52 protein-coding genes (2 of these 52 only partly in view) are annotated in these 57,671 nt (G+C 58.1%); 26 read left to right on the top strand and 26 right to left on the bottom strand.

The window, feature by feature from the left end:
• A protein-coding gene (locus tag C7964_RS06025) for a glycosyltransferase family protein (RefSeq protein ID WP_110278782.1) crosses the window boundary here: on the bottom strand, positions 1–25 show its beginning. The gene continues 1,862 nt to the left of window position 1, outside the view; only the first 25 of its 1,887 coding nucleotides appear in the window; it begins with the start codon at positions 23–25; the stop codon falls past the left edge of the window.
• Positions 26–179: 154 nt separating this feature from the next.
• Between C7964_RS06025 and C7964_RS06020 the strand changes: the two genes are divergently transcribed.
• The 3 genes from C7964_RS06020 to C7964_RS06010 all read left to right on the top strand — a co-directional run bounded on the left by C7964_RS06020 (position 180) and on the right by C7964_RS06010 (position 4,189).
• A complete protein-coding gene (locus C7964_RS06020; protein ID WP_146214826.1) occupies positions 180–2,129 on the top strand; it encodes a tetratricopeptide repeat protein in 1,950 nt (649 codons plus the stop codon).
• 134 nt (positions 2,130–2,263) lie between these two features.
• Positions 2,264–3,253 carry a hypothetical protein gene (locus C7964_RS06015; RefSeq protein WP_110278780.1) on the top strand — a complete coding sequence of 330 codons (990 nt, stop codon included), beginning with the start codon at positions 2,264–2,266 and terminating at the stop codon, positions 3,251–3,253.
• 81 nt (positions 3,254–3,334) lie between these two features.
• Complete coding sequence (locus C7964_RS06010) at positions 3,335–4,189, top strand: hypothetical protein (RefSeq protein WP_110278779.1); 855 nt, start codon at positions 3,335–3,337, stop codon at positions 4,187–4,189.
• Positions 4,190–4,289: 100 nt separating this feature from the next.
• On the opposite strand, the gene C7964_RS06005 is transcribed toward C7964_RS06010, so the two are convergent.
• From C7964_RS06005 to iolD, 4 genes are read right to left on the bottom strand one after another with little or no spacing between them, the layout of a single operon-like run.
• Positions 4,290–5,117: a class II fructose-bisphosphate aldolase gene (locus C7964_RS06005; RefSeq protein WP_110278778.1), complete on the bottom strand. Its 828-nt coding sequence runs from the start codon at positions 5,115–5,117 to the stop codon at positions 4,290–4,292.
• Positions 5,114–5,956, bottom strand: coding sequence for a 5-deoxy-glucuronate isomerase (locus C7964_RS06000; RefSeq protein ID WP_110278777.1), 843 nt, complete (start codon positions 5,954–5,956; stop codon positions 5,114–5,116). The genes C7964_RS06005 and C7964_RS06000 overlap by 4 nt, the downstream gene beginning before the upstream one ends.
• A gap of 11 nt (positions 5,957–5,967) precedes the next feature.
• Positions 5,968–6,948 (bottom strand): 5-dehydro-2-deoxygluconokinase, encoded by a 981-nt coding sequence (gene iolC / locus C7964_RS05995; RefSeq protein WP_110278776.1) that lies wholly within the window; start codon positions 6,946–6,948, stop codon positions 5,968–5,970.
• Complete coding sequence (gene iolD, locus C7964_RS05990; RefSeq protein WP_110278775.1) at positions 6,948–8,819, bottom strand: 3D-(3,5/4)-trihydroxycyclohexane-1,2-dione acylhydrolase (decyclizing); 1,872 nt, start codon at positions 8,817–8,819, stop codon at positions 6,948–6,950. The genes iolC and iolD overlap by 1 nt, the downstream gene beginning before the upstream one ends.
• Before the next feature lie 123 nt (positions 8,820–8,942).
• Here iolD and C7964_RS05985 point away from each other — a divergent pair, with 123 nt between their 5' ends.
• Genes C7964_RS05985 through C7964_RS05975 form a run of 3 tightly spaced genes read left to right on the top strand, consistent with a single transcriptional unit; the run spans position 8,943 to position 12,131 of the window.
• Positions 8,943–10,046 carry a Gfo/Idh/MocA family protein gene (locus C7964_RS05985; RefSeq protein WP_110278774.1) on the top strand — a complete coding sequence of 368 codons (1,104 nt, stop codon included), beginning with the start codon at positions 8,943–8,945 and terminating at the stop codon, positions 10,044–10,046.
• 16 nt (positions 10,047–10,062) lie between these two features.
• Positions 10,063–10,950 (top strand): sugar phosphate isomerase/epimerase family protein, encoded by an 888-nt coding sequence (locus C7964_RS05980; protein ID WP_110278773.1) that lies wholly within the window; start codon positions 10,063–10,065, stop codon positions 10,948–10,950.
• Positions 10,951–10,976: 26 nt separating this feature from the next.
• A complete protein-coding gene (locus C7964_RS05975) occupies positions 10,977–12,131 on the top strand; it encodes a Gfo/Idh/MocA family protein (protein ID WP_110278772.1) in 1,155 nt (384 codons plus the stop codon).
• Between the two features lie 18 nt (positions 12,132–12,149).
• Here C7964_RS05975 and C7964_RS05970 read toward each other — a convergent pair whose 3' ends face one another.
• Positions 12,150–13,169, bottom strand: a complete 1,020-nt coding sequence (locus C7964_RS05970; protein ID WP_110278771.1) for a LacI family DNA-binding transcriptional regulator — start codon at positions 13,167–13,169, stop codon at positions 12,150–12,152.
• Positions 13,150–13,395 (bottom strand): hypothetical protein, encoded by a 246-nt coding sequence (locus tag C7964_RS05965; protein ID WP_110278770.1) that lies wholly within the window; start codon positions 13,393–13,395, stop codon positions 13,150–13,152. The genes C7964_RS05970 and C7964_RS05965 overlap by 20 nt, the downstream gene beginning before the upstream one ends.
• 232 nt (positions 13,396–13,627) lie before the next feature.
• Here C7964_RS05965 and C7964_RS05960 point away from each other — a divergent pair, with 232 nt between their 5' ends.
• The 6 genes from C7964_RS05960 (at position 13,628) to gnd (ending at position 22,935) form a co-directional block, all read left to right on the top strand.
• Complete coding sequence (locus C7964_RS05960; RefSeq protein WP_110278769.1) at positions 13,628–15,406, top strand: sensor histidine kinase; 1,779 nt, start codon at positions 13,628–13,630, stop codon at positions 15,404–15,406.
• Positions 15,403–16,740 (top strand): sigma-54-dependent transcriptional regulator, encoded by a 1,338-nt coding sequence (locus C7964_RS05955; protein ID WP_110278768.1) that lies wholly within the window; start codon positions 15,403–15,405, stop codon positions 16,738–16,740. Before C7964_RS05960 ends, C7964_RS05955 begins: the two co-directional genes overlap by 4 nt.
• Before the next feature lie 219 nt (positions 16,741–16,959).
• Positions 16,960–17,946 carry a TAXI family TRAP transporter solute-binding subunit gene (locus C7964_RS05950; protein WP_110278767.1) on the top strand — a complete coding sequence of 329 codons (987 nt, stop codon included), beginning with the start codon at positions 16,960–16,962 and terminating at the stop codon, positions 17,944–17,946.
• Between the two features lie 118 nt (positions 17,947–18,064).
• Positions 18,065–20,284, top strand: coding sequence for a TRAP transporter permease (locus tag C7964_RS05945; protein WP_110278766.1), 2,220 nt, complete (start codon positions 18,065–18,067; stop codon positions 20,282–20,284).
• Between the two features lie 263 nt (positions 20,285–20,547).
• On the top strand, positions 20,548–21,516 hold the full coding sequence (locus tag C7964_RS05940) for a calcium/sodium antiporter (RefSeq protein ID WP_110278765.1): 969 nt from the start codon (positions 20,548–20,550) through the stop codon (positions 21,514–21,516).
• A gap of 18 nt (positions 21,517–21,534) precedes the next feature.
• Entirely contained in the window at positions 21,535–22,935 is a 1,401-nt protein-coding gene (gnd, locus tag C7964_RS05935) for an NADP-dependent phosphogluconate dehydrogenase (protein ID WP_110278764.1), read from the top strand.
• Here gnd and phoB read toward each other — a convergent pair.
• From phoB to C7964_RS05900, 7 genes are all read right to left on the bottom strand, one after another.
• A complete protein-coding gene (phoB, locus tag C7964_RS05930; protein WP_110278763.1) occupies positions 22,932–23,618 on the bottom strand; it encodes a phosphate regulon transcriptional regulator PhoB in 687 nt (228 codons plus the stop codon). The two genes, gnd and phoB, sit on opposite strands and share 4 nt — an antisense overlap.
• Before the next feature lie 4 nt (positions 23,619–23,622).
• Positions 23,623–24,330 carry a phosphate signaling complex protein PhoU gene (gene phoU, locus C7964_RS05925; protein ID WP_110278762.1) on the bottom strand — a complete coding sequence of 236 codons (708 nt, stop codon included), beginning with the start codon at positions 24,328–24,330 and terminating at the stop codon, positions 23,623–23,625.
• A gap of 12 nt (positions 24,331–24,342) precedes the next feature.
• On the bottom strand, positions 24,343–25,104 hold the full coding sequence (pstB, locus tag C7964_RS05920; RefSeq protein ID WP_400088853.1) for a phosphate ABC transporter ATP-binding protein PstB: 762 nt from the start codon (positions 25,102–25,104) through the stop codon (positions 24,343–24,345).
• Positions 25,105–25,153: 49 nt separating this feature from the next.
• Positions 25,154–26,494: a phosphate ABC transporter permease PstA gene (gene pstA, locus C7964_RS05915; RefSeq protein WP_110278760.1), complete on the bottom strand. Its 1,341-nt coding sequence runs from the start codon at positions 26,492–26,494 to the stop codon at positions 25,154–25,156.
• Positions 26,491–27,972, bottom strand: coding sequence for a phosphate ABC transporter permease subunit PstC (gene pstC, locus C7964_RS05910; RefSeq protein ID WP_110278759.1), 1,482 nt, complete (start codon positions 27,970–27,972; stop codon positions 26,491–26,493). Before pstC ends, pstA begins: the two co-directional genes overlap by 4 nt.
• Positions 27,973–28,105: 133 nt before the next feature.
• Positions 28,106–29,134 (bottom strand): substrate-binding domain-containing protein, encoded by a 1,029-nt coding sequence (locus C7964_RS05905; protein WP_110278758.1) that lies wholly within the window; start codon positions 29,132–29,134, stop codon positions 28,106–28,108.
• Positions 29,135–29,239: 105 nt separating this feature from the next.
• Entirely contained in the window at positions 29,240–30,277 is a 1,038-nt protein-coding gene (locus tag C7964_RS05900) for a sensor histidine kinase (protein ID WP_110279431.1), read from the bottom strand.
• Positions 30,278–30,430: 153 nt separating this feature from the next.
• On the opposite strand from C7964_RS05900, the gene C7964_RS05895 reads away from it, so the two are divergent.
• A complete protein-coding gene (locus tag C7964_RS05895; protein WP_110278757.1) occupies positions 30,431–30,823 on the top strand; it encodes a hypothetical protein in 393 nt (130 codons plus the stop codon).
• On the opposite strand, the gene C7964_RS05890 is transcribed toward C7964_RS05895, so the two are convergent.
• Genes C7964_RS05890 through C7964_RS05880 form a run of 3 tightly spaced genes read right to left on the bottom strand, consistent with a single transcriptional unit; the run spans position 30,824 to position 32,877 of the window.
• Positions 30,824–31,348: a gamma carbonic anhydrase family protein gene (locus tag C7964_RS05890; protein WP_110278756.1), complete on the bottom strand. Its 525-nt coding sequence runs from the start codon at positions 31,346–31,348 to the stop codon at positions 30,824–30,826.
• Positions 31,345–31,983 carry a guanylate kinase gene (gmk, locus tag C7964_RS05885; protein WP_110278755.1) on the bottom strand — a complete coding sequence of 213 codons (639 nt, stop codon included), beginning with the start codon at positions 31,981–31,983 and terminating at the stop codon, positions 31,345–31,347. The genes C7964_RS05890 and gmk overlap by 4 nt, the downstream gene beginning before the upstream one ends.
• A 3-nt stretch (positions 31,984–31,986) precedes the next feature.
• Complete coding sequence (locus C7964_RS05880; RefSeq protein WP_110278754.1) at positions 31,987–32,877, bottom strand: YicC/YloC family endoribonuclease; 891 nt, start codon at positions 32,875–32,877, stop codon at positions 31,987–31,989.
• Positions 32,878–33,033: 156 nt separating this feature from the next.
• Between C7964_RS05880 and C7964_RS05875 the strand changes: the two genes are divergently transcribed.
• Entirely contained in the window at positions 33,034–33,702 is a 669-nt protein-coding gene (locus tag C7964_RS05875) for a PAS domain-containing protein (protein ID WP_286163797.1), read from the top strand.
• Here the strand turns inward: C7964_RS05875 and C7964_RS05870 are convergent, their stop codons facing one another.
• Positions 33,703–35,073 carry a class II 3-deoxy-7-phosphoheptulonate synthase gene (locus tag C7964_RS05870; RefSeq protein WP_110278752.1) on the bottom strand — a complete coding sequence of 457 codons (1,371 nt, stop codon included), beginning with the start codon at positions 35,071–35,073 and terminating at the stop codon, positions 33,703–33,705. It abuts the gene before it with no gap.
• 181 nt (positions 35,074–35,254) lie between these two features.
• On the opposite strand from C7964_RS05870, the gene C7964_RS05865 reads away from it, so the two are divergent.
• From C7964_RS05865 to C7964_RS05815, 12 genes are all read left to right on the top strand, one after another.
• A complete protein-coding gene (locus C7964_RS05865) occupies positions 35,255–36,256 on the top strand; it encodes a GlxA family transcriptional regulator (RefSeq protein ID WP_110278751.1) in 1,002 nt (333 codons plus the stop codon).
• A 9-nt stretch (positions 36,257–36,265) separates the two neighbouring features.
• Entirely contained in the window at positions 36,266–37,948 is a 1,683-nt protein-coding gene (locus C7964_RS05860; RefSeq protein WP_110278750.1) for a DUF1963 domain-containing protein, read from the top strand.
• Between the two features lie 160 nt (positions 37,949–38,108).
• Positions 38,109–39,305 carry an ABC transporter substrate-binding protein gene (locus tag C7964_RS05855; protein ID WP_110278749.1) on the top strand — a complete coding sequence of 399 codons (1,197 nt, stop codon included), beginning with the start codon at positions 38,109–38,111 and terminating at the stop codon, positions 39,303–39,305.
• 95 nt (positions 39,306–39,400) lie between these two features.
• Positions 39,401–40,186, top strand: coding sequence for an ABC transporter ATP-binding protein (locus C7964_RS05850; protein WP_110278748.1), 786 nt, complete (start codon positions 39,401–39,403; stop codon positions 40,184–40,186).
• Positions 40,183–40,341: a hypothetical protein gene (locus tag C7964_RS19900; protein WP_172796222.1), complete on the top strand. Its 159-nt coding sequence runs from the start codon at positions 40,183–40,185 to the stop codon at positions 40,339–40,341. Before C7964_RS05850 ends, C7964_RS19900 begins: the two co-directional genes overlap by 4 nt.
• Positions 40,342–40,409: 68 nt before the next feature.
• Entirely contained in the window at positions 40,410–41,165 is a 756-nt protein-coding gene (locus C7964_RS05845; protein WP_110279430.1) for a branched-chain amino acid ABC transporter ATP-binding protein, read from the top strand.
• Between the two features lie 2 nt (positions 41,166–41,167).
• Positions 41,168–41,506 (top strand): hypothetical protein, encoded by a 339-nt coding sequence (locus C7964_RS05840; protein WP_110278747.1) that lies wholly within the window; start codon positions 41,168–41,170, stop codon positions 41,504–41,506.
• Positions 41,507–41,537: 31 nt separating this feature from the next.
• Entirely contained in the window at positions 41,538–42,548 is a 1,011-nt protein-coding gene (locus C7964_RS05835) for a branched-chain amino acid ABC transporter permease (protein WP_110278746.1), read from the top strand.
• Positions 42,545–43,846 carry a branched-chain amino acid ABC transporter permease gene (locus C7964_RS05830; RefSeq protein WP_110278745.1) on the top strand — a complete coding sequence of 434 codons (1,302 nt, stop codon included), beginning with the start codon at positions 42,545–42,547 and terminating at the stop codon, positions 43,844–43,846. Before C7964_RS05835 ends, C7964_RS05830 begins: the two co-directional genes overlap by 4 nt.
• A 57-nt stretch (positions 43,847–43,903) precedes the next feature.
• Positions 43,904–46,366 (top strand): penicillin acylase family protein, encoded by a 2,463-nt coding sequence (locus tag C7964_RS05825; protein ID WP_110278744.1) that lies wholly within the window; start codon positions 43,904–43,906, stop codon positions 46,364–46,366.
• Positions 46,367–46,558: 192 nt separating this feature from the next.
• Positions 46,559–47,035 carry a hypothetical protein gene (locus C7964_RS05820; RefSeq protein ID WP_110278743.1) on the top strand — a complete coding sequence of 159 codons (477 nt, stop codon included), beginning with the start codon at positions 46,559–46,561 and terminating at the stop codon, positions 47,033–47,035.
• A gap of 31 nt (positions 47,036–47,066) precedes the next feature.
• A complete protein-coding gene (locus C7964_RS05815) occupies positions 47,067–47,702 on the top strand; it encodes a hypothetical protein (protein WP_286163795.1) in 636 nt (211 codons plus the stop codon).
• A gap of 104 nt (positions 47,703–47,806) precedes the next feature.
• Here the strand turns inward: C7964_RS05815 and hflX are convergent, their stop codons facing one another.
• The 8 genes from hflX to C7964_RS05775 all read right to left on the bottom strand — a co-directional run.
• Entirely contained in the window at positions 47,807–49,081 is a 1,275-nt protein-coding gene (hflX, locus tag C7964_RS05810) for a GTPase HflX (protein WP_110278741.1), read from the bottom strand.
• 2 nt (positions 49,082–49,083) lie between these two features.
• Positions 49,084–49,317 (bottom strand): RNA chaperone Hfq, encoded by a 234-nt coding sequence (hfq, locus tag C7964_RS05805; RefSeq protein ID WP_007204924.1) that lies wholly within the window; start codon positions 49,315–49,317, stop codon positions 49,084–49,086.
• A gap of 118 nt (positions 49,318–49,435) precedes the next feature.
• Entirely contained in the window at positions 49,436–50,956 is a 1,521-nt protein-coding gene (locus C7964_RS05800; protein WP_110278740.1) for a TrkH family potassium uptake protein, read from the bottom strand.
• A complete protein-coding gene (gene trkA / locus C7964_RS05795; protein ID WP_110278739.1) occupies positions 50,956–52,332 on the bottom strand; it encodes a Trk system potassium transporter TrkA in 1,377 nt (458 codons plus the stop codon). Before trkA ends, C7964_RS05800 begins: the two co-directional genes overlap by 1 nt.
• Positions 52,329–53,732 (bottom strand): nitrogen assimilation response regulator NtrX, encoded by a 1,404-nt coding sequence (gene ntrX, locus C7964_RS05790; RefSeq protein WP_110278738.1) that lies wholly within the window; start codon positions 53,730–53,732, stop codon positions 52,329–52,331. Before ntrX ends, trkA begins: the two co-directional genes overlap by 4 nt.
• An 8-nt stretch (positions 53,733–53,740) precedes the next feature.
• Entirely contained in the window at positions 53,741–55,963 is a 2,223-nt protein-coding gene (locus C7964_RS05785; RefSeq protein WP_110279429.1) for a sensor histidine kinase NtrY-like, read from the bottom strand.
• A gap of 130 nt (positions 55,964–56,093) precedes the next feature.
• Positions 56,094–57,467, bottom strand: a complete 1,374-nt coding sequence (locus tag C7964_RS05780) for a response regulator (protein WP_110278737.1) — start codon at positions 57,465–57,467, stop codon at positions 56,094–56,096.
• A 2-nt stretch (positions 57,468–57,469) separates the two neighbouring features.
• Positions 57,470–57,671, bottom strand: partial view of a two-component system sensor histidine kinase NtrB gene (locus C7964_RS05775; RefSeq protein ID WP_110278736.1) — the 3' end only. 872 nt of this gene lie beyond the right edge of the window; the window shows 202 of its 1,074 coding nt (coding positions 873–1,074); its start codon lies beyond the right edge, outside the window — the gene reads right to left on this strand; the stop codon is at positions 57,470–57,472.

The following is a 57,671-nucleotide window of genomic DNA, read 5'->3' as shown; positions in this document are numbered from 1 at the left end:
GCAACAGTCGTGGACCTACCCTCATGATATTGCGCCTCCTTCTTCCACTGCCCGGCGGTGGGAGTGCTTGTGAATATCGGCGTGAATGTATAGGCTTTGCGGTGGTTAGAAAAGGTTGATTTACGATGCCGCGGACAGGCCAAAGTCGGGGTTTCTTTATTGGCCTGAGGCGGGATCAATTGGGCGCGCGCCTTTTGATGATGCTCAACAGTATGCGCCTTGCGGAAGACTATAAAACGGATTTTCGCATTAACTGGTTTCCGCGCGGTGCCGCCGCACCCAAGCTGGACACGCCGCTTGATCTGTTCGATCCCGCGTTTATCGACCGGCATTTTATCGCGAATGATGATTTTGAAGAACTGTCCGCAATCACGAAGCCGATTGAGAGCTTCCGGCGCGATCCCGATCCGGGCAGATTGAACGCCCATCTTGCGGGCGGCGGCCATGTCTTGCTGGATGAAGGGTTCGAGATCGAGAGACTGCCCTTCGAGCAGGGTGAAGACCATCAGGACCGCTTTCGCGCCTTTATTGCGCGTATCGGGTTCAACGACACCGTCAAAGCCCATATGGCCGAGATCGAAAGGGCCATGGCCGCCTTGCCAGGGCCGGTGTTTGCCTTTCACATCAGGCGCGGTGACATCCTGAACGAAGCCCCTTGGAAGCACAAGGAATGGCCCTCCAAGATTGAGCCTGACGAGCTTTATTCAGCTTATATCAAAAAGAATCCCGGTGCTGCCGCGTTGGTGTTTTCCGATCAGGCCGAGAGCATTGCAGGGCTGAAGGCCGCGCATCCGCAACTGCGCAGCATGGCCGATCTGGTGGACCTGTCACATTGCAGACCGGTGCAGCGCGATTTTCTCGAACTCTATGCCATGTCGCTTGCATCGCAGATTATCGCGCCACCCGTCAGTGCCTTCAGCCGCGCAGCGGCCCGTTTGAGTGGCCAAGAGCGTAAATGCTTTCACGAAGTGATGGATATTGCGGAAAGGGATGTCGCCTATGACAGCACGATAGACCGTTTCCACAAAGGCGTTTCCGCTTTCATTACGCCCAGCGAGGCGGCTCATATCTATGTAAAAGTGGCCCGCAGGTTGCAGATGGCGGGACGGGAAGAAGACGCATGGGAATTTGCGGACAAGATCCTGACGGCGGGTGCTGACAATGCATTTCTGCCCCTGCTACAGGCGGCCAATTGCATTTACCTCAACAAGTGGGACGAGGCACTCGCCCATGTGCAGACCGCCATTGAAGACCCCAATCAATGGCAGGAAAATTATGTCTCTGCCCTTGCCATCCGCGCGCATATTCTTGGCGCGCTCGGCAAGGCCGTACAGGCGCGCAATTCCTTCCTGAAGGGTTTTTGGCAGAAACCGTCCCTGCCGGATGTTACGGTCATTGGCACGTTCATGATCCGCAGGCAACGCTTGCGCCCCGGTGAGGCGCTGCCCTTTGACCGTGAAACTGTGATGGCGCTCCAGCTTGGCTATCAGCTTCACAACATTGTCTTGCAGCAAAACAAGATCATTCGTGCGCGTGCGCTGGACCTCTCATCGATCGCGGTCGAATGGCCGTGGTTTGCGATTGATGGCAAAACGCAAAAATTGCTGAAGGCCAAACACGCGCTCAAGGCAATGCGCGCAAAGCTTATGGAAGGCGATCACGCTGTGCCGGGGGCGGGGCCCTTCAGTTTCTGTGCCTTGCTGGATGCGCGGATGGGCAAATTGGACCGCGCGCTGGAACGGAACACACAGGCGCTGGAACACGCGCCCGAGGATCAGCTTGTGCGCAAGCGGCAGGCGGAAATCCTGTTACTCAAAGCGGATTATGACGGCGCGCTGGCCCAGATGGAGAAGTCCTTGGCATCGGGCCCGGACCATGCATTCTGGCATTTTCTGACCGGCGTCATCCACGAAGGGGCAGGGGATAGCGCCAGTGCGGGCCTGGCATTTGATCGGGCCACAGCTATGGATGAGACGACCGCGGAGCTTCACGCTTATGTCGCCGAATTCCATCGCAAGAACAGCCATGAGACCGCTGCAATCGCAGCGCTTGATCGCGCGGCACGGATTGCGCCCAATCAAAAGCGGTACCAGAACCGGCGTGCACGTATTCTGCGGAAATCGCAGTGAACCGTCTGGAAGATCTGTGCATCGAACCAATGTCGGGCCAAGGCCTAGTGTTCATTGAAAAATATTGATAGTGGGGTCCGCACGACACATTGCAGGATCTGCTAACAGTAAACCGATCGATTGAAGGACAGGTCATGCTTTGGATCCATATCGGGATGCCCAAGACAGGCTCAACCGCCTTGCAAGGCTATCTCCATAGCAATGCTACTTTTCTGGCAAAGCATAATATCCTGTATATGGTGACCGGCCGTGACCGGGGGACAGGCCGTGCGCGCCTGATCTGCCAGAACACGATGGCGATAGCAATGTCACGTGGCTGGGCCGATGCACCAGCGGCCGAGGCTTTTGTCGAGGAATACCAGACACATGCGGAGCAGCACTGCATCCTCTCGAGCGAGATGTTTTTCGGGCGCGATCTCTCGCCTCTTTATGAGAGATACCTCACGACGATCCCGACACCTGTCAAATTTGTCGTCTACATCAGGCGTTTCGATGAATTTATCGAGGCTGACTACAAACAGCGTGCAAAGAACGGTATGAGAACAGGCGGCGTAGACGCTTTTGTCGCCAACCGTCTGACCCAAATCCGGAACGATCCGGAGTACATGGATTTTTCCGTCATTTTTGACCGTATCCGCGCACAGGTGCCGGGGGCCGAGATTGTCCCGCGTTTGTATCTGCGCGACGAAATGACGGGCAATGATGTGATCTCGGACTTCGTGGGATTAATGGGTGTTCCGGTCGATGACGTGGTCTTGCCAGAGGGGGCCGCGAACAAATCACTCTCCCGTGTCGCAAGCGAGGCCCTGGGCCGTTTTGAGCGCGGCAATCCCGGTTTTGACAAAAAGGCGCGTCGGCAACTCGGGCGGTTGCTCCAGATAAGTGGTGATCCGCGCGTTTTTGGGCGCGATGACGTGCTTAATCCGGACGAGCGTGCATTGATCAATGACATGCTCGAAGCCCGAAACACCGCATTGCGCACGGCATTCTTTCCCGATCGCGACCGACTTTTTGGACCGGGTACAAACGCTAACCTAGCTTTTCAGCGTGGCGATCCCGGTGAACAAGACGCGTATGATTATGCTGTCAGAAAACTGCATGCACTTGCCGAAAAGAAAGGCTGATTTCTGGATATGCAGCAGTACTTGCAAGGTGGCGCCACGACACCCACACTCCGGCGCGCAGAGCCGAGAACGGAGCCTTAGATGAAGCTTTATGACGTTGCCAGTCTTTGGGTTGGTCCCGAACTTACCTGGATGGAGCAGATGTGCCTTCTTTCTTTTTTGGAGAAAGGTCATCGCACAATTCTTTACGTCTATGACGAGGTGAAATCTGTCCCTGATGGTGTCGAAGTCCGCGATGCCAACGAAATCATGCCCTCGGATAAGATCATCTATCACGTCCATACCGGAAGTCCGGCGTTTCATTCCGACGTCTTCCGGCTCCGCATGCTTGAGCGAACCGACTTTTTGTGGATCGACACAGATGCGTATTGCTGGAAGCCCTTCGTCCGGCCCGACCACGGCTTCTTTTACGGCTGGGGGAGCGATACGCAGCGCAAGCTCTATTCGGGCGTCCTCGGATTGCCAAAGGGGTCGCAGATACTAGAGGCCATGCTCGCACTGACAAAGGATGAATATCCTGTGCCGCCATGGCTTGGGCCACGCGAACAAAACAGGCTCCAAGGCCTGAAAGACGCGGGCGAGGGCGTGCATATGTCAGAGATGCGTTGGGGTGTTTGCGGACCGGATGCTTTGCATCATTTTGCGAACGCCACCGGTGAAGTCGCACATGCTTTTGAGGGTGACGTGCTTTATCCCGTGCCATTTGCGTCCACGCGTTCGTTTCATCGCAGGCGTTTGCGAAAGGATGTCTACAGCCGGATCACCGAACAGACGCTATCGGTGCATTTCTACGGTCGCCGGTTTCGGAATATCTTTGCATTCAACCAAGGCATCCCACCTGAGGGGTCTTTTGCTGACGAGCTGTGCAAGAAGCACGGTCTGGACCCAACGCTGACGGGGCATCTTTTCGTGCGGAAATCCAAGAATAGCAGTTAGCGCGGGATTGCGGCGATCTCACCAATCCGTAGGTCCTTATATTACATAATACTGATTATGCGATTAATGGATAAAGCTGAAATCCTGCAATATCAACGCCCTATCCCTTGAGGTTCCGCAAGACCGTGCGTGCAGCCGCCATCACGGGATCATGGGTTTCCTTCAGGATCGCAATCCGGTCAAAGCGATCAGGGTCCTTGTTCACCGCTTCACGCAGCGCGGCACCGAAGGCCATGCGCAATTCTGTCCCAATGTTGAATTTGCAGATATTGGTGGTCCGCGCCAAATGCCTGCGCTGGTCAATCGGCACGCCGGATCCGCCATGGATCACCAAAGGCACCTGTGTGGCCTCTTGAATGGCTGCTATCCGCGCTTCATCAAGGCCCGCGTCTGTTTCCTGCTGGAGATGCACATTCCCGACCGAAATCGCCATCGCGTCGATGCCGGTCTCGGCTGCAAAAATCGCTGCCTCGCTGGGGTCTGTTCCCGCTGAACGCTCTCCGCCCGCATAACCGACAAAGCCGATCTCGCCCTCGCATGAAATTCCAGAGTTATGTGCAAGATCAACGATTTGGCGGGTCTCCTTGATGTTGTCTTTCAACGGTTTTCGCGATCCGTCGAACATCAGCGACGTAAACCCGGCATCCAATGCGTCGGAACACTCATCATAGGTGTAACCATGATCCAGATGCGCTACGACCGGCACGCTGGCATTTTCCGCCAAATGACGGAACATCTTGCCCAGAACAGGCAAAGGCGTATGCGCCCGACACCCCGGCCCTGCCTGCAGGATTACCGCGCAATTCTCGGCCTCTGCTGCGGCCACAAAGGCGCACATATCCTCCCAACCCAGACACACCAGACCGCCGACGGCATAGCCGCCCCGCAACGCAGGCTGGAGCACATCTTTGAGCGTCGCAAGGGTCACTTGAACTTGGCAATCATGTCTTTGATCCCCGGGATCGTCTCGATCTGATCGGCATGGGAGGGTTGGAAATACTGGATCAGGCTGCGCTGTGACAGCCCGCCCAGAATGGTGAAGTAATACATCTGATAGCCTGGCAGAACTGCACATGGGTGATAGCCGCTGTCGAGACAGATCGTCGATCCATCCACGATATGATAGGCATCGCCCGCCTTGCCGTCCTCGCGCTGGAGCATCTGCACGCCAGAGCCGTGGTTGGGCTTGAAACGGAAGTTGTAGGTCTCGTCGTGCCGTGTCTCAAGCGGCAGGCGGTCGGTGTCATGCTTGTGGGATGGAAAGCCCGACCAGCCGCCCTCGCCCACGGTGAAAAGCTCGGACACCAGCAAACGCCCGACCATGTCATGGTACTTCGTGCCAAGGATGTGTTTGATTTTACGGTGCGTTTTGGTGTCGTCCGATCCGTATTGCACCAGATCAAGATCATCCGCACGCACGGCAAAAGCATCCAGTACCTTGTCATAGCGTGCGCCGCACACGAAAACCTCGGCCGCGTCCGAGGTGCAGACCATTTGCGCCTTGGCGGCGGTGGGCACATAAACGCCCTCAGGCTCGCCATCCCAGACATCCTCGCCCCGATTGCCGATGCCGTCAGCCTTGAACCCTTCGATATCAATATCCACAGTTCCGGTCGCGGGCACGATGCAGGTCTCATACCCGGGCACGGCATATTCGAACGCCTGCCCCTTGGTCAGTTTGACGATGTTGAAATAGTTCAGCGGAACGGTCGGGTCATCCACATCAACGATCGGTTTGTTCTGGTTGTCATATGGCGGGATATGCATCGGCTTGTCCTTTATGCGGCAGTCGGACCGGGGTGTTCGGCCATGAATTTGGTTAATGTCGCAGTGTCCGGCATCGCAGGCGCACAGCCCGGGCGGGACACGGTGACAGAGGCGCAGGCCGATCCGCGCAGGATCGCGCGGCGCAGGTCCTGCCCCTCGGCCAGACCTGTGACCAGACCGGCCATAAAGCTGTCCCCTGCCCCTGTGGGTTTGAGCGCCTCAACAGGCCAGATACCGGTGCGGATCTCTTCGCCTGCGGCAAAGGTGATCGCGCCCTTTTCGCCCATCTTGTAGACCACAATCGTGGCGCTGCTGGCGGCGAGCGCGCGCGCTTTGGCAAGACCCTGGTCAATCCCGCCCGCCATAAAGCCGAATTCCTCATCATTGCCGACAATCATATCCGATTGGGCCGCAGCACGGCTGAGAACCTCTTCAGCGACCTGCGGTGACGGCCACGAATAGGGGCGGTAGTCCACATCGAAGATGATCGGCAGGCCCGCTGCCTTGGCGCGCGCGAAGGCATCAAAGGTCGCACTGCGTGAGGGTTCGGCGGCAAACACTGTGCCGGCCGTGATCAGCGCGCCGAATTTGGTATAATCCACGGCGGCGACATCATCTGAATCCATCTGGAAATCGGCGGCACCGTTGCGGTAGATGACATTGCGATGACCCGCGACGCGGCTTTCGTAGAAGGCCAGTGAATTGCGGTATTCGCCCCCCACCGGCGTCACATATTCGGTGCCAACGCCATAGCGTTTCAATTGCCCGATACAGTAACTGCCGATGCTGTCGTCGGACACACGGGTGACAAGTGCGGCCTGCCCGCCCAGTTTGCAAATGCCAGCGGCGATATTGGCGGATGACCCGCCCAGCCCCACAGTGACGGTCTCCGCATCTTCGGTCGCCACGCCCGCATCGGTGAACAGATCAATGCCCGCACGCCCGACGACCACAAAATTGTTGGCGCCTATGCCCTCGATCAGCCCCGCCATCACACACCGTTCCGTTGCTTGTGACGGGTGGCTTCCTGATCGAGATGGGCTTTGCGCACCTTGTCAGAGGTCGTCACATGCGGTGTGCCGACTTCCCACCATGTATGGCCTTGCGTCGTCCAGCCCTCATATGGGTCGACCTTCATCACGATCACATAGGTGTTTTTGGCCGCCTGCGCGCGCCCGAAGGCCGCCTCCAGTTCTGCGGGCGAACTGACGGTTTCGGCATCAGCCCCCATTGCGCGTGCATGGGCTTCGAAATCCACACCCACCTGCGCGGTCGCTGTCGGCGTATCCGCGATCAGGTTATTGAAGCTTTCATTGCCGGTGTTGTTCTGCAGCTTGTTGATGACCGCAAAGCCACCGTTGTCCAGCACCATGATGATCAGCTTTTTCTCTGTGAGAACAGAAGAATAGATGTCGGAGTTCATCAGAAGATAAGATCCATCACCGGTAAAGACGATGGTATCACGTTCCGGCTCTTTCTGGGACTGCGCAATCCGCGCGCCCCAACCGCCCGCGATTTCATAGCCCATGCAGGAGAACCCGAATTCCACATCAACCGTGCCGATGTCCAGTGTTTTCCAGTTGGCGGTTACCTCGGCGGGCAAACCACCCGCCGCCGCAACAATCCGGTCGCGCGGATGGCACAGGCGGTTCACCTCACCAATGGCCTGCGCGTAGGACGCAGGGCCGTTCCCTACCCGCGTATTCTCGGCCACATAGCCATTCCATTTCGCCCGCTCTGCCTGCGCGCGCTGCGTCCAGCTTTCAGTGGTGCGGTAGGATGAGAGCCCCTGTTGCAGCGCAACCAACCCGAGTGTCGCATCACCGACAACCGTGGCCGACAGATGCTTGGCCGCGTCGTGACGCGCCGCATTGAGGCCGATCAGTTTCGCATCATGCGAAAAGGCAGTCCATGATCCGGTTGTGAAATCCTGCAGGCGCGTGCCGACGGCCAGGATCACGTCCGCCTCTTCAGCGATTGTATTGGCGCTGTCCGATCCGGTCACCCCGATCGGCCCGATATTGAGCGGATGATCATGCACCAGATTGGCGCGCCCTGCGATGGTTTCCACCACCGGAATCCCTGTGGCCTCGGCAAAAGCGGTCAGTTCCGCCACTGCGCCGGAATACTGGACACCGCCCCCCGCAATGATCATCGGACGCTTGGCTGATTTCAGCAAGGCAACCGCATCAGCCACCTCTGCACTGTCAGGCATCTGGCGGCGTATACGGTGCACACGCTTGTCAAAGAAACTGCGCGGATAATCATAGGTCCAGCCCTGCACATCCTGCGGCAGGCCAAGAAACGCAGGCCCGCAATCCGCAGGGTCCAGCATGATGGCGAGCGCCGCAGGCAGCGACTGGATCACCTGTGCGGGATGCGTGATCCTGTCCCAGTAACGGGTCACGGCCTTGAAAGCATCATTCACGCCAAAGGTCGGATCGCCGAAATGCTCCAGCTGCTGCAAGACAGGGTCCGGCAGGCGGGTGATGAAGGTGTCGCCACAGAGCATCAGCATGGGCAAACGGTTCGCGTGGGCAAGCGCGGCAGCGGTTAACAGGTTTGCCGTTCCGGGACCGGCGGATGCGGTGCAAAACATGAACCGGCGGCGCAAATAGGCCTTGGCATAGGCCGCAGCGGCAAAGCCCATCCCCTGCTCGTTCTGCCCGCGATAGAGCGGCAGCGCGTCTTGTTCATTGTAAAGCGCCTCACCCAGACAGGTGACATTGCCATGGCCGAAAATGCCGAAGCCACCGCCGCAAATGCGGGTCTCGACCCCGTCGATGTCGATCCATTGATTGGCCAGATAGCGGACTATGGCCTGTGCCGTTGTCAGCGTGACTGTTTCGGCGGAGTGCCCCATGATCGTCCCCCCTATCGGCGCATAAATGCTGCGTCGGTCGCGATTGTTTATTGACCAACCACCTGAAAGAACGTTACGCATTTTGCAACCGGTTGCAACCGGTTTCTGGGTAGGGGAGCAGACATGACAGAGATCGGTATCGGGATCATTGGCGGCGGCTATATGGGCAAGGCGCATGCGGCTGCCTACGCATCCGTTGGCGCAATTTTCGATACTGCCCTGCGGCCGCGTCTGGAAATGGTCTGCGCATCATCGGATGCCTCGGCTGAAAGGTATCAAAAGGCCTTCGGCTTTGCGCGCGGCACAGCCGATTGGCGGGTGCTTGTGCATGATCCAAAGGTCGAGGCTGTCGTTATCGCCTCTCCGCAGGACACCCACCGGGACATCGCACTGGCCGCTTTTGCCTTGGGCAAGCCCGTTTTCTGCGAAAAACCGCTTGGTGCGACGCTGGCCGATTCCATTGCGATGACCGAGGCCGCCAAACAGGCAGGTGCGATCAACATGGTCGGGTTCAACTACATCCGCACACCTGCTGCGCAATATGCGCGTCAACTGGTGGCGGATGGCCGCATCGGTGACATCACATGGTTCCGCGGCGAACACACCGAGGATTTTTTCGCCGACCCCGCCCTGCCCGCCACGTGGCGTTGTCAGGGCATGGGCAACGGAACGATGGGCGACCTTGCCCCCCATATGATCAACGGCGCACGCGCGCTTATCGGGCCGATTACGGCCCTCTGCGCGCAGGTCGAAACCGTCCACGCCCAACGCGGCAATTCAGCCGTCACCAACGATGATCAGGCACAGTTCATGTGCCGTTTTGAAAACGGCGCGCAGGGGCATCTCTTTTTCAGCCGCGTCGCGACGGGCCGCAAGATGGGCTATGCCTATGAGATCCATGGCACCAAGGGGGCAATCCGTTTTGATCAGGAAGACCAGAACGCCCTGCATCTTTACACCATGGAAGGCCCCGAGGCCGAACGCGGGTTTCGCAAAATCCTGACCGGCCCTGCCCACCCCGATTATCTGCCCTTTTGCCAGGGGCCCGGCCATGGCACAGGCTATCAGGACCAGATCATTATCGAGGCCAAGGATTTCCTGACCGCCATCGCCACCAAAACCAATATCTGGCCCACGTTTGCCGAAGGGCTTGAGGTCAATCGCGTCGTCACTGCCGCCATTGATTCAAGCGATAAGCAAACCTGGGTCAACGTCTCAGACTATTAACCGAAAGACCTATGATATGATCAATATCGGCAATGCGCCCTGTTCGTGGGGGATCGAATTCGCGTCCGATCCTTCCTATCCCACGTGGCAATCCGTGCTGCACCAATGCGCCAGTGCGGGCTATAAGGGGATTGAGCTTGGCCCCATCGGGTATATGCCCGAGGACCCTGCTGTACTGCGCGAAGAGCTGGACAAGAACGACCTCAGCATCATTGGCGGTGTCGTTTTCCGCGCTTTCCACGATCCTGCGAAATGGGATGATGTGATGGACGCCTCTGTGCGGACCTGCAAGGCGCTGGTGGCCCACGGCGCGCAGCATCTGGTGTTGATCGACAGCATCTCGCCGCGTCGTGCGCCCACCGCGGGACGCGCGACCGAGGCCGAGCAGATGGACAAGGCCGAATGGACCGCCTTTCGTGACCGTCTGGCGACGATTGCGAAAATGGGCACCGAGGAATACGGGCTGACGGTTGGTATTCACGCCCATGCAGCGGGTTTCATGGATTTCGAGCCAGAACTGGAGCGCCTGCTAGATGAGGTCGATGAAAGCATCCTGAAAATCTGCTTTGATACCGGCCATCATTCCTATGCGGGTTTTGATCCGGTCGCCTTCATGAAGCGGCACATCGACCGCATCAGCTATATGCATTTCAAGGATATTGATCCGGTGGTGAAAGCGGATGTGGTCGCCAAGCGGACGGATTTTTACAAGGCCTGCGGTCAGGGCATTTTCTGCAATCTCGGCCAGGGCGACGTGGACTTTCCTGCCGTTCGTCAGATCCTTCTGGATGCAGGATTTGAAGGCTGGTGCACAGTCGAGCAGGACTGCGACCCTGCCCTGCCCGGCACGCCGCTCGAGGATGCCGAAAGCAACCGCAAATATCTGGAATCCATTGGTTTCTAAAACCTATCAGACGAAAGTTGACGACGATGACAAAACTTAAATGGGGCATGATTGGCGGCGGTGAAGGCAGCCAGATCGGACCGGCACACAGGTTGGGTGCAGGGCTGGACGGGCTCTTTGAATTCAGCGCGGGCGCGCTGGATCACCGGCCGGAATATGGCATTGATTACGGGCAACGGCTTGGCCTTGGCGACCGCGCCTATGGCGGCTGGCAGGACATGCTGGAAGGTGAGCTGAAACGCGACGACCGCGTTGATCTGGTTACGGTTGCCACGCCCAATTCCACGCATTTCGCGATCACCAAAGCGTTCCTCGAGAACGGCTTCCATGTGCTGTGCGAAAAGCCCATGACCATGACCGTGGAAGAAGGCGAGGAAATCGTCGAGATCGCCAAAAAGACCGGCAATATCTGCGCGGTAAACTATGGCTACACGGGCTATTCGCTGGTGCGCCATATGCGGGCGATGATTGCGCGCGGTGACATCGGCAAGGTCCGTCTGGTCAACGCCGAATTTGCCCATGGCCACCACGCAGATGCGAGCGATGCGGATAACCCGCGCGTGCGTTGGCGCTATGATCCGGCACAGGCAGGTGTCTCGGCACAATTTGCCGATTGCGGTATCCATGCGCTGCATATGGCCAGTTTTGTCACCGGTCAGGAAGTGACGAAACTCTCGGCGGACACGGTGTCCTGCATTGATGTCCGCACGCTCGAAGATGACGCCATGGTGAATTTCCGGATGGATGGCGGCGCTGTGGGGCGGCTTTGGACCAGTTCGATTGCGATTGGCCGCCAGCACGGTCTGGGCATTCAGGTTTTCGGCGAAACCGGCGGCCTGCGCTGGAGCCAGGAACAGCCCAACCAGCTTTATTACATGCCGCTGGGACAGCGCCTGCAGGTGATTGAACGCGGCGAGGCGAACCTCTCGCCCGAGGCGGATCGCACCAGCCGCGTCACCATCGGCCACGCCGAAGGGATGCCGCTTGCCTTTGCTAATATCTATGCCGATCTCGCCGAAGCGATCCGTGCGCGCAAGGAAGGCCGCATGATGGATCCGGCGGCGAACCTCTATCCGCGTGCCGAGGATGGCTTGCGGTCGATGGCGGCGGTCTATGCTGTGGCCGAATCCGGCAAAGCGGACGGCGCGTGGCTGGATGCGCGCCCACCGATGTTCTGGTAAGGTGGATTGAAATCCACCTTACGGCAAAGGGCGCAAAGTGCCCCGCTCGACGATGGAACAGTCAAACAGCCGCGCCTCGGGGGCGCGGCTGTTGTCGTTCAGACTGGCCGCGATCACATCAATCGAGGCCGCAATAATCTGTGCAAAGGGGTTGTGGATCGTGGTGAGGTTGATGTTGGCCCACCCTGCCATTTCCATATCATTGAGCCCGATCACCCCGATATCCTCAGGTACCCGCAGTCCAGAAGACTGAATGGCGGAAAGCGCCCCGATTGACAGCACATCATCGCCACAGAAATAGGCCTCCGCCGGTGCGCCTGCCGCCAACAGCCGCAGCATTTCCGCGCGCCCTGCATCAAAGGAATAATTGCTGGCATAGCTGAACGAGAGATCAAGTCCGGAGGCCCTGATCACCTCTGCAAACCCTGCAAAACGGTCCTGTGTCGAGGTCGCCGTCGCAGGCCCGCCCAGAAATGCTATCCGCTGGTAGCCCCGCTCAATCAGCGTCCTGGCCGCCAATCGCCCTGCGGCGATATTGTCGATCCCCAGCACGTTCACCTGCGGGTTCGCTATATGGCGCCCAAAGGAATGGACCACGGGCACACCCGCGTCATGAAACCCTTCCGCAAAGCTGGCAGGCAGCGTCGATGAGGCAACGATCACCCCGTCCACCGAATAGGCCCGCAGCAGGCGGATCGAGTCCTCGGGGCGCACCTCATCGGTGAGATTGACCAGCAAAGGACGCAGGCCCCGCGCTTGCAGGCCTTTGGTGAACAGATCAAAGACCTCGAGAAAGACCGGATTGTGGAAGTTGTTTGACACCAGACCGATCATCTTGGTCCGGCCTGTGGTCAGCGAAGAGGCAAGCGCATTGGGGCTATAGCCCAAAGTTGTCGCGGCCTTTTCAACCTTGGCGCGGGTCTTGTCCGACACCGAGGCGCCTGCGGTAAAGGTGCGTGACACAGCGGACCGCGACACGCCTGCAAGCAACGCCACATCCCTCAGGGTGATTGTCCCTCTAGCGGTCTCGCGTGGCATCTTTCTCCGCTTCTGCGGCCACAGCCGCCCAATCCGTCGTCGCGAATTTCCAGATCGCGACCCCGCCAAGTGCCACAAACAACAGCGCCCAGAGCGGCGCGCCATTGGCGTATTCAACCACGGCCCACAGCAGAGGCAGAACGACCGTCACAACCCTGCGCCAAACCGGCAAAAAGAACGGCACCCCGAGATCGAAAAAGCCCGGTTTGGGACGATCAGGCCGCATGTGCGGGCATCCTGCCGAATTTCACAGAAAGCTCTTTCCGCACGGCGCACAGGTCCTGCGGTATTGTTACTTGTATGTTGAATATCAGGTACATGCGTTGGGTCTTTCCTCCAGACTGTCCGGTACTCTATCCCCATACCCCTGAAATGCAACCGGTTGCACAATGATCGGCTCGTCATGGCACGCGAATTTCTGATTGTGCAGCCATACCCCTGTGCACCATAAGATATTCATGCATTTGACACGTCCTCGTATCTTTGGCCTGATCGCAGTGATCGCCACGCTTCTGGTGATTGCAGGCGCGATGTCGTTCCCTGCCCTAGAGCGCCATTATATGCGCCAACAAGCAGAGAAAGACGCAGTGCCGCTGAAACTGGCCGTCGAGGGCCTGCGTGCCGCAATTGACAGATATGCCCCCCTGCCTGCGTTGATCGCTGAACGCAGCACATTGATTGACCTGCTGAACAGTCCCGAGAACCCCGCCCTTGTTGCTGCGGTAAATGAAGACCTGCGCCAAACGGCAGCCACTGTGCGGGCAAGCGATGTCTATCTGATGGATATTTCGGGCCTGACCATCGCCGCCGCAAGCTATCGTGAACCCGGCAGCTTTCTGGGGCGTAATTTCAGCTACCAGACCTATTTCACCCAAGCGCTGAACGGCGCTTTGTCCAGCTTTTCCGTCTATGGCACCACCACAGGTGAACGCGGCTATTTCTACGCAGCCCCCGTCGAGGACGGTGAACGGATCGTGGGTGTTCTGGCGGTCAAATTCAATGTATCGGCCTTTGAGAGCATCTGGCGCGGGGCCAACAGTGAATTCATGGTCGCGGACCGCAATGACTTTGTTTTCATGTCCTCACGCCCTGACTGGCATTTCCGTGCAATGCGCCCGCTGAGTGACGCCACCTTGCGACTGATCGCGCAGAACCTGCAGTACCCGATCGACCGGATCGAGCTGTTGCCGATCACAGTGCGGCCGCTTGATGCGGATGCGCGGTTGGTCACAATCGAAGGCACGACGCGCGAAACCTATATTTTGACATCTCAGCGTCTGGCGGATCTTGACTGGACTATGTCCTCGCTTTCACCTCTCGGACCTGCGACGCTGAGCGCTTTGCGGACAATGCTGATTGCTGGCCTCACGGGGCTTTTGCTGCTTGGCGCGCTGCTTGCCTATCTGCTGAAACAGGCGCGCCAGACCGAGGCCCTTGCCAGAGAAAAAGAGGCGAAACGCCTGCTGGAAGCCGCTGTTGCCGAACGCACGACGGATCTAGAAGCCGCATTGGGTAATCTGCGGCAAACCCAGACGGATCTTATTCAGGCGGGCAAGCTCTCGGCGCTTGGGCAAATGTCGGCTGCGCTCAGCCATGAATTCAATCAGCCGCTCGCGGCGGTGAAGTCTTATGCCGACAACGCGGGCGCATTCCTTGCGCGCGGTCAGGTGGTCGAAGCATCTGACAATATCACGCGCATCTCGAAAATGGCTGACCGCATGGCCACGATCTCGGCGCATCTGCGCAATTTTGCCCGCCGTCCCCAGCAGGCAACCGGTCCCTTGCTCTTGAATGCGGTCGTGCAGGATGCGCTGGCGGTGATCGAGATGCGGCTGGCGTCAGAGGGTGGCGAAATCGCCTATACGCCGCCCAAATCGGAAATCTGGGTCACCGGCGGGCACGTGCGCTTGCAGCAGGTCATCGTCAATCTGATCAATAACGCGCTTGACGCGATGGAGGGGCAGCCCAAACGTGTCGTCGAGTTGAACATCGACGACACGCGGCTTCAGGTCCGTGACACCGGCGCCGGGATCGAACATGACGCGATTGCCAATATCTTCGATCCTTTCTTTACAACCAAAGCGCCCGGCAAGGGGCTCGGGCTCGGGCTGTCAATCTCATATAATATTGTCAGCGATTTTGGTGGCACGCTCAGTGCGGCGAACCATCCCGAGGGTGGCGCGGTCTTTACCGTCAAGCTGCAACCGGCAACCCCTATTGAAGTGGCCGCGCAATGAAGCAGACAGTCATATTCGTCGACGACGAGGAGGAGTTGCGCCACGCAACCAGCCAGACGCTCATGTTGGCCGACATTCCCGCAGTGGTTCTTGATAAGGCGGAACTGGCACTGGCGCAGATCAGCCGCGGGTTTGAAGGGGTCTTGGTCACGGATATCCGTATGCCGGATCAGGACGGGCTGTGGCTCATGCGCAAGGTGCTTGAGCTTGATCCCGAATTTCCGGTGATCCTTGTGACCGGCCATGGCGATGTGAACCTTGCGGTGCAGTCGATGCGCGAAGGGGCCTATGATTTCATCGAAAAGCCCTTCGCCCCCTCGCGGCTGGTCTCGACGATACAGCGCGCGCTTGAGAAACGGCGCCTGACCATCGAGAACCGCGCGCTCAAACGCGAGGTTGGCGGGCGGGACAAGCTGGAGGCCCGTTTGATCGGGCGTTCGGATGCCATGGTAGCTTTGCGCAAACAGATCCGCACGATTGCCGCCACCGACGCCGATGTGCTGATCACAGGGGCCACAGGGGTGGGCAAGGATATGACGGCCCATGCGTTGCATGATCTCTCTGCACGTGGTCCCCACCCTTTCGTGCAAATCAACTGCGCCGCCCTGCCTGTCGATCTGGTGGAAAGCGAACTTTTCGGGCATGAGGCCGGAGCCTTTCCCGGGGCGATGCGCGCCCGCTTCGGGAAATTCGAGTTTGCCCGCAAAGGTACGGTGTTCCTCGATGAGATCGACAGCCTGCCTGTCAGCGTACAGGCGAAACTGCTTCATGCCATTCAGGCACGCCAAATCACGCGACTGGGGGCGAATGATCCGGTTGATCTTGATATCCGCATCGTTGCCGCCGCGAAAACGGACCTGTCCGAGGCCGTCGCAGCCGGCAATTTCCGCGCGGATCTGCTTTACCGGCTGAATGTTGTCACGCTGCATGTACCAACGCTTGATCAGCGCCGTGATGATATCCCGTCGCTCTTTCTCAATCTCACGGCCCAGGCCGCTGCGCGCTATTCCAAACCGGCCCCCGATGTGCCTGCGGATGTTCTGGCGCGGATGGCCACGCAAGACTGGCCGGGTAATGTGCGCGAGCTACGCAATGCGGCGGATCGTTTTGTGCTGGGGCTGGATCCGACCATGACGGTGGGGACAGAAACGGAAGCCCAGTCACTCGCCCAGAAGATGGCAGATCACGAGCGCGCGCTGATCATGGCAACGCTGACCGCGCAAGGCGGCAGTCTCAAACAGACCTATGAGGTGCTGGGTCTGTCGCGCAAAGCCCTCTACGAGAAGATGCAGAAATACGGGTTATCCAAGGCGGACGCAGATCAAAGCGGCTGAAATGCACCCGTTTCGACACATGCAATTGCCCTTTTGTCCCCTTGGCGACCCATCCAGTCTTATAATTATTAACTGTTATCGCAAACAGCACTGCTGAAACCTTGTAACGGCCACGCCAGACAGTGGAAGTGCTCGCCATGCGGTCTACTTGCACGCAACGTGCATGAGATCACGGCCTGATCTTGGAGAGGTCAGGATTAATTTGTGGAGGAAGAACTTATGAAACTAGCAGCGCTTATCGCGACAACTGCTTTGACAGCAACGACAGCCTTTGCCGCCGGTCACGAGGACCGTACAGGTTGGCCAGAGAGCTTCACCGTCGGGACAGCATCCCAAGGCGGCACCTTCTTTGCCTATGGTTCCGGCTGGGCAAACCTGGTCGCAGAAGAACTGGGCATCACAGGCGGTGGCGAAGTCACCGGCGGCCCGATGCAGAACATGGCGCTTGTGCACACAGGCGACGCACAGTTCGGCATGACAACAATGGGTCCGGCAGCTGAGTCCATCGCCGGTACAAACCCGATTGCACCCGGTCTACAAATGACCAACGCCTGTGCGATGTTCCCGATGTACCAGACACCGTTCTCGGTGACGACACTTGCCTCTTCCGGCATCACATCCATCGCGGATATCCCTGATGGCGCACGTATCGGTTTCGGCCCTGCGGGTTCGACATCCGACACATACTTCCCGCGCATGATGGAAGAGCTGGGTGTGAACTTCGAGCGCCGCAACGGCGGTTGGGGCGACCTTGGTGGTCAGTTGCAGGACGGTCTGCTGGACGTGATCGCGTTCGCTGCGGGTGTGCCTGTGCCGGCTGTTTCCCAGCTTGAAGTGCAAACTGATGTGAACATCATCGAGTTCACCGAAGAAGAGCAGGCAGCAATCATGGCCGCCTTCCCTGTGTCGGCATTTGAAATCGGCGCTGACACATACACCACACTGGAAGCACCGGCCCGTTCGGTATCCATGTGGAACTTCGCGATTGCCAACTGTGAACTTCCTGCTTCCTTCGTGAAAGCAGCGGTCGATGTGGTGATGTCCGACAACGAGCGTATGGTGAACATCCACCGTGCCGCCCGTTCCACACTGCCAGAGAACTGGGACAAGAACGCTGGCGTTCTGCCTTGGCACCCAGGTGCAGCCGAGTGGTTCATCGAGAACGCCGGTGCAGATATCCCTGCCGATCAGATCTTCGGCAACTAAGCCGTGATCACAGCGGGGCTGCTTTTCCCAAGCAGCCCCGCGACACGCAATTCATTCGATAAATTGATGCAGGCTCAATGTCCGTCAGGGCAATCTTTCAGCATGCGAGGACCACACCATGACGACCGACCAAACACTTGACGATCAAACGGACGGCCCCATTCTCGCCGAAGGGGTCGACGAAGAACCGGTTGAGCATAACCGGCGGATCTTCACCGGCCGGACCTATCTGGTTATTGCCGGTATCTCGGCATTTTATGCGCTTTTTCACATGGCCGCTCTGAATGGCTGGTCGATCAGCGCATGGACCGGTATTGATATTCCGCTCCTGCCGGTTTTTCCCATGGAAACCTGGAATTTTCGCATCGTCCACGTGGCAGGCGCGCTGATCCTCGGCTTCACGCTCTATTCAGCGCGGGCCTTTCCTGATGATGACGCTGATACACACAGCCCGCTGGACTATCTTGCGTATGCAGCTTTGCTTCCTGCCCTCTATGCCTGCTGGACCGCGCTTGGGTTCGCGGCAGACATCCAAGGGGGTGTCATGTGGAACGGCATGGATGAAGGTATCCGCAATGCGGAAATCTATCATTATGGCTATCCGCTGATCGCAGCGACAATCGCAGGGATTGTGCTTGGCTGGCTGCGTCCTCGCGTGCGCGGCACAATCGCCCCAGCCGATCTGGTACTGAGTGTCTGCGGCATCGCGGTTGCAATGTATCTGATCACGATCTTCGGCACATTGATGCGCAACGCAACCGGTACGCCCTTTGCGCCGATCGGCATGAGCATTGCCGCAGTCGCAGGGACTGCGCTGATCATGGAACTGACCCGCCGTGTAGCTGGCATGGCCTTGATCATCATCGCCGGGGTCTTTCTTGTTTATGTCTTTGTCGGTGACCTGCTGCCAGGCTTCCTGAACGCGCCCGATATCACGTGGCAGCGCTTCTTCAGCCAGGTCTACACCGATGCGGGTATCCTTGGGCCAACAACGGCCGTGTCCTCGACCTATATCATCCTGTTCATCATCTTTGCCGCATTCCTGCAGGCCTCGAAAGTGGGCGACTATTTTGTGAACTTCGCCTTTGCGGTGGCTGGTCGCGCACGCGGTGGCCCCGCAAAAGTAGCGATCTTTGCCTCTGGCCTCATGGGGATGATCAACGGCACCTCCGCGGGGAACGTTGTGGCGACAGGCTCGCTCACAATCCCTTTGATGAAAAAGGTAGGCTACAAACCAACAACGGCAGGCGCAGTTGAAGCCGCCGCCTCGACCGGCGGCCAGATCATGCCGCCGATCATGGGGGCCGGTGCCTTCATCATGGCCGAAATCACAGGTATTCCCTATACCGATATCGCAATCGCCGCGATCATTCCTGCGATCCTGTACTTCGTATCGATCTACTTCATGGTTGATTTTGAAGCCGCAAAGCTGGGCATGCGCGGAATGCGCGAGGACGAGCTTCCAAAGCTCAGGGCCATGGTGCGCCGCGTCTTTTTGTTCCTGCCGATCATCATTCTGATTGCCGCGCTCTTCATGGGCTACTCGGTGATCCGCGCAGGAACCTTGGCGACTGCCTCTGCCGCCGTCGTCAGCTGGTTCACGCCGTACCGGATGGGTCTGCGCTCGGTCACCAAAGCGTTTGAACTCGCTGGCATCATGTCGATCCAGATCATTGCGGTCTGTGCCTGTGCCGGTATCATCGTGGGTGTGATCTCGCTCACCGGTGTTGGCGCGCGCTTCTCGTCCGTGCTGCTGAACATCGCCGAAGCCAACCAGTTGCTCGCGCTCTTCTTTGCAATGTGCATCGCGATCCTGCTGGGGATGGGGATGCCGACAACTGCGGCCTATGCTGTGGCGGCCTCCGTCGTCGCACCGGGTCTGGTGCAACTGGGTATCCCGATGCTGACCGCGCACTTCTTTGTGTTCTACTTTGCGGTTGTCTCTGCCATCACGCCACCTGTGGCCTTGGCCAGTTATGCGGCGGCAGGGATATCGGGGGCGAACCCGATGGCCACATCGGTTGCATCGTTCAAGATCGGCATCTCAGCCTTCATCGTGCCTTTCATGTTCTTCTACAACGGCGCTATCCTGATGGACGGCACATGGCTCGAGGTGATCCGCGCAGGTGCAACGGCAGTCTTCGGGGTGTTCCTGCTGTCGTCGGGTGTCCAAGGCTGGTGGGTCGGCAACCGTGCCGCGCTGCCGATCCGGCTTGGCCTGATGGTTGCTGCACTTTGCATGATTGCAGGCGGCTGGCTGACCGACCTGATCGGCCTCGGTGGCGCGGTTGGCCTTTATTTCATGGCCAAAGTCTCGCAGCCAAGGGTCGTTGCATAAGCGAATATGACCTTTGAGCAAAACAGAAGGGAGCGGCGTGGATGCCTCGCTCCCTTTTATATTTCCACATCAAACCTTTAATCCTGTTTTTCAAAGTCTACATGCATACCAACAAGCAAGAACGCGGGGGAGCCATGTTGGGCAGAAGACACCAAAGCACTATTTCCGGGCTCCGATCCGGCAATGACCATTACACTTGCGCTGGAAATCAGTTATCTGGCCCGCACTGCGTAAAGAATTGACCACCAATCTGGAAGTCCGCTTTGATTGAACTCAGCACTTATGAGCTTTTCGTTCTCGCCACTGGCGCTATGGCGTTTGGCATTTATCTCTTGATCAAAGGTGGTGATTGGACAGTAGATGCCGCCGTTTTTGTCGCCGAACGCACCGGCCTGTCGCCGCTCTTTATCGGGGCGACGATCATCTCATTTGGCACCTCGGTGCCGGAACTTTTCACCTCGGTCACGGCTAACCTACAGGGCTACCCCGGCATCGCGCTCGGCAATGTCCTCGGCTCGAATGTCGCAAATATCCTGTTGGTCCTGGGGGCGACGGCTTTTGTGTTTCAGGTGACGGCACGCCCCAAGGATCTGCTCAAGGACCTTTGCATGATGCTCTTGGCCACGGGCATCATGGCCTTTGGTATGTTGACTGGCGGCTTCAACCAGATCCTCGGCCTGATCATGTTCGCCATTCTCGTGTCCTTTGTGTTCTACCAGTACAAAACGGACAGCATCCCGCTGGAAGAAGATGACGAAGATGACGACACCCCCACCATTACGACGATGAACGGGGCCATTGTTATTCTTCTGGCAGGCCTTGCTGCCCTCGGGGTCGGGTCCGAACTGCTTGTCAAAGGCGCCGTCCAGACCGGTTCTGCCATCGGTGTCCCTGAAGCTATTATAGGTCTGACTGTCGTTGCTTTCGGCACCTCCCTGCCCGAGCTGTCAACCTGTATCGCCGCCGCGCGCAAGCAATCGGTAGGCCTCATCCTTGGCAATATCATCGGCTCCAACACCTTTAACATCCTGTCCATCATCGGCCTGACCGCTGTGATCGCGCCTTTGGATGTTGATCCGGTTCTCCTCGGCGCGGACCTCTGGATCACTGTGGCGGTTGCTGTTCTCTTCACGCTGTGGATGCTGACAATCGGCCGTTTGAACCGCACCACCGGTATCATCATGATGGCCGCCTATGTGATCTTTGTCGCGGCACAATATCTGACGCCATAACCAAGAAGGCCCCATACCATGAGCAACGCAGAAATCGGTCTGATCGGCCTTGGCACCATGGGTGCGGCCCTTGCATTGAATATTGCCGACAAGGGGTTTGACATCGCCGTCTGGAACCGGACCACCGAAACCACCCGCGAATTTCACGATCAGGCCGGTGAACTGGCAGACCGCATCACGCCGACTGAAACGTTGGAAGATCTCGTCCGCGCGCTCAAATCACCGCGCGCGATCATCCTGATGGTGCCTGCCGGTGCGCCTGTCGATGACCAGATCAAGGCACTGCGCCCCCTGCTTGATGACGACGATATGATTATCGACGCAGGCAATGCGAATTTCCATGATACGAACCGCCGGATGCAGGAAGCCGGCGATCTGCCCTTCCTTGGCATCGGGGTGTCGGGGGGCGAGGAAGGGGCGCGTTTCGGCCCCTCCATCATGGGCGGCGGCAAGAAGGAATACTGGGACCGCGTCGCACATATTCTGGAAGCGATTTCTGCCAAGCACAAAGGCACACCCTGTGCCACATGGATGGGTGAAGACGGTGCGGGCCATTTTGTCAAAGCCGTCCACAACGGGATCGAATACGCCGACATGCAGATGATCGCCGAGGTTTACGGCATCATGCGTGACGGGCTGGGCATGGATAACGCAGCCATCGCCGAGACCTTTGCCAGATGGGACAAAGGCCCGCTGCGCAGTTACCTGATTGAAATTTCAGGCAAAGTCGCCGCTGCTGTCGATCCGAAAACCGGCAAGCCCATGCTGGATGTGATCGTCGATGCGGCGGGCCAGAAAGGCACCGGCCGCTGGACCGCGATTGAAGCACAGCATCTCGCGGCAGCGATTCCCGCGATTGAGGCCGCCGTTGTGGCGCGGAACCTGTCATCGCAGCGCGACGAACGCGCCGCAGGCGAGGCGCTTTTTGGTGCCGCTCCGCACCACATCGCCCATGATGTGCTGTCATTAGACGCGCTGGAAGAGGCGCTGATTGCAGGCAAGATCCTGTGCTATGCACAAGGGTTCGGTATGATCGAAAAGGCGTCCGACACATACGGCTGGGCGCTCCCCCTGCCCGCGATTGCTGAGGTCTGGCGCGAGGGCTGCATCATCCGCTCTGATATGCTGGATGATATGGCGACTGCGCTGCGCGAAAACCCTGAACGCAATCTGATGATGGCCACGGGTTTTGCGGACCGGCTCAAGCACACGCACAACGCGCTGCGTGCGGTTGTCGCGCAAGCGGCCCTGCACGGGCTGGCATCGCCTGCATTGTCATCGGGTCTGGCGTATTTCGATGCTATGCGGACCGCGCGCGGCACGGCAAACATGATCCAGGGTCAGCGTGACTTCTTTGGCGCCCACGGATTTGCCCGCATTGATGGCGGTGAAGGACACCACGGCCCTTGGGGAAATTAACCCAGGGCGTAGCCTGCCCCGCGCACCGTGCGCACCGGATCATCACCGCCGTTTTGCGTCAGGACCTTGCGCAGGCGGCCCACATGCACATCAACGGTCCGGGTATCGACATAGATGTCACGCCCCCAGACCCGGTCAAGCAGCAGATCGCGTGACCACACGCGCCCGGGCTTTTCCATAAACGTCGAAAGCAGGCGAAACTCGGTTGGCCCCAGCTTGAGTGCAACGTCGTTGCGTGTCACGCGGTGGGTTTCCGAATCCAGCACGATATCATCATAGGTCAGAACCTGTCCCACCGTTGCCGGACGCACACGGCGCAATTGCGCGCGCACGCGCGCCATGAGCTCGGACACGGAATAGGGTTTGACGACGTAGTCATCAGCACCTGTTTCCAGACCACGGACTTTATCCACCTCTTCGGCACGCGCCGACAACATGATAACCGGGATAGCGCGCGTCTCTGGACTGATCTTCAGCCGGCGACAGACTTCGATCCCTGACAGGTTGGGCATCATCCAATCCAGAACGATGACATCCGGCGCATCTTCGGCGACACAAAGCAGACCTTCTTCACCGTTCTCGGCGCGGGTCACGCGAAAACCTTCTGCTTCCAGATTGTAGCCCAAAACCTCCCGCTGGGCGGCTTCGTCTTCGACAACCAAAACATGGGGATGCTGGGGCATGGGTCTAGCTCGGTTCCGTCACATAGGCTGTTTTGTCACTTTTCGGCCGCGCCTCTTCCGGCATTTCGCCGGTAACCAGATAGATCACCTGTTCGGCCATATTTGTCGTCAGATCGCCCATACGTTCGATGTTTTTTGCCATGAAGTGCAGGTGCATACAGGGCGTAATATTGCGCGGGTCTTCCATCATGAATGTGAGGAATTCGCGGAACAGCGCGTTATACATCTGATCCACTTCCTGATCGCGCTGGCGTACGTCCTCGGCCAGTTCCGCGTCACCGCGTAAATAGGCATCCAGCGTGTCTTTGAGCATCTGCTCGACCTCGCGCGCCATGCGCCGCAGGGCCGCGTCAGAGCCGTTGACCGAGTTCATTTCGACCAGCACGCTTGTGCGTTTGGCGATATTTTTGGCGTAGTCTCCGATCCGCTCAAGCGATGCCGCAAGGCGCAGCACTGTAAGAACGGATCGTAAGTCCTTGGAAACAGGGGCGCGCAGGGCAATGGTACGTGCGGCCTCGTCATTGATCTGGATCTCCAGCGCGTCAATGCTCTTGTCGCCTTCACGCACCTCTTCGGCCAATTCGGTGTCACGGTCCGCAAGGGATTTGACGGCCTTGAGGATCGCCTCTTCAACCTGCCCACCCATCTGCATGATCAGCGTGGTTATCCCTTCGAGATCACGGTCATAGGCCGACGAAATATGATCGTTCATAGCTGTGTCTCCTTACCCGATCCGGCCGGAAATATAGCTTTCCGTCCGCGGGTCTTGCGGGTTGGTGAAAATCTTGTCGGTGTCATCGTATTCGACCAGGTTACCCAGGTGGAAAAACGCGGTTTTCTGGCTTACACGGGCGGCCTGTTGCATCGAGTGGGTGACAATTACCACCGAGTAGCTCTGGCGCAGCTCGTCGATCAGCTCCTCGACCTGTGCTGTGGCAATCGGGTCGAGCGCGGAACATGGCTCATCCATCAACAGAACTTCAGGCGCTGTGGCGATGGCCCGCGCAATGCAAAGGCGCTGCTGTTGACCGCCGGACAGGCCCGTGCCGGGCTTATCTAGACGATCCTTGGCCTCTTCCCACAGGGCGGCCTTGCGCAGGGACTTTTCGACAATCTCGTCCAGATCGGCCTTGTTGCGGGCCAGACCGTGGATTTTGGGGCCGTAAGCCACGTTATCATAGATCGACTTCGGGAACGGGTTCGGCTTTTGAAACACCATGCCGACCTTGGCGCGCAGCTGCACGGGATCAACGCGCGGGTCATAGATGTCTTCGCCATCAATCAGGATATCGCCCATAACGCGTGCGGTATCGATCGTGTCGTTCATCCGGTTGATACAGCGCAGGAACGTCGATTTACCGCAACCTGACGGACCGATAAATGCCGTGACAGTATTGTCGGCGATCTCGACACTGACATCTTTGATGGCATGTGTTTCGCCGTAATAGACTTGTACGCCGCGGGCGCTGATCTTGGAATCTTGCATCGTGCTCATCTTTCGGTCCACTGGTATCATATCTTTCATATCTGGGCTCCTACCAACGGCGCTCGAATTTGCGGCGCAGGATGATTGCGATGATGTTCATGGTCAGCAGGAAGATCATCAAGATGATAATCCCACCCCATGCCTTTTCAAAGAAGGCTTCGTCCGACCGCGCAGCCCAGGTGTAAATCTGCGCGGGCATCGCCGAGTTCGGATCAAGCAGGCCCGAGGCAATACCGTCAGGATATTCGCGGGCCACATAGCCCACCATCCCGATGAGCAGAAGCGGCGCGGTTTCACCCAAAGCTTGCGCAAGACCAATAATCGTGCCTGTCAGGATACCGGGCATCGCCAGCGGCAGTACATGGTGAAAGACCGATTGCATCTTGGACGCCCCTACACCCAGTGCCGCATCGCGGATGGATGGCGGGACAGACTTTAACGAGGCGCGCGTCGAGATCACGATTGTCGGCAACGTCATCAGCGTCAGCACAAGGCCGCCGACCAGCGGCGCGGACTGCGGCAGATGCGCAAACTGGATAAACACCGCAAGGCCAAGAATACCGAAGACGATAGAGGGCACCGCCGCAAGGTTCGAGATATTCACCTCAATCAAATCGGTCCACCGGTTCTTGGGCGCGAATTCTTCCAGATAGATCGATGCGGCCACCCCGATGGGCAGTGACAGCAGCAGCACGATCAGCATCATAAAGAATGACCCGATGACCGAGACGCCGATCCCTGCACCACCAGGGTTGTCAACGCCTGTGTCGGTCCCTGTAATGAAGTTCCAGTCAAACGCGGATCCGATGATCCCTGCATCCACCATCGCATCAACCACATCAAGATCCGCGGCTTCGAGGAAACGCCCGTCGACAACCATGTCGCGGGTCAGTTTACCCTGCAGATAGCGTTCGACACGGCTGGCCGCGGAGAGTTCAAACGTGACAGGCTGTCCGATCTGGTCCGGGTTCTCACGGTAGAATTCGCGCAGGTTGCCGCCAACCTTCCCTAAAAGACGCTCAATCGTGTCGGCATCGAAGGCAACATCAAGACCATCCTGCTGAAATGTCTCGGTAATGTTGGTGACGAAAATATCGGTATAGGCCGCCGTCTTGAGCATCTTGCTCTCGGCTTCGTCGAACTGCTCTTGCGTCAGAGTGAATTCGACATTCACGACGGTATGCGTGAAGGCCGGAATACCGTTGCGCAGGATCGAGAACGTCAGAAAGATCAGGAACGCCAGACCAAAGGTGATGGCCACAATGCCATACATCTTGAAACGCGCCTCAGCCGCGTTCCGTTTCTTCATCAACGGGCTTTCTGACAGCAGTGAGCCGTGCGCCGTCTGCGCAGGTGCTTTCTCGGGCATATCTGTGGCGGCGTCGGTCATTCGTACTGCTCCCGGTACTTGCGGACGATGTAGAGGGCAAAAATATTCAAGCCGAGGGTGACGACAAACAGGCTGATCCCGAGGGCAAAGGCCACCAAGGCTACTGGCGAGGAAAAGTCACTATCGCCTGTCAACTGGCTCACGATCTTGGCGGTCACCGTCGTCATTGCGTCAAACGGGTTCAGCGACAGCCGTGCCGCAGCACCCGCGCCCAGAACCACAATCATTGTCTCGCCAATCGCACGCGAGGCCGCCAGCAGGATCGCACCCACAATACCAGGCAAGGCGGCAGGCAGGATCACCTTGCGCACTGTTTCGGAATGGGTGGCACCAAGGCCCAGCGATCCGTCACGCATCGCTTGTGGGACAGCATTGATGATGTCGTCTGACAACGAACTCACAAACGGGATCAGCATCATGCCCATGACCAGACCAGCGGTCATCACGGCGGTGCCGCCTGACATCCACGTCACGCCAAGCGCACCGCCTTCACCAAAGACCCCGACAAGAAGCGGCCCGACCGTCAAAAGCGCGAAGAGACCGTAAACAATCGTCGGGATCCCGGCGAGCACCTCAAGCATCGGCTTGGCGATCGCGCGCACAGACTTGGACGCATATTCGGACAGGTAGATGGCAGAGAACAGGCCGATCGGCACTGCAACCAGCAAAGCAATAAGCGAGATATAGAGCGTACCCCAGAGCAGTGGCAGAATACCCAGTTGCGACGACTGGCCGCGCCCCGAGAAACTGGGTGACCAATTCAGTCCGAAGAAGAAGTCGGCGGCCGGATAGAGCTTGAAGAACTCATAGGTGTTGAAGATCAGCGAAAAGACGATGCCGACTGTTGTCAGGATCGCGATAGATGCGGCCAAAATCAGGACACTCAGGACGCCCTTTTCCACAACATTGCGCGCACGGTAGTCCCGCGTGATCAACCGCCATGTCAGGGCAAGCCCACCGATGGATATCGCGATCACCACAAGGGTCTTGAGCCAGTTACCCGTCCACGCCATTTCGCGGTAGCGCTGTGCGGCCTGCAGCGTTTCGGATGTCACACCGGAACCAAGTGCAACGCCGACTTCGGCAAGCCGCTCGCGCACATCGGTGAATTCGGTCCGCATATCTGCCGCAGTTTCTTCGGTCATCGCGCCTTCGGCCACAGCGACATCAAGCCCTTCGGCGACGCGGCGCACATCCGACATGATCAGACCAAGCGAGCTGCCCTCGGCGATTGCCTCTTGGTCAATCATTCCGGAAACTGTGTTGTTGATTACGAATGGCTGCACAATCAGCCAGACCGCCAGAGCAATACCGGCAGGCACAATCGCGTTCAGGGCCGTGTTGGCCCCGTAGTAGTTCGGCAGAGAGTGCAGATTACGGCGGTCACCGCCAGCGGCAGCCATGGCACGTGCACGGCCTGCAAAGAAACCAAGCACGCCTATGACAAGAACAATCAGCAGGATCAGTGTGTTTGACATCAAGTGTCCCCTTGCGCCTTTTGCCGGTCAGCCTGTGTCAGGCTCTGATCACCGCATAAATGCAACGATAGATTATTAAAAGTGGTCGATCGGTCCCGACAAAGTGTCGGAACCGATCAGAGCCGGATGGCTCTTAGTTCATTGTCACGTTGTTCATGACAGCCTGTTGTGTCGCCGCCAGCTCCGGGTCGGACACCAGACCGTAAGCGGCCAATGGACCGTCAGGACCGGCAACTTCGTCAGAGATGAAGAAGTTTGCATATTCCTGCAGACCGGGGATCACACCGATGTGTGCCGCCTTGATGTAGAAATACAGCGGGCGCGAAACAGGGTAGACGCCTGCAGCGATAGTTTCGGTTGTTGGCTCAACACCGGACATTGTCGCTACTTTCAGCTTGTCTGTGTTGTTTTCATAGAATGCCAGACCGAACACGCCGATACCGTTTGTGTTGGCGTCGATACGTGCGAGTGTTTCGGTGTAGTCACCGTCGATGTCGACAGAACGACCGTCTGTGCGGACAGCGAGACATGCATCTTCTGCGTCATCTTCGGACATACCGCCAGCGATCATCGCTTCCATCGCACCTGTAGCTTCACAGCCAGCAGCGATCACTTTTTCTTCAAACACTTCGCGTGTGCCGTGCTTGGTGCCCGGGATAAACGCCAGAATGTCTGCATCTGGCAGATCAGCGTTGAAGTCGGACCATTTTGTGTGCGGGTTCTCAACCAGCGCACCGTCAACCATGACCATCGGGGCCAGAGCGTTGAAGATGTCGGAAGGCTCGAATGCAGTGAATGCAGGGCCGTCGATCTGCGATGCAAAGACGATTCCGTCATAACCGATGCGGACTTCGATGATGTCTGTCACACCGGCTTCGGCGCAGGCAGCGATCTCGGAGTCACGAATTGCGCGCGATGCGTTTGCAATGTCGATTGTGTTTTCGCCAACACCTTCGCAGAAGCGCTTCAGGCCTGCAGAAGAACCACCGGATTCAACAACCGGTGCAGGGAAATCAAAGTTGTCGCCGAATGCTTCGGCAACGATCGAGGCGTAGGGCAGCACTGTGGAAGAACCGGCAACCTGCACGTTGTCACGTGCAAAAGATGTGGTGGCAGTAAGGGCAATCACCGCGGTTGTCGCGGTCAGCTTCATGAGAGACATAAAAACACTCCTGTCTGTCAGGTTTCGGTGAAGCGCGAGCCGCCTCACCATCGCGGCCCGTCTATGCCGCCTTCCCGAAGCTTTTGTGACACTTATGTAAAAGTTTTATGACAGTCGGGCCGTTGGCAGAAAAACTGACACGGTGGTCCCCTCTCCCAGCTGGCTTTCGATCGTCAAGCGCCCGCGATGCCGGTTGATTATGTGTTTCACAATCGCAAGCCCGAGACCGGTTCCACCTACTTCGCGCGACCTGTGGTTATCGACGCGGTAGAATCGTTCGGTCAAGCGCGCCAGATGATGTTCGGCAATGCCCTCGCCCTTGTCAGTCACAGTGATTTGCACCGCCTCCGCGCGCAGACGTTGATGCATCGTGCGCGGCATCAGTGACACTTTTACCTCTTTTCCGGTCGCCCCGTATTTGATCGCGTTCTCCACCAGATTGGTAAACACCTGCACCAGCTGCCCGGCATCACCCGGCACGGTTTCCTCGCTTGCGACCAGGTCCAAGGCAACTGTGACGCCCGCCCCTGCTGCTTGCGGTTCCAACCCTTTGATGACCGAGGCCAGCAGCGTGCCCAGTTCAACCTCTTCGCGCGGGCGCACGCGCTCGTCCTCCTCCACGCGGGTCAGTGACATCAGATCATCCACCAGCCTGCGCATCCGGTTTGCTTCATGTGCCATGATGTCCAGAAACCGCGTCCGTGCGACCGGATCATCCTTTGCAGCGCCATTCAGTGTTTCAATAAAGCCCAGCAAGGCTGTCAGCGGTGTCCGCAGCTCATGGCTGACGTTGGCGACGAAATCGCGCCGCATTTGGCCCGCCTCCTCCGAGGCCGTCTGATCCTCGAATGTCAGAACAATATCGGTCTGTGCCGCAGCAACACTTACCCTGTAAATCACATCTTTCGACCCTGACCGTCCGGTATAGCGGACGAAGGCACCCACCCCGGTCCGCCGTGTCTCGGCAATAGCGGCAAGGATCGCTGGTTGGCGCAGCGCGGTGATATAGTGCTTGCCCAAAAGATCCGGCCCGAGGATCGAATCGACAGTGGCATTTGACGCGCGCACACGTTCATCGTGGCCAATAACCAGTACCGGCATTGGAAAGGCTTGGATTATGGAAACAATCTGGTCTTGTGTCATGACACGTTCCTGCGCTCTTTCATGATATTCTGAAAGCATGGGGCAAAATGCCTCATAAGATCGCGATACTCCATTTCAATCCGTAGTTGAAACGCAAAAGATATTTTGGGTAACTGAGGCATAGTCTCACACACTAGTACTACTGATTTTTCGATGAAGATTTCCAAGCGTCAGCCTGCGGCTGCGTATTCAGAGGCCGGGATCAAGCTTGCAGATCGCACGCTGGTGATCGGCAATTTGGCACGGTGGAGTGCCGAGGGGCGCATGGTTGTTCCGTTTGAGGATGTGCATTTTATCGATCTGTGCAATCTGACAGAGGAACTGCTAGAGGCATTTGATCCCGATTTGATCCTGTCACCACTTTTTGCAGGGGGATTTGATGTGCTTGATGTGGCGCAGCGGCTGGTGGCATTGGGCTATCAAGGCCGGTACCGTGCCATTAGCGATAATATGCCGGATGTCGCCATGATCCTCAAAGAAGTCCGCACGCAAGCTGAAGGGCTCGACTTCGACCTGTTGTCGCTGCCGCCACCCTGTCAGAAATAGTCAGGACAGTTGCTTGAGGTCACGCCGGAAGCGCGCGGCGTTTTCCTGATAATGCAGGGCCGACAACCGCAGTCCGGCAATCGCCTCGGCGTCCAGTTCCCGCACCACTTTACCCGGGGCACCCATCACAAGGCTGCCATCGGGGATCACCTTGTTTTCGGTAATCAACGCACCTGCACCGATAAGGCAGTTGCGGCCGATGACGGCCCCGTTCAGGATCGTGGCACCCATACCGATCAGGGTGTTTTCCCCGATCACACAGCCGTGCAGCATGACCTTATGGCCGATGGTACAGCCAGGCCCAATTATAAGCGGGGATCCCATATCGGTGTGCATCACTGTATTTTCCTGCACATTGCTGCCCGCGCCGACCGTGATCCGCTCGTTGTCACCGCGCAGGGTGCTGCCGAACCAGACAGACGTCTTTTCTTCCAGCACAATGTCGCCAATCAAGTGACAGCCCGGCGCGACCCAGGCATCATCCGCGATCTGTGGGGCGATTTCACCCAAAGCGTAAAGGCTCATGATCTTTCTCCAAATTCGCTCTGTAAGCTGCGGACGTGATCCACCAATTGCGGTTGCTGCGAGCGGCGCAGACGCTCGGCGCTGATGATCGTCTTGAGCTGCTCTTCGGTCTTGTCCAGATCATCATTCACAAGCACATAGTCATAGCCGTCCCAATGGCTGATCTCGTCCCAGCTTTTCTGCATCCGGCCTTCGATCACCTCGGGCGTATCCTGACCACGGCTGACAAGACGGCGGTGAAGCTCTGTGATGGACGGCGGCAGGATAAAGATCGACAGGACATGTTCCTGCAACGACGAGTTGCTGATCTGCTGTGCGCCTTGCCAGTCGATGTCAAACAACACATCGCGCCCGCTTTCGATAGCTGCCTGCACAGGGGCCTTGGGCGATCCGTAGTAGTTCCCGAAAACCCGCGCATGTTCGAGCATCTCTTGGGCGGCAACCTGTGCCTGAAACTCGGGCACCGAGACAAAGAAGTAATCCTTGCCGTTCTCCTCACCCTTACGCGGCGCGCGCGTTGTGGCCGACACCGAAAACCGCAGTGTGTCATCCCACGCCCGCAGCCGTCCGGCCAGTGTGGATTTCCCTGCCCCCGAGGGCGACGAAAGGATAATCAGAAGGCCGCGTCGGGTCATGTCTTACTCCACATTCTGTATCTGCTCGCGCATCTGGTCGATCACTGCCTTTAGATCAAGGCCGATTGCCGTCAGCGGTGCCGCCTGCGCTTTGGCGCAAAGTGTGTTGGCTTCACGGTTGAATTCCTGCGCCAGAAAATCAAGCTTCCGGCCGGCAGGTTTGCGTTCATCCAGCAGCGCCCGCGCCGCTGCAACATGCGCTTTCAGGCGGTCGATTTCTTCGGTCACATCCGATTTCACGGCCAGCAAGGCCAATTCTTGTGCGACGCGCCCCGGTTCAACCTCGGCCACGTCTTCAAGCACACGGCGCAATGCCGCAGTCAGATTGGCCTTTACCTGCGGCGCACGGGCCTCGGCGGCCACGGCCGCGGCATCGGTCAATGCCGCAATCTGGTCCAGTTGGTCACGGATCACCGCCGCGAGCGCGCTACCTTCGCGGGCTCGCATGTCAACGAAATCCGCAACGAGCGGTGCCACATCCGCGATCAATGCGGCCGCCAGGGCTGCTGCATCATCATCGGCCTTTGCAGGCATCAACACGCCGCGCTGTGTCAGCACATCCGCCGCCGTCGGCTGGCCCAGCGTGACACCCATGGCAAAAGCACGTTCCTGCACCAAGTCCAGCGCCTTGAGCACCTCATCAAGATAGGCTTCATCCACGGCCAGCGCGCCTGCGACATCGTCGCGCTGCAAACGCAGGTTTACGGTGACATTGCCACGGGACAGCGCCTTGCCCAATGCGGCACGCAGTGCAGGTTCCAACCCCTCGATCCCGTCGGGCATCCGCAACCGTATGTCCAGCCCCCGCGCGTTCACCCCGCGCATTTCCCACGCCCAAGAGGCCGCACCCAATGCGCCTGTCCGGCTTGCGAAAGCTGTCATGGATTGTGTCATGCGATGCACCGACCTGTCATTGTTTGCCTGCACCTAATGCCAATCGGCAAGGCGGAGCAAGGGGTGCATTGCCAGAGAGGCATTAACCACTTTACACTTTCTTAAATGATTTGAGCCCAGAACTTTGATAGAAAAGCTTTGTGAACGAGTGCTCCGGTGTTTGGAGAAGAAAGAGTAACTATGAGTAAAGATATTTCCGACGAAATGACGGAACGTCGTCGCCGCGATATGTGCGGGCAGCGTGATCCGATATTGAAGAACCTCGAGCAGTACTGGCAAACCTTGCGGCACGCCCAACGGCTTCCGGCGCGCAACGATGTAGCACCAAGTCAGATCGACAATGCCCTACCCCATGCCTTCATCCTTCAGCGCGTGGCCCCCGGTATTGCACGGTTCCGGGTTGCTGGCCAAAGGCTCCATCATCTGTTGAAAATGGATGCGCGCGGCATGCCGTTCAGCACGATTTTTTTGCCGGAGGCGCAGGATCAAGTGCAGTCCTTGCTGGAATCCGCCTTTAGTTCGCCTGCCATCGTCAGCATTCCACTGATCTCACCCGCCACCATTTTGCGGCCAGCGCTACATGGAACGGTCCTGTTGCTGCCTTTGCGCGACAGCGATGACAACACCACACGTATGCTCGGCGCTTTGGTCACTGAGCCGGACAATGGGAGTCGCCCACGGCGCTTCACCATCAATAAAGCGGCGCGCATCCGGCATGACCACATTGGTTTGCGGCTTGCGCCCACACCGATGTTTCCAAAGCCACCAAGCGAAAGGCCGGACGCGATACGTCCGGCCCTCAGACTTGTCGTCAATAACGGCTAATTAGCCCGCTTTTGCCTGTGCCATTGCCGTGCGGCGCGAAGACAGTTCTTCGGCCACAAGGAACGCCAGTTCGAGCGACTGGGATGCGTTCAGGCGCGGATCACAGGCGGTGTGGTAGCGGCTGGACAGATCTTCGTCTGTGACAGCGCGGACACCGCCGGTGCATTCGGTCACGTCCTTGCCGGTCATCTCGAAATGCACACCGCCGGGGACAGTGCCTTCGGCGTTGTGGATCGCGAAGAATTCCTTCACTTCGCGCAGCACGCTCTCGAATGGCCGTGTCTTATAGCCGCTGGAGGATTTGATCGTGTTGCCGTGCATCGCGTCACAGGTCCAAACGACGTTTGCACCTTCTTCCTCGACGGCCTTGATCAGGCGTGGCAGGTGTTCACCCACCGACCCTGCGCCGAAGCGTGCGATCAGGGTCAAACGGCCCGCCTCGTTCTTGGGGTTCAATGCAGCCATCAGCGCCTTGAGGTGTCCGGTCGTCATAGACGGGCCGCACTTAAGGCCGATCGGGTTCAGTACGCCCTTGCAGAATTCCACATGGGCCCCGTCAGGCTGACGCGTCCGGTCACCGATCCAAATCATGTGACCCGAACCTGCAAGCCATTTACCTGAGGTGGAATCGAGACGGCACAAGGCCTCTTCATATTCCAGCAACAGCGCTTCGTGGCTGGTGTAGAAATCCACCGTCTGCAATTCGTGGTTCGTTTCGGTCGTCAGACCGGCAGCTTCCATGAAGTCGAGCGTGTCGCTGATACGGGACGCCATATCGCTGTATTTCTTCACTTCATTGCTGTCGGTAAAACCAAGTGTCCACTTGTGAACTTCATGCACGTTGGCAAAACCACCGGTCGAGAAGGCGCGCAGCAGGTTCAGCGTGGCCGCTGCCTGCAAATAGGCCTGCAACATACGCTCCGGATCAGGAATGCGGCTTTCGGGTGTGAAATCGAACCCGTTGATGATGTCACCACGGTAGCTTGGCAATTCGACGCCATCGACTATTTCGGTCGGCGCAGAGCGTGGCTTGGCCATCTGGCCCGCCATACGGCCCACCTTCACCACAGGCACTTTCGCGCCATAGGTCAGGACCATCGCCATTTGCAGCATCACCTTGAAGGTGTCGCGGATACTATCCGCGCCGAATTCCGCAAAGCTTTCGGCGCAATCACCGCCTTGCAGCAAAAACGCCTCGCCACGGCTGACCGCGGCTAGTTCGTTGCGCAGATTGCGGGCCTCGCCTGCAAAAACCAGTGGTGGATAGCTTGCAAGACGACGTTCAACAGCGTTCAGCGCGGTTTCGTCGGTATACTCAGGCATCTGGACCCGGGGCTTTTTGCGCCAGTCAGATTTTTGCCAGTCAGTCATCGTCTTGCTCCATATAGGGTCGGTTAGCGTTATCAGCCCGAAGCGTATAGCGCGTGCATACCAGCAGGCCAATGGCAAAATGCACCAGGTGAACCGGCCTTCCCGAGACGACTTTTCCCTTGTCCACCGGCGCCAAACCTGTTGATGTCTGCACCTGAATACACGACCCAGAAAGAAAACGATGCTCACCGACCCTCAGATCGTCGATGTTGACCATATTGGCAAACCGCGCCGGTTTGTCTTCGCGCTGATGGCCGATTTTACCATGCTCAGCTTTGCGGCGGCAATCGAAAGCCTGCGCATTGCGAACAGAACCGCGGGAAAAGAGCTTTATTCGTGGATCATTGTCAGTGAGGACGGCAACGAGATCAGCTGTTCCAACGGCTGCGTCTTTCGCGTCAACCACGGGCTGGACGAGCTTGAGCGGGACGATACGATCATGCTCTGCGGTGGCATTGACGTGCAGAAGGCGACCACCAAGCGGCTGCTGAACTGGTTACGCCGCGAGGCGCGGCGCGGTGTGACGGTCGCAGGGCTTTGCACGGCGGGTTACTCGCTGGCCAAGGCGGGGTTGCTTGACGGCAAGAAGGCCACGATCCATTGGGAAAATCAGGACAGCTTCGCCGAAGAGTTCGAAGAAGTGCAACTCACCAAGTCGATATTTGTGGTCGATGGCAACCGGATTACGACCGCAGGTGGCACGGCCTCGATTGATTTGATGATCAAACTGATCGCCGATGATCATGGTGAGGAACTGGCCAATGCGGTGGCGGACCTGCAGATTTATTCCGCGATCCGGACCGATCAGGACACACAGCGCCTGTCGATCCCGACGCGCATCGGCGTGCGGCACCCGAAACTCAGCCGCGTGATACAGATGATGGAACAAAACATTGAAGACCCGATCAGTCCGGCGATCCTTGCCAGAGATGTCGGCATGTCCACCCGCCAGCTTGAGCGCCTGTTCCGACGCTACCTCGCGCGCAGCCCGAAGCGGTATTACATGGAACTGCGCCTGCAAAAGGCGCGTAACCTGTTGATGCAGACCGATATGACGGTCATCAATGTGGCGCTGGCCTGCGGGTTTGCGTCGCCTTCGCATTTTTCCAAATGCTACAGGTCGCATTACGACACCACGCCCTACCGTGAACGGGGAAGTCATGCATCGCGGCTGCCCGGTTGATCCGATGCGATGGTCCTGAAGCTTCTCAAGATACTGCTGCTTATCCTTGGGAACGCCACGCTTGGCCTGACGATTTATGCGCATCTCCAGAATGATGCCTATTTGCGTTCAACCGCACTCAGCCTCTTGTCGGTTGTCTTGGCCGCGGCTTATGCCTTTGGGGTGTTCCGGCGCAAACCAGCTGTCAAAGTACCGGCAGCGCCCCTGACCCGCCAAGTTCCAAAAGACAATAGTGCCCCGCTGCAGCGGCGCCCGAACCCTCCGCCGCGCCCTGCCCCGACGGTCACCGTTGAAGAAAACGAAGACCTGAAGGATGATGAGCTCTACATCGTTTTCGCGCGTCTGGCGGGGCATAAAACCGGTGATGCTTTCCGCGCCCATGTCCATGAGATCATCCAGAAGAACGCCCTGCCTGAACTGACCCCCGACGAAATAGAACGGATTGCCGCTGACATTGACCGCCGTGATCTGCGCGGCAAGACCTTCAAGCGCACGCCCGGCATCGCATTGGTGCGCATGCAACGCGCCGATCTTGATGTGGATTACGGCGGGACCAGTTGGCTGGGGGGGCTGCCGACCTTGGGGGATACGCCTTGGCCACGGGATGAATTCGGACGTGCGATGCATCATCTGGGACAAATCGACCTCGATACAGTCCCCGATCCGCTCTTGCCGACCGGTATGCCACAAAAGGGCGCGCTGTCTTTCTTTATGAATACGGCAACGGACGGGCCGCGTCAGGGCAAGGTGATCTATTCGCCAACGATCGGAAATACCGCCACCGAACCGCCCGCGGATCTGGTGCCGATCTATCACGGGCCGGACTGGGGCTATTACGTCAAAGGCCATGCGCGCGAAACAGCCCCTGATACCTTCCCCCGCTGGCCTGTCGAATTCGTGCTTTTGCCGATGACAAACCAGAACAGGGATGATGACGCCCACGAACTCATGGGCGATCTGTTGCCATTTCAGGCCGCCGGAGAGCTTTCACCGCAGAACTACCGTACCACCCTGCGAGATTTCGCGCGGCCCTGGTTCTGGGACACGGCCTACCGTTTTACAATGTCGGTGCGTCTGGCGCGCGATGATATCCAGGATACGTTGCAGAAGGCCAAAAAACGGGTCCAGCAATACGGGCCGAGCTATCAGGCCGCTGTCGATACCATCCGGCGCGATCAGGATGCTTTTTCGGCCTTTGTTGATGAGGTCAGCATCTGGGCCGTGTCACATGAACCGTGGGACAGGATGAGCCCCGAGGATGCCGCACAGTTGGAAATCTATTTCGGCCAAGTGCGCGACAATGGCGCAGAGCCGGGACGCTTCAAGCCGTTTTATCAATTCACCCAAGGTGAATTGATCAGCGTTCAGGAGGCAGCAACAGCAACCCTTGTGGCCGCAGCAAATGCACCGCCCGAGGTTTATGCCACGCTGCCTTTCGAGGTGCGCGACGATATCGACACGCGCTACCGGATCGCCAACATCGGCCGTTGGCACCAGATGTTCGGGCTTGGTTTCAAGATCGGTTCGGCTGCGTCAATGCACACACACCATCACTTGCTGCTTCAACTGCACTCGGACCAGCTTGTGAACTGGATGTGGGGCGACCGTGGTGTCGTGCAGTACTGGATCAGCGAAGAAGACCTTTTGGCGCAAAACTGGGACGCGGTCGAGATGACGCTGGAAAGCCATTAATGCAGTGAGGGCCAAGAAACGCCTCATCCTGCGCCGAAACAGTGAATTTGACTTCCAAATACCTATTGATAGGGACAATATCCTGTTGTTCCGGCTTTCCTTTTGGAAAGCGGCTGATAAATTAACTCAGGATAAAAAAGTCCAACTTGGGAGAATAGTAATGAAAAAACTTATGCTGGCGACATCTGCTGTCGCCATGATTGCTGGTGGTGCTTATGCCGCTGGTCACGCTGAAGAAGTAAAGATCGGCGTGATCCTTGGCTTCACCGGCCCGCTTGAATCGATCACACCCGCGATGGGTGCTGGTGCCGAAATGGCGATGGCCGAAGTCACCGCAGCCGGCACATTGCTGGGTGGTGCGACCGTCACATCCGTACGTGGTGACAGCACATGTATCGACGCCGGTGCCGCGACTGCCGCGGCCGAGCGTCTGGTCACATCCGACGCGGTTGACGCAATCATGGGTGCAGACTGTTCCGGCGTGACCGGCGCCATCCTGCAAAACGTTGCACGCCCGAACGGCGTTGTGATGATTTCGCCATCAGCAACATCGCCTGGCCTGTCGACAGCCGAAGATGACGGTCTGTTCTTCCGCACAGCACCATCCGACGCGCGCCAGGGTGTGATCATCACCGAGATCCTCCAGGATCGTGGTGTCAGCGAAGTGGCCCTGACATACACAAACAACGACTATGGCAAAGGTCTTGCCGATGCGTTCCAGGCCGCTTTTGAAGAAGCCGGCGGCACAGTCACCATCTCTGCCGCGCATGAAGACGGCAAAGCCGACTACTCGGCCGAAGTGGGCGCGCTGGCATCCGCCGGTGGTGAGGTGCTGGTTGTTGCAGGCTATGTTGACCAAGGTGGTTCCGGTATCATCCGCTCCTCCCTCGACAGCGGCGCGTTTGACACGTTCTACCTGCCAGACGGCATGGTTGGTGCGGTTCTGAACGACAACTTCGGTGCGGAACTGAACGGGTCTTTCGGCGCCTACCCCGGCACCGATAACGCGGGCGCAGGCATCTTTGTCGAACTGGCCGCAGAAGCAGGCTTTGACGGGACAGGCGCATTTGCCCCTGAATCATACGATGCTGCGGCACTGATCATGCTGGCGATGCAGGCGGCTGGTTCGAAAGATCCGGCTGACTACAAAGATCACATCTTTGATGTGGCCAACGCACCCGGCATCGAAATCCTGCCCGGCGAACTGGCCCGTGGTCTGGAGCTGATCGCTGCTGGCGAAGACATCGACTATGTTGGTGCATCCGCAGTTGAACTGATCGGCCCCGGTGAATCCGCCGGTTCCTATCAGGAAATCGAATTTGCTGACGGCGTATACTCGACAATCAACTACCGTTAATCGGTTGATTTGACACAGAAACGGCGCGGGGCTTACCCCCCCGCGCCGTTTTGCAAAACAAGACACGGAAAAACCCGTGCGCAAGGGGATGTGCGATGATTGTTGTTGAAGATGTGGTCAAGACCTTCGGGGGCTTCCGTGCCGTTGATGGCGCAACACTGACAATCGAAAAAGGTACGATCACAGGGCTGATTGGCCCCAATGGTGCGGGAAAAACAACGCTTTTCAATGTGATCGCGGGCGTTCTTAAACCAACTTCGGGCCGCATCACCATGAATGGCGAGGACATCACAGGTCTGCCGCCACATGAGCTTTTCCACAAGGGCTTGCTGCGCACCTTCCAGATTGCGCATGAGTTTTCCTCGATGACCGTCCGCGAAAACCTGATGATGGTTCCGGGCGATCAATCGGGCGAAAAACTCTGGAACACGTGGTTTGGCCGCAAGCGGATCGCCAATGAAGAGCGCGCTTTGCAAGCCAAGGCCGATGAAGTCATCGAGTTTCTGACAATCGATCACCTGAAAGAAGAAAAAGCCGGTAACCTCTCTGGCGGCCAGAAAAAGCTGCTTGAACTGGGCCGCACCATGATGGTCGACGCCAAGATCGTCTTTCTCGATGAGGTCGGTGCAGGTGTGAACCGCACCCTGCTGAACACAATCGGCGATGCCATCATCCGCCTGAACCAGGAACGCAACTACACATTCGTCGTCATTGAACACGACATGGATTTCATCGGTCGCCTTTGCGATCCAGTGATCTGTATGGCGGAAGGCCACGTCCTGGCCGAAGGGACCTTGGAAGAAATCAAGGCCAATGAGCAGGTGATCGAGGCCTATCTCGGCACCGGGTTGAAAAACAAAGACAAGGTAAGTGCGACATGAAATTCCTACTGACCGTTCTTCTGGGGGCCATTCTGGGCTCTGCTGCGACCTTCTATTACATCTATGTCAACCATGCGGATGGGACCGAGCAGGCGCTGATGCGCGACACGCTTTTGACCTATGCGCCCTTCCTTGAAGAGTACATCACCCCGTGAGCGATAATCCCTACCAGAACGCCCGTGGCAACAAGGACCGGTCGATCGCCAATCCCAATGGCGGCACAATGACGCCGGGCAAGAACGCCGCACGCAACAGCCAGTCCAATCCGGGTGAACCGTTTCTGATCGGTGATGCGATGACAGGGGGCTACGGAAAAGGCCCCGATATCCTGCATTCCTGCACGATTGCCGCCGAAAAAGGCGAAATTGCCGTGATTGTCGGCCCGAATGGTGCCGGCAAGTCCACTGCGATGAAAGCGGTGTTCGGTATGTTGAATGTCAATCAAGGTGCCGTGCGCCTTGATGGCGAGGATATCACCCATCTGTCCCCGCAACAGCGTGTTGTGAAGGGCATGGGCTTTGTCCCGCAGACCTCGAACATCTTTACGTCCATGACTGTGGAAGAGAACCTTGAGATGGGCGCCTTCATCCGGCGTGACGATTTCCGCGATACGATGGCGCAGGTCTATGACCTGTTCCCGATCCTCAAGGAAAAGCGCAATCAGGCCGCTGGTGAGTTGTCAGGCGGTCAACGCCAGCAGGTTGCCGTGGGCCGCGCGCTGATGACACAGCCCAAGGTGCTGATGCTGGATGAGCCGACCGCAGGTGTGTCGCCCATCGTGATGGATGAGCTTTTTGACCGGATCATCGAGGTCGCACGGACGGGTATCCCTATTCTGATGGTGGAACAGAACGCCCGACAAGCGCTTGAAATCGCGGATAAAGCCTATGTTCTGGTACAGGGCCGCAATGCCCACACCGGCACTGGCAAAGAACTGCTCGCGGACGAACAGGTCCGGCGCAGTTTCCTGGGTGGATGAAAATGGCAGCCGTTCTTTGCGCCACGATTGCCGGGCCTGCCTGTGCGGATACTGTTACGTGCGACTTTTCCGGTGTGGCCGTCGCTTTTGCGATTGATGCGTCACAGTTTGCGCCCGCACAGGATGCATCCGACCCGCCCCGCCGCCAGATTACGACCGTGCAGATGGGTGACGCGGCGTTTTCCGCAGAGCCGTTCATCATTGGCGATACCCGCGGTTTCTGGACCACACAGGATGACGGTGCCGAGGTCCTGCTTGTGATGCAGCCTGATGGTAGCGCCGTCTACTCCGATACACGCAACGTCACGCCGATGACGGGCACATGCGAGGTGCTGCAATGACCTTTATTCTGAATACCGAGGATCGTTTCTCATGGATTTTCTGAACGCGATTGTCGCATTCGCGAACTTCGTTTTTGTGCCGGGCCTTGCCTACGGCGCGCAGCTTGCTATCGGTGCACTGGGTGTCACGCTGATTTACGGCATTCTGCGGTTCTCGAATTTTGCCCATGGTGACACGATGGCCTTTGGCACCGCCATTACCATTCTTGTGACGACTGCCCTGACAGGGCTGGGCATCACTTTTGGCCCGCTGCCAACCGCCCTTCTCGCCCTGCCCGTTGGCATCGGTGCCACAATCCTGCTTTTGCTGGGGATTGATCGCGGTGTGTACAAATTCTACCGCGATCAAAAGGCCTCGCCCGTGATTTTGGTGATCGTGTCGATGGGTGTGATGTTCGTGATGAACGGCATTGTGCGTTTCATCATCGGCGTGCGCGACATCAACTTTGCCGATGGCGAGCGGTTCATTATCACCGCCCGTGAATTCCGCGACATGACCGGCCTTCAGGAAGGTCTGGCGATCAAAACGACCCAGGCGATCACAGTCGTTGTCGCCTTTATCGTCATGGCGCTGTTGTTCTGGTTCCTGAACAAGACACGCACCGGCAAATCCATGCGCGCTTTTTCGGATAACGAAGATCTGGCCCTTCTGTCGGGCATCAACCCCGATTGGGTGGTCAAGGTCACTTGGATGATCGTTGCGGCCCTCGCCACCACCGCCGGTGTGCTCTACGGGCTGGACAAGTCTTTCAAAGCCTTCACCTATTTCCAACTTCTGCTGCCGATCTTTGCCGCAGCGATTGTGGGTGGTCTGGGCAATCCGCTGGGGGCGATCGCCGGTGGTTTCGTGATTGCCTTTAGCGAGGTCACCATCACCTATGCGTGGAAAAAGGTCCTGACCTATCTGTTGCCCGAAAGCCTGGAACCTGACGGGTTGGTGCAGCTTCTGTCCACCGATTACAAATTCGCCGTCAGCTTCGCGATCCTGATTATCGTGCTGCTGTTCAAACCGACGGGCCTCTTCAAGGGACAATCCGTATGAGCACTACAGTCAAAGATACCGCCCTCTTCGGCCTTGTCGCCGTCCTGTTGATCGGGACCGGCCTGATCCAGGGTTGGAACTCTGCCCTACTGATCCTGAATATGGGTCTGATTTCGGCCATCATGGCTCTGGGTGTGAACCTGCAATGGGGCTTTGCGGGGCTGTTCAACATCGGTGTCATGGGTTTTGTGGCGCTTGGCGGTCTTGCCGCTGTGCTGGTCTCGACCGAGCCTGTGCCCGAGGCATGGCAGGCCGGCGGTCTGCGGATTTTTGCCGGTCTTGCCTTGGGTGCCCTGACCGTGGTTGCCGCTGTCATGGCGCAAAAGCGGCTTGAGGGGCGCACGAAAACCATTGTCACGCTCGTGATCCTGGTCGGTGGCTTCTTTCTCTACCGTGCTGTGTTCGATCCCGCGAAAGAAGCGATCGAGGCTGTGAACCCCGCCTCGACCGGCAACCTTGGCGGTCTGAACCTTCCCATCCTGTTGTCTTGGCCTGTGGGTGGCCTGCTGGCCGCCGGTGCGGCTTGGATTATCGGCAAAACGGCCCTTGGCCTGCGGTCTGATTACCTTGCGATTGCGACGCTTGGCATCGCCGAAATCATCATCGCGGTGATGAAGAACGAAGACTGGCTCGCACGGGGTGTGAAAAACGTCATCGGCCTTGATCGTCCAGTACCGTTTGAAATTGACCTGCAACAGGACCCTGTGTTTGTGGAACGCGCCGCAAGCGTGGGGCTCGATCCGGTACTGGCGTCGACGCTTTACACGAAAATGGCCTATGCCGTGCTCTTTACCATCGTTCTGCTGATCCTGCTCTGGCTGGCGCAGAAGGCACTCAAAAGCCCATGGGGCCGCATGATGCGCGCGATCCGTGACAACGAGACCGCCGCCGAGGCGATGGGCAAGGACGTGACCAAGCGGCATTTGCAGATCTTTATCCTCGGCTCTGCGATTTGCGGAATTGCGGGTGCGATGATGACCACGCTGGATGGTCAGCTGACACCGGGCACCTATCAGCCGCTCCGCTTTACCTTCCTTGTCTGGGTCATGGTGATTGTTGGCGGGTCCGGTAACAACTTTGGTGCGGTGCTGGGCGGCATGCTCATCTGGTGGCTCTGGGTGCAGGTGGAACCGCTCGGTCTGGGGCTGATGAATATCCTCAGCAGCGGACTTGAAGACGGCAGCACGCTCAAAGAGCGGATGATCGAATCCGCCGCGCACATGCGTTTGCTGACCATGGGTCTGGTGCTACTTCTGGTGCTGCGGTTCAGCCCGCGCGGGCTGATCCCCGAACGCTAACTTGTCCTTGCTGTCTGCCCTGCTACAACGGGGCAGACACAACACCCCGAGGACCTAATGGCGTTCGTTTTTCGCTGGCTCATCCGGCTTGCCACTGCCCTGATCATTCTAGGCGTCGCTGCAATCGCGCTCGTTTATTATTTCGCGTCACGCTCGCTGCCCGAATACAACGCCAACCGCGAGGTCGCGGGGATCGCGGCACCTGTCGAAATCGTCCGCGATAACGCCAATGTCCCGCATATTTTCGGCGAAACCGACAGTGACGTCTATTTCGCGCTTGGGTACGCCCACGCGCAGGACCGTCTATGGCAGATGACAATGCTGCGGCGCACAGCCCAAGGGCGGTTGTCCGAGCTGTTCGGTGAACGCACACTAGGCATTGATGAGGTGTTGCGGCGCTTTGATCTCTATACGACGGCCGTGGCATCGGTGAATGTGCAGACCGCAGAAACCAATGCTGCTTTGGTGGCCTATGCGCGCGGCGTGAATGCGTGGCTGGCCGAGGTGAACAAAGGGGCGCTGGGGCGTGGCGCACCCGAAATGTGGCTCTTCAATCATGCGATTGCACCTTGGCAGCCTGCCGATTCCATTGCGATCTTGAAACTGATGGCGCTGGACCTGACGTCGAACCTCGAAGATGAAGTCCTGCGCGCCCGCACCTCGCTCTTGCTCGAAAACGACCGCCTGCGCGATATCCTGCCCGACGATCCCACCAGCGCCACTGCGGCCCTGCCCGAATACGCAAGCCTGATCCCCGGTGTACCGTCTTACACGCCCAACATGCGGCTGGCCTACGATCCTCTCTCGCCGCTGAAACCCGCACCGCTGTCAGGGGCCTCCAATGCATGGGCGGCCAGCGCATCACGCTCGGCCACAGGCTCGACACTGCTGGCCAACGATCCGCATCTGGGCCTGACCGCGCCATCCATCTGGTATCTGGCACGACTCGAGCTTGAAACGGGTGGCATCATCGGCGGCACCATTCCCGGCATGCCACTTGTCCTGAGCGGGCGGAGCGATGCGCTCGGGTGGGGCCTGACAAGCGCCTATGTCGATGATCAGGACGTGATGGTCGAAGAGGTCAACCCCGAAAACTCCGAAGAATACCGCACCCCGACAGGCTGGGCGCCGTTTCGGACCCGCGATAGTATCATCAACATCAAGGACGCACCCGCCGTCACGCTCCGCCTGCGCTGGACGGCGAATGGCCCTGTGATGCCGCGGGGCCAGTATGATCTTGGCACCATCACCCCGCCGGGGCATGTGACGGCGATTTCGTGGACCGCGCTGTCGGACCGCGACACCTCTATGTCTGCCGCCTTTGCCATCAACCATGCGCGCACCGTGGAAGAGGCCATCACCGCCGGTGCGGATTTCATCGCGCCCGCTATGAACCTGACACTGGCGGATCGTAACAGGATCGCCATGAAAACGATCGGCGCCATCCCCGCCCGTGATGCAGCGCATCAAAGCCAGGGCCGCCTGCCCGCCTTTGGCTATCTGCCTGAAAACCGCTGGCAAGGGCGGTTTCCCTATGGCGATAACCCCGAATTCCTTGACCCGCCGGGCGGAATTTTGGGGAATACCAATAACAAGACAGTGGACCGGCCCTTTCCGTTCCACGTCGCGCACACATGGGGCGACACCCAACGGATCAACCGCTGGCGGCGTCTGATGCAGGCGCGCGAGGTGCATACCCGCGACAGTTTTATTGAAACCCAGCTTGATACTGTCAGTTTTGCCGCGCGGACGCTGTCGACGCTGATGGGTGCGGATCTGTGGTTCACCGGCGATGCCGCCGCCGAAGGCACCCCCGAACGCCGCCGCCAGATTGCGCTGGACCTTTTGTCGGCGTGGAACGGCGAAATGAACGAACACCTGCCGGAACCGCTGATCTATGCGGCTTGGACCCGCGCATTCCAGCAACGCCTGATCCGCGACGAATTGGGGCCATTGGCGGAAGAATTTACCCATGTCGAGCCGGTGTTCATCGAACGCGTGTTCCGCGATATCGATGGTGCCAGTGTGTGGTGCGATGTGATCCAGTCCGCGCCGGTGGAAACCTGCACCGATATTGCACGGCAATCGCTGGATGATGCGCTGGTCTGGATCACCGAGAATTATGGCGAGGCGATCGAAGCCGTGCGCTGGGGTGACGCCCATGTGGCGACCCACGACCACCCCGTACTGGGCAACACGCCGATCCTTGAATGGATCGTGAATATTCGCCAGTCCACCAGCGGCGGCGATCACACCCTGCAACGGGCCAAGACATCGGGCATGGACCCGCATCCGTTTCACAACGTCCACGCGGCAGGCTATCGCGGCGTCTATGATTTCGCCGATCCCGACAGTTCAGTGTTCATCAACTCCACGGGGCAATCCGGCCACCCGCTGTCACGGCACTACGATAATCTGGGCGAGCTGTGGCGGCGCGGCGAATACATCCCCATGTCGCTTGATCCCGATCTGGCGCGGGCGGCTGCGGTTGGGGTGACGGTGTTGCGGCCGGTGGAGTAGGATCGTGCAGAGTTGCAGCGAAAGTCTGCCGTGAGCCCGTCCCGTATCCCGGATTGCAACTTTGCGATCAATGAATGCTACCACATTTTTGCGATACTGGTCCCCAGCCTTTGAATTGTCTTGTTTGATACGCCAATTGATCCATACTCGTCATATTATCAAAAATCCGATTAACTACGGACGGAGCCGGTCATGCCTCAGATTCTACAGGTCGCTGCAATTGCTGTTGCTACCGTTGGCACAGGCGCTGCAACCCTCTCGGTAATGAACGAGGATATACCTGATCTGGTTCTGCCGGAAGGCAATTGGGTTGCGACTGGCGATTTGGATGGGATTACGTTCCGAATCTACGGGGAAGACGTTTCCAGTGGCGCAGAGTTAGAAGATGACATTATCTTTCGTGATGGCACGTTCCTATCGACAGATTGCGAGAATTCCTGCAGTTTTGGCTGGTCCGATTACCAAACCATGGAAATCGATGGCATCACCCATTTTACTGCCACAGCGATTTGCCCAAGTGCCCCGCACACTGTCGTTTGGCATGGAAGGGTCACTGATGATGACGTGCAAATTGACTTAACCTGGACGACTAGGCGTTGGTACTGGACGAACCAAATCCAAATCCGGGCGACAGGTACTACGATTTCGTCCGAGGCGGTGTCCGGTTGAAGCCCCACGGATGAGGCAACAGAATACGACCTTGCCCGCGCTCATGATGAAATTCAGTATCCTGATCGGTTTCATACTGTTGGCCACTTGGGGCGTGCACATGATCCGCGACGCCTTAGACCTGCAAATCCGGCCTGATAATGAACAGCAGGTTCATCAGGCGATAATGACCGGCGCAGTGGCTTATGTTGGGTTGCTTGCAATGCCTTTCGTGCCGGGGGCAGAAATTGGGATTGCGTTGCTAGCTGGTTTCGGCGCGGCGATTGCACCGCTGATTTACGTCTGCACGGTTGCCGCGATGATGCTGGCCTTCACAGTCGGACGGTTCTTGCCAATCAGCACGTTGGAACAGGTCTTGCTAGTCTTGCGGATGCAGCAGGCAGCGTCGCTGGTCGCGCGCGCAGCACCATTGTCCAAAGATGAGCGGGTCGACATGCTTCTTGAAGGGCAGTCGGAACGCGCTCTTCGTCTCGCTTTGCAGTATCGCTATGTTGCCATGGCGCTCGCCCTGAATACGCCCGGGAACTCCATCATCGGCGGGGGTGGTGGCATCATGATTATTGCAGGTTTGACCGGGATATTTACGCCACTTTCAACCTTTTTGACGGTCATTCTTGCTGTGTCGCCAGTGCCCTTAGCCGTAATTTTTCTCGGCCTTCAATTCTGAACTTGGTGCATCGCATCGCTTGTTGCCGAGTACCAGGCTGTCAGTCTTTGGACATTGGTTGCTATCAAACGGAGGTCCGCTTTGTCCGCAAAGCTGCCGTTCCCCTACAACCGCACAAACCGTTCTTTCTGCAAAGCTGTCCAGAACACCGTCAGGTCGTAACCCGTCTCGGTCTGCACCTCTTTCGTCACGATCCCTGCATCAAAGAGCCATGCGCGTTTGCGCCCTTCTGAGAAGGTCAGCGTCAGCTTTTCCTCGCTCCGGGGGTCTTTGAGCTTGTCGGGAATCGCAGCCAGGAGCCTGTCCAGCCCGTCACCGGTGATCGCAGAAATCGCATAAAGATCGTCCATGCGCGCCGCCTGTGTCAGCACCGCATCGCGCGCGTCACCTTCCAGCAGGTCGACCTTGTTCCAGACCTCGATGATCGGGGCCTCTTCGGCCACGCCAAGGCTTTGCAGAATGGCGCGCACGTCCTGTGCCTGCTCTTCGGTCTGTTCGTGGCTGATGTCGCGGACGTGCACGATCAGGTCCGCGTCAAGCACCTCTTCCAGCGTGGCACGGAAGGCCGCGACCAGTTCGGTCGGCAGATCAGAGATGAAACCCACGGTGTCGGACATGATGATTTCGTCACCTGTCGGGAGCACGATCTTCCGCATCGTGGGGTCTAGTGTTGCGAAGAGCATGTCCTTGGCAAAGACTTCGGCCCCTGTCAGACGATTGAAAAGCGTGGATTTGCCCGCGTTTGTATAGCCTACTAAGGCCACAATCGGGAACGGCACCTTGGCGCGGGACGCGCGGTGAAGTTCGCGGGTTTTTACCACTTTCGCCAGTTGCTTGCGCAGGCGGTTGAGCTGTTCGTCAATGGCGCGCCGGTCGGCCTCGATCTGTGTTTCACCCGGGCCGCCGACAAAGCCCAATCCACCGCGTTGCCGCTCAAGGTGGGTCCATGCCCGCACCAGACGCGTGCGCTGGTAAGACAGTGCGGCCATTTCCACCTGCAACACGCCCTCGGAGGTGCGCGCGCGGTCGCTGAAGATTTCCAGAATAAGTCCGGTGCGATCAAGCAGTTTGACGCCCCATTCCTTTTCCAGATTGCGCTGCTGCACAGGGGTCACGGGGCCGTCGATCAGGACAAGCTCGATTTCGGCGTCGTGAAACACCTGTTTCAACTCTGCGATCTTGCCTTTGCCAAAGAGTTTACCGGGCTGGATTTTCGGCAGGCGAACGATGGTGCCGCCAATCACATCCAGATCCGGCAAGGCAGCGGCCAAAGCCAAACCTTCCGCCAAAGCGGGCTCAGCCGCGCGGCGGTTCTGGTCGTTCTTTAGTTCGGGATGCAGTACCCAAGCCCGTGTCACGGGGCGATCATGTTCGAGCAAAGTTACTCTTCACCTTCATAAAGGCTGATCGGTTGCGCCGGCATGATGGTGGAAATCGCGCTTTTGTAAACAAGCTGCGATTGTCCGTCACGACGCAGAAGGACGCAAAAGCTGTCGAACCAAGTGATCACGCCTTGGAGTTTCACACCGTTCACGAGGAAAATCGTGACGGGTACTTTTGTTTTGCGCACATGATTAAGGAATGCGTCTTGCAGATTTGCTTTGTCGGCAGCCATCGCCAAACCCTTTTTTCTTTTTCTTGCGGCCGCGGACCGGCCCCCCAGTGTAGTCAGGCTCAGTATGTCGCGCCTGATCTGGAGTTTCCACCCCCTATTTACACATTAAAAGAAGCGCTTAGCGCTGCCAGATTTCAGGATTGAAGAGCGCGATGATCGCCAGCGTTTCCAAGCGTCCCAGGACCATGGCAAAGGCCAGAATGACCTTGGCGGCATCGGGAATTCCCGAGTAGGCAATCGGCGTTTCTGCAGCAACCGAGGCCAATGGCCCTGTTGTCGACAGTGCCGAGACCGCCAGCACCATTGACGTTTCAAACTGTACCCCTGTCAGCGACAGAGCCAGCATCACCGCAGCAATGCTGATCGCAAACAGCATGAAGAATACCCATGAGATATAGGCGCCCTGTTTGCGGATACGCCGCGCATCCTTGCCACCGCCACCAATAGAGGACGGATGCAAAAGGCGCTCCTGTTCCCGTTCGCCATGACGGTAAAGCGCGTAAATCCGCAAGAGTTTGACCCCGCCTGCCGTTGTCGCCACACCGCCCCCGATCAGGGCAAGACCGATCAGGAACAACCCCGGTGTGTTCAGGCCTGACCAGTCCGTTGCGCCGCCCCAGAAATGCGATTCAAATCCGGTTGTCGTCAAGAAAGAGGTCACTGTGAACAACCCGCCCCAAAGCGCTGATGCCACTTCCTGCAAACCGGCAGGGTCTGCGCGTTCGGCGGCACCAATGAAATGGCGCATGAACAAAAGCGTCGTGACCGTGCCGATCAGGACCAGTGCTGTCAAGAACTCGGGATCGCGCCGCAACCCGCGCTCCCGCTCGCCGATCAGGCCACGGCTAAACGTCAGACGGGACAGGGCGAAGATGAAGAAACAGAAGATCAACAGCTCGCCCCAGAACCGCGAGGCGGCAAAATAGAGCCCCCCGATAGGCGAAATACCCGAGGTCGAGAGCGTCGACATGGCGTGAATCAGTGCGATGTAGGGAAATTCCCCCGCAATTACGAGCCCAACCCAGAGTATCGCTGTCAGGCCGATATAAATCGGCGTCAGCGTCAGCGTATAGCGCACAAGCCGTTCAGACGGGTCTGCAATCTGCGCAATCTGCGTAAATCCGCCACTGGTGCCCCTGCCCGCGTTGCCCGTTGCACGCACCTCGAACCCGCCAAGGTTCATGGGTGCGAAAATCGACACCGCGGTCACCCAGACGAGCAGACCACCCATCCAGCCCACCAGACCGCGCCAGAGATGCTGCGACGGGGTCAACCGCCCTGCAGTGTCATAAACCGTGGCACCAGTTGTGGTGAAGCTCGACACCATTTCAAACCATGCGTCCAGAAATGTCGTGTTGCCGACGGCAACGTAGAAGGGAATCGCAAACATGATCGGCAGGGCCGAAAAGGCCGCGAAAAGGCCGACCAGCTGGCTACGGGCCACACTGCGGGGCGCATAGCCCGCGGTGGCCAGACCGATCATCAGCGTGATGATCGAAAACAGGATAAATCCGTAAAAGAATACGCGCATCGTGTCGAAGTCTTCCATGACCGCGCCATGCGCTGCTGGAACGATCATCGACGCCGCACCCAGACCCATCAGGATCACGAAAAATGGAAGCCGGACAATCGAAGCCATCAGAAGAAGTCTATCGAGACCTGCAAGAGGCGTTCAACTTCGGGCACGTCATCGGACATCGCGAAAATCGCAATCACGTTGCCCTCTTCGATGCGCGTCTCGCCGGTCGGGCGCACGATTTTGCCTTGCTGCATGACCGCGCCGATCAATGTGCCTTCGGGAAAGTCGATATCCTTCACCTTCTGGCCCGCAATCGGTGATGTTCCCAGCACTTGCGCCTCGATCACTTCCGCCTCGGCATCCCCGATCGAGTAGACACCGCGCACGCGCCCGTGGCGGATGTGACGCAGGATCGAACTCACAGTCACCGCACGGGGGTTGATGTAGGCATCAATATCCAATGGGCCCATCAGCGGCACCAAGGTCGGATCGTTCACCAAAGAGATCGACATTTTACAGCCCATCTCTTTGGCGCGGACAGCGGCAAGCAGGTTTGTCTTGTCATCATCCGTTACAGCCAGCACGGCGTCAGCCGAAGAAATATTCGCCTCTTCGAGCAAACCGCTGTCCAGCCCGTCGCCATGCAAAACGATCGTCCGGTCCAGCGCATCCGCCGCACGTTCGGCATTCTCGCGGTTCTTCTCGATCACTTTGACACGCACACGTTCGGTGCGCGCTTCGAGCGCTTGCGCCACACCAAGCCCGACATTGCCGCCACCAATGATGACGATACGTTCCTGTTTTGACTGGGTTTTACCGAAAATTTCCAGCGTCCGCGTCATATCTTCGGTGTCGGTGAAGATATAGCATTCATCATCGGGAAAAATCTGGTCACCGGGGGATGGCACAAAAAGCGTTCCTTCGCGCCGGATGCCCACCACGACGGCGCGGAGCGTGGAGAAAAGATCGGTCAGCTGGCGCAGGGGTGTGTTGATGACAGGGCAATCGTCATCAATCATGATCCCGAGCAGTTGCGCGCGCCCTTCCAGAAAGCTTTCGGTGTCAAAGGCCGCGGGTGCCGCCAAGCGCTGCAAGGCCGCCTCTGCGACCTCGCGCTCGGGCGAAATGACCACGTCGATGGGCAGGTGATTGCGCCGGTAAAGATCGGCATAGGCCGGATCGAGATAGTTCTGGGCGCGCAGGCGGGCGATTTTGCGCTGCACCGAAAACACCGAATGGGCCACCTGACAGGTGACCATATTCACCTCATCGGAATGGGTCGCCGCAATGACCATATCGGCATCTGCGGCACCCGCGCGGTCCAGCACGTCAGGGTAGCTTGCAAAGCCCGCGATGCCCTGCACGTCCAACGTATCTGTCGCACGACGCACCAGTTCGGGGTTGCTGTCCACGACTGTGACATCGTTGTTTTCGCCGGACAAATGACGGGCAATTTGCCAGCCAACCTGACCTGCACCGCAGATGATGACTTTCATTCGTCCTCGCCTTCAATATAAGCCACGCGGCCACCCGCCTTGTTCGTTGTCACAACGCCTAGCGATTTCAGCTTCCGGTGCAAGGCCGAACGTTCCATGCCCACAAATGCCGCTGTACGGCTGATATTGCCACCGAACCGGTTGATCTGGGTCAGCAGGTACTCGCGTTCAAAAAGCTCGCGGGCCTCGCGCAAGGGCAGCGTCGCAAGACCACCAGCCAGCACGATCCGGCCTTCCTCACCGCCGCCATCTTCACTGTTCGGCAGCTCTTTGGCGGTGATATCGCCCGTGTTTTCCCCAAGAATAAGAACGCGTTCAACCACGTTCTTCAACTGCCGCACGTTCCCCGGCCAGAGCATGGTTTGCAAGAGCGCGCGTGCGTCCTCTGCCAATTTGCGAAGTGGCAGGCCTTGCAGCTTGTTGCAGCTCTCAATGAAATGCTCGGCCAGAAGCGGAATATCCTCGCGGCGTTCCTCCAATGACGGCACAGCAATCGGCACAACATTCAAACGGTGATAGAGTTCTTCGCGGAACATGCCCGCAGCGATGGCTGCGGAAAGGTCGCGGTTGGTGCTGGAAATCACCCGCAAATCCACCTGAACCTTGTCGTTGCCGCCCACGCGCTGAAAGCGCTGCTCGACCAATACGCGCAGGATCTTCGATTGCGTTCCCAAGGGCATATCCGCAATTTCATCGAAATAAACGACACCGCCATTGGCTTCTTCCAGCAAACCATGCTCGATGCCGCGCCCTGCGTCTTCACGGCCGAACAAGACTTCCTCCATGCGCTCGGGTTCGATCGAAGCCGAGTTCACCACCACAAAGGGTGCCGAGGCACGGTTGGAATTGGCGTGGATATAGCGCGCCGCGATTTCCTTGCCCGCCCCCGCAGGCCCTGTCAGCATCACACGGCCGTTGGATTTTGTCACCTTGTCCAGTTGCGATTTGAGTGTCCGGAAGGCCGCGCTGTCGCCCAGCATCTCAGCACTCTGGCTTTCGCCGCGCCGCAGTTGCACGTTTTCGCGGCGCAGGCGCGAGGTTTCCATCGCGCGGCGGATCACCACCAACAACTGGTCAATGTTGAAGGGCTTTTCGATAAAGTCATAGGCGCCCTGTTTAATTGCCGCGACCGCGATCTCAATATTGCCGTGGCCCGAAATAATAACGATCGGTATCTCCGGATGGTCGCGCTTGACGGTCTTGAGAATATCAATCCCGTCCATATTGCTGTCTTTCAGCCAGATATCGAGGATCATCAGAGCGGGCTGCTCGGCTGCAATCTGGGCCATACATTCGTCCGAGGTTCCGGCCAGCCGCGTGGTGTAGCCTTCGTCGATCAGAATTTCCGAAATGAGTTCGCGAATGTCGCGCTCATCATCCGTAATCAGAATATCGCCCATAATTTACCTCATGCTGGAATTTTGGGGGCACGCGCGGCTTGCACCGATGCGGGCAGTTGAATAATGGCGCAGGCGCCTGCGTGAGTGGAACCTGCAAAAACCTCGGCATCTGTCAGTGTCAGCGTACCGCCGTGTTCCTCGATGATCTTCTTGACGATGGGCAGGCCAAGACCCGTCCCCTCGCCACGCGTCGTCACGTAAGGCTCGAACAGGCGCGCGCGATCTTCCGGCAGGCCGATCCCGTTGTCCGAGATTTTAATCGTTACTGTATCCTTGTCCTTTGACATACGGAGCTGGATTTCAGGGCGATAGCCCTCTGCCCCGTGGCGGCTGATATAGGTTTCCGTCGCCTCTCCTGCATTCTTCAAAAGGTTCGTCAGCGCCTGCCCGATCATGGTGTCATCCATATCGACCAGAACCTGTTCCTCGGGGATTTCGGCGGCAAAATGCACATCGGGCTGGCCTGCGATTTGCAGGGACAGCGCGTCATGCACCAGTTGCGTCATGTCATTGATATGCAGTTCCGGTTCCGGCATGCGCGCAAATTTGGAAAACTCGTCCACGATGCGCCGCAGATCGTTGGTCTGGCGCACAATCACGTCTGTCATCTGTTCCAGCTTGTCCGCGTCATGGCCGACCTGACTATGGAACTTGCGTTTGATCCGTTCCGCCGAGAGCTGGATCGGCGTCAGCGGGTTCTTGATCTCATGCGCAATCCGGCGCGCCACGTCGCCCCAAGCGGCCATACGCTGGGCACTCACCAGATCGGTCACATCGTCAAAGGCTACAACATAGCCTTCCAATGTCCCGTCCACATTCCGGCGCTGCGCCATCCGCACCAGCAGGCTTTCCTGTTGACCCTTTCGGATCAGATTGATCTGGCCCTGCACGCTTTCACGGTCGGTTTCGCAGACCTGCGTGAAAAGATCGGCAAACTCGGGAACGGCAACCGTGAGCGCCGTTTCTTCGGGGTGTTCACCCACGGATAACAAGCGGCTGGCCGAGGGGTTCACAAACGTCACGCGGCCATAGGCATCAAGCCCGACAACCCCGGAGGTGACGGACCGCAACACCGAGTCAAACAAACGCCCGCGCCGTTCTGTCCGCTGGTTTGTCTCGATCAGCTGGTCGCGCTGTCCTTTCAGGCGGCTCGTCATCTGGTTGAAGTAATGACCCAGTTGCGAAATCTCGTCATCGCCGTCATCCTCGATCACGCGCACATCAAGATCACCCGACCCGACCCGTTGCGACGCAGACACCAGGCGCCCAACAGGCGTTGACAGGCGCTCGGCAAAGACCAGACCGCCCCAGATCGCACCAAGGATCAGGATAAATCCGAATCCCAGATAAAGCAGGCCGAACTGGAACAACAACTGCCCGCGCTCGTTCTGAAGCTCCTCATATTGGGCGACCGTCTCGGTCGTGTCATCCAGCAGGGTCAGCACGTTCCCGTCCACAGGGCGCGTGACGTAGAGATACCTGTCGCGGAAGGCCAGAAGCGGGATCAGGGCGCGGAATTCGTTGTTGGCAAAGTCCTGAATGATCGCAAGGCCGGTGTCATCGGCGCGCGTGAAATCCTCGGCTGACGGGCGTTCATAGCCAAATTCATAGGACCGTGCGCCGCGGGCCGCGATTGTGCCCAAGCCGTCAATCACAAAAGCCTCGCTCAGGCCCCGCTCCACCTGCGCCTGCACGTCACCCAATGCGCGCCGCACCTCGCCATCGTCCATAAAGAGGTTCGCTTGCCGTTCGCGGTTCAGATAGGCCGCCAGATCAAGCCCGTCGCGCGTCAGCTCCTGGCGGTGCTCTTCTTCATAGGCCTGTGCTGTTGTCAAAGACGTCCGCAACACATTGCCCACAGGTTCCGAAAACAGCCCGTCGAGGGCAATCGAAATCAGGGTGACAGAAAAGACCGCTACCAGCACGATGGGCACCAGCGCCGACAGCGCAAAGACCCCGGTCAGACGCAGACTGAGCCGTGAGCCTGCCGATTTGGCGCGCCGCGCCGAGACCATGCGCGCCACCTGCCGCATGACCAGGGCCGCCACGACCAGCACATAGATGAAATCCAGAAGCAGAACCAAACGCAGAGACGTGGACGACGCACCGCGATCCAGCGGTCCGACGACAATATAGGTCAGCACCGCCAGCAGTGGCCCCGCCACCACAAGGCCGATCGTAAACGCCGTTTGCACATGGCGCTGGCGGAACCAGCGGCCAAGTCGCGTCATATTCAGGCCCAGTAGGGAACGCCGCACGCGCAATGCCCTGTTATTGTGGTGAGGTCGCCCCCACGGTACCGCCATTCGCTGTGGTCTTTCTGCTACGCTGACGTAGGAGTGCCACGGTTCTGTTGCGGTTTTACATCAATTTGCGGCGGCGTGTCACGCGTATATCGAGATCGGTGATCTTCTTGCGGAGTGTATTTCGGTTTATGCCCAGCAAATCTGCGCATTTGGCCTGATTTCCACCCGTTGCATCCAGTGCAATCTCGATCAGCGGGCCCTCTACCTCTTTCAGGATTCGGTTATAGAGCCCCGGCGGCGGCAGAACCCCGCCATGCAGATCGAAATAGCGGCGCAGATGCTTGTTCACGCTCGCACTCAGCTTGTCGCCCTCGCCGCCTGACCGCAGCGGTTCGATTGCGGGCTGGTTACCGAGGACCAGTTCGACCTCGGCGCGGGTGATCTCATCCTCTGATGCGGTAAAGACCAGCCGGCGCACGGCGTTTTCCAACTGCCGCACGTTGCCGGGCCAGCTATAGGCGCGGACGAGATCAAGGGCCGCATCGCCGAAGCGGCGTAAAGGCGCGCCATCACGTTCGGCGCGGGCCAGAAAATGCTCTGCCAGCAGCGGAATATCATCGACACGCTCGCGCAGTGACGGGACATCAACGGTGACACCGCCCAGCCGGTAAAACAGATCCTCACGGAATAACCCGTCTTCCATACGTCCCATCAGGTCGGTTTGCGAGGTGGCCATAATCCGCGGCGCATTGTCGCCCAGTGTATCCAGCATCCGCACGATCCGGCCCTGTGCCTCCTCGGACAGATCACTGACCTCGTCAAAGAGGATCGACCCGCCTTTGGCACGGCTCAGCACCGTTGAGGGGCCGTCCATCCCCTCCAGATCAGAGGCCGACACCACAACAAACGGCAGGCTGCGCCGGTCTGAGAAATCATGGACAGCGCGTGCGATCAGCGATTTTCCGGTACCGCTTTCGCCAGTGATCAGCACCGGCAGTTGGGTGTTCATGACCCGCGCGACAAGCCGGTAGAGACCCTGCATCACCGGCGTACGCCCCACCAGCGGCAGATCACCGCCCTGTTCGGTCGCGTTCACATCGGGGGCACGTGTCGTGGGCGCACGGCGTTTGACCTCCAATGCACGCGCGGCGCGTTTCATCAGATCGGGCAGATCGAAAGGTTTCGGCAGGTAATCATAGGCGTCCGCCTCAGCGGCCTGAATGGCGGTCATTATGGTGTTCTGCGCAGAAATCACGATCACAGGCAGACCGGGGCGCGCCTCTGCAATCTTTGGCAACTGCTCAAGGCCGTTACCATCAGGCATGATCACATCGGAAATCACCAGATCACCTTTGCCCTCATCAACCCAGCGCATCAGCGTGACAATCGAGGATGTCGCATGCACCTTGCAGCCTGCCCGCGTCAAAGCCTGGGTCAATACCGTTCTGATCGTCCGGTCGTCGTCGGCAACAAGTACTGTCCCGTCCATTGCTATTCTCCTGCTTCATAATCTTTGGGCACCACCGGCAGCGAAATCCGGAAGACCGTGCGCCCGGGGACGCTATCCACCGAAATCCACCCACCGGCGTCACCGATCAGTTTTGACACCAACGCAAGCCCGAGCCCTGTTCCGTTTTCCTTGCCCGATACAAAAGGCTCAAAGATATCATCCGCAATCTCGCGCGGCAGGCCC

The organism is Loktanella sp. PT4BL (assembly GCF_003201935.1).
Classification (GTDB): domain Bacteria; phylum Pseudomonadota; class Alphaproteobacteria; order Rhodobacterales; family Rhodobacteraceae; genus Yoonia.
This window is presented reverse-complemented; position numbering and strand designations above follow the sequence as displayed.

Bases quoted from the DNA above. Each gene is read 5' to 3' on its own strand.
- C7964_RS06015 (WP_110278780.1), top strand. From the start codon at position 2,264: ATGCTTTGGATCCATATCGGGATGCCCAAGACAGGCTCAACCGCCTTG.
- C7964_RS06010 (WP_110278779.1), top strand. From the start codon at position 3,335: ATGAAGCTTTATGACGTTGCCAGTCTTTGGGTTGGTCCCGAACTTACC.
- C7964_RS06000 (WP_110278777.1), bottom strand. From the start codon at position 5,956: ATGCATATCCCGCCATATGACAACCAGAACAAACCGATCGTTGATGTG.
- iolC (WP_110278776.1), bottom strand. From the start codon at position 6,948: ATGGCGGGGCTGATCGAGGGCATAGGCGCCAACAATTTTGTGGTCGTC.
- iolD (WP_110278775.1), bottom strand. From the start codon at position 8,819: ATGGGGCACTCCGCCGAAACAGTCACGCTGACAACGGCACAGGCCATA.
- C7964_RS05985 (WP_110278774.1), top strand. From the start codon at position 8,943: ATGACAGAGATCGGTATCGGGATCATTGGCGGCGGCTATATGGGCAAG.
- C7964_RS05980 (WP_110278773.1), top strand. From the start codon at position 10,063: ATGATCAATATCGGCAATGCGCCCTGTTCGTGGGGGATCGAATTCGCG.
- C7964_RS05975 (WP_110278772.1), top strand. From the start codon at position 10,977: ATGACAAAACTTAAATGGGGCATGATTGGCGGCGGTGAAGGCAGCCAG.
- C7964_RS05970 (WP_110278771.1), bottom strand. From the start codon at position 13,169: ATGCCACGCGAGACCGCTAGAGGGACAATCACCCTGAGGGATGTGGCG.
- C7964_RS05965 (WP_110278770.1), bottom strand. From the start codon at position 13,395: ATGCGGCCTGATCGTCCCAAACCGGGCTTTTTCGATCTCGGGGTGCCG.
- C7964_RS05960 (WP_110278769.1), top strand. From the start codon at position 13,628: ATGCATTTGACACGTCCTCGTATCTTTGGCCTGATCGCAGTGATCGCC.
- C7964_RS05955 (WP_110278768.1), top strand. From the start codon at position 15,403: ATGAAGCAGACAGTCATATTCGTCGACGACGAGGAGGAGTTGCGCCAC.
- C7964_RS05950 (WP_110278767.1), top strand. From the start codon at position 16,960: ATGAAACTAGCAGCGCTTATCGCGACAACTGCTTTGACAGCAACGACA.
- C7964_RS05945 (WP_110278766.1), top strand. From the start codon at position 18,065: ATGACGACCGACCAAACACTTGACGATCAAACGGACGGCCCCATTCTC.
- gnd (WP_110278764.1), top strand. From the start codon at position 21,535: ATGAGCAACGCAGAAATCGGTCTGATCGGCCTTGGCACCATGGGTGCG.
- phoB (WP_110278763.1), bottom strand. From the start codon at position 23,618: ATGCCCCAGCATCCCCATGTTTTGGTTGTCGAAGACGAAGCCGCCCAG.
- phoU (WP_110278762.1), bottom strand. From the start codon at position 24,330: ATGAACGATCATATTTCGTCGGCCTATGACCGTGATCTCGAAGGGATA.
- pstB (WP_400088853.1), bottom strand. From the start codon at position 25,104: ATGCAAGATTCCAAGATCAGCGCCCGCGGCGTACAAGTCTATTACGGC.
- pstA (WP_110278760.1), bottom strand. From the start codon at position 26,494: ATGACCGACGCCGCCACAGATATGCCCGAGAAAGCACCTGCGCAGACG.
- pstC (WP_110278759.1), bottom strand. From the start codon at position 27,972: ATGTCAAACACACTGATCCTGCTGATTGTTCTTGTCATAGGCGTGCTT.
- C7964_RS05905 (WP_110278758.1), bottom strand. From the start codon at position 29,134: ATGTCTCTCATGAAGCTGACCGCGACAACCGCGGTGATTGCCCTTACT.
- C7964_RS05900 (WP_110279431.1), bottom strand. From the start codon at position 30,277: ATGACACAAGACCAGATTGTTTCCATAATCCAAGCCTTTCCAATGCCG.
- C7964_RS05895 (WP_110278757.1), top strand. From the start codon at position 30,431: ATGAAGATTTCCAAGCGTCAGCCTGCGGCTGCGTATTCAGAGGCCGGG.
- C7964_RS05890 (WP_110278756.1), bottom strand. From the start codon at position 31,348: ATGAGCCTTTACGCTTTGGGTGAAATCGCCCCACAGATCGCGGATGAT.
- gmk (WP_110278755.1), bottom strand. From the start codon at position 31,983: ATGACCCGACGCGGCCTTCTGATTATCCTTTCGTCGCCCTCGGGGGCA.
- C7964_RS05880 (WP_110278754.1), bottom strand. From the start codon at position 32,877: ATGACACAATCCATGACAGCTTTCGCAAGCCGGACAGGCGCATTGGGT.
- C7964_RS05870 (WP_110278752.1), bottom strand. From the start codon at position 35,073: ATGACTGACTGGCAAAAATCTGACTGGCGCAAAAAGCCCCGGGTCCAG.
- C7964_RS05865 (WP_110278751.1), top strand. From the start codon at position 35,255: ATGCTCACCGACCCTCAGATCGTCGATGTTGACCATATTGGCAAACCG.
- C7964_RS05860 (WP_110278750.1), top strand. From the start codon at position 36,266: ATGGTCCTGAAGCTTCTCAAGATACTGCTGCTTATCCTTGGGAACGCC.
- C7964_RS05855 (WP_110278749.1), top strand. From the start codon at position 38,109: ATGAAAAAACTTATGCTGGCGACATCTGCTGTCGCCATGATTGCTGGT.
- C7964_RS05850 (WP_110278748.1), top strand. From the start codon at position 39,401: ATGATTGTTGTTGAAGATGTGGTCAAGACCTTCGGGGGCTTCCGTGCC.
- C7964_RS19900 (WP_172796222.1), top strand. From the start codon at position 40,183: ATGAAATTCCTACTGACCGTTCTTCTGGGGGCCATTCTGGGCTCTGCT.
- C7964_RS05845 (WP_110279430.1), top strand. From the start codon at position 40,410: ATGACGCCGGGCAAGAACGCCGCACGCAACAGCCAGTCCAATCCGGGT.
- C7964_RS05840 (WP_110278747.1), top strand. From the start codon at position 41,168: ATGGCAGCCGTTCTTTGCGCCACGATTGCCGGGCCTGCCTGTGCGGAT.
- C7964_RS05835 (WP_110278746.1), top strand. From the start codon at position 41,538: ATGGATTTTCTGAACGCGATTGTCGCATTCGCGAACTTCGTTTTTGTG.
- C7964_RS05830 (WP_110278745.1), top strand. From the start codon at position 42,545: ATGAGCACTACAGTCAAAGATACCGCCCTCTTCGGCCTTGTCGCCGTC.
- C7964_RS05825 (WP_110278744.1), top strand. From the start codon at position 43,904: ATGGCGTTCGTTTTTCGCTGGCTCATCCGGCTTGCCACTGCCCTGATC.
- C7964_RS05820 (WP_110278743.1), top strand. From the start codon at position 46,559: ATGCCTCAGATTCTACAGGTCGCTGCAATTGCTGTTGCTACCGTTGGC.
- hfq (WP_007204924.1), bottom strand. From the start codon at position 49,317: ATGGCTGCCGACAAAGCAAATCTGCAAGACGCATTCCTTAATCATGTG.
- C7964_RS05800 (WP_110278740.1), bottom strand. From the start codon at position 50,956: ATGGCTTCGATTGTCCGGCTTCCATTTTTCGTGATCCTGATGGGTCTG.
- trkA (WP_110278739.1), bottom strand. From the start codon at position 52,332: ATGAAAGTCATCATCTGCGGTGCAGGTCAGGTTGGCTGGCAAATTGCC.
- ntrX (WP_110278738.1), bottom strand. From the start codon at position 53,732: ATGGGCGATATTCTGATTACGGATGATGAGCGCGACATTCGCGAACTC.
- C7964_RS05785 (WP_110279429.1), bottom strand. From the start codon at position 55,963: ATGACGCGACTTGGCCGCTGGTTCCGCCAGCGCCATGTGCAAACGGCG.
- C7964_RS05780 (WP_110278737.1), bottom strand. From the start codon at position 57,467: ATGGACGGGACAGTACTTGTTGCCGACGACGACCGGACGATCAGAACG.